Annotated in this window: 53 protein-coding genes (2 of these 53 running past the window's edge); 37 read left to right on the top strand and 16 right to left on the bottom strand. The window is 72.4% G+C overall.

Going from position 1 to position 57,015, the window contains the following annotated elements; all coding sequences use genetic code 11:
• The 3 genes from ABTY20_RS01920 to ABTY20_RS01910 all read right to left on the bottom strand — a co-directional run.
• Positions 1-1,213 carry the 5' portion of a DUF58 domain-containing protein gene (locus ABTY20_RS01920; protein WP_351995055.1) on the bottom strand. Its footprint begins 161 nt before the window's first position, so 1,213 of the gene's 1,374 nt are visible here — the first part of the coding sequence; it begins with the start codon at positions 1,211-1,213; the stop codon falls past the left edge of the window.
• Positions 1,213-2,295 (bottom strand): AAA family ATPase, encoded by a 1,083-nt coding sequence (locus ABTY20_RS01915; RefSeq protein ID WP_502991721.1) that lies wholly within the window; start codon positions 2,293-2,295, stop codon positions 1,213-1,215. The genes ABTY20_RS01920 and ABTY20_RS01915 overlap by 1 nt, the downstream gene beginning before the upstream one ends.
• 261 nt (positions 2,296-2,556) lie before the next feature.
• Entirely contained in the window at positions 2,557-3,105 is a 549-nt protein-coding gene (locus tag ABTY20_RS01910; protein ID WP_351995053.1) for a beta-class carbonic anhydrase, read from the bottom strand.
• Positions 3,106-3,512: 407 nt separating this feature from the next.
• Between ABTY20_RS01910 and rsmH the strand changes: the two genes are divergently transcribed.
• From rsmH to ABTY20_RS01830, 16 genes are all read left to right on the top strand, one after another.
• Positions 3,513-4,469, top strand: a complete 957-nt coding sequence (gene rsmH, locus ABTY20_RS01905) for a 16S rRNA (cytosine(1402)-N(4))-methyltransferase RsmH (protein WP_351995052.1) — start codon at positions 3,513-3,515, stop codon at positions 4,467-4,469.
• 80 nt (positions 4,470-4,549) lie between these two features.
• Complete coding sequence (ftsL, locus tag ABTY20_RS01900; RefSeq protein WP_351995051.1) at positions 4,550-5,005, top strand: cell division protein FtsL; 456 nt, start codon at positions 4,550-4,552, stop codon at positions 5,003-5,005.
• Positions 5,006-5,010: 5 nt separating this feature from the next.
• The gene (locus ABTY20_RS01895; protein WP_351995050.1) at positions 5,011-6,969 is read left to right on the top strand and encodes a peptidoglycan D,D-transpeptidase FtsI family protein; all 1,959 of its coding nucleotides are present in this window, start codon (positions 5,011-5,013) and stop codon (positions 6,967-6,969) included.
• Positions 6,970-7,139: 170 nt separating this feature from the next.
• Entirely contained in the window at positions 7,140-8,660 is a 1,521-nt protein-coding gene (locus ABTY20_RS01890) for a UDP-N-acetylmuramoyl-L-alanyl-D-glutamate--2,6-diaminopimelate ligase (RefSeq protein ID WP_351995135.1), read from the top strand.
• Between the two features lie 4 nt (positions 8,661-8,664).
• On the top strand, positions 8,665-10,095 hold the full coding sequence (locus ABTY20_RS01885) for a UDP-N-acetylmuramoyl-tripeptide--D-alanyl-D-alanine ligase (RefSeq protein WP_351995049.1): 1,431 nt from the start codon (positions 8,665-8,667) through the stop codon (positions 10,093-10,095).
• Positions 10,092-11,165, top strand: coding sequence for a phospho-N-acetylmuramoyl-pentapeptide-transferase (mraY, locus tag ABTY20_RS01880; protein WP_351995048.1), 1,074 nt, complete (start codon positions 10,092-10,094; stop codon positions 11,163-11,165). The genes ABTY20_RS01885 and mraY overlap by 4 nt, the downstream gene beginning before the upstream one ends.
• Positions 11,147-12,565, top strand: a complete 1,419-nt coding sequence (gene murD, locus ABTY20_RS01875; RefSeq protein WP_351995047.1) for a UDP-N-acetylmuramoyl-L-alanine--D-glutamate ligase — start codon at positions 11,147-11,149, stop codon at positions 12,563-12,565. The genes mraY and murD overlap by 19 nt, the downstream gene beginning before the upstream one ends.
• A gap of 73 nt (positions 12,566-12,638) precedes the next feature.
• Positions 12,639-13,991: a putative lipid II flippase FtsW gene (gene ftsW / locus ABTY20_RS01870; protein ID WP_351995046.1), complete on the top strand. Its 1,353-nt coding sequence runs from the start codon at positions 12,639-12,641 to the stop codon at positions 13,989-13,991.
• A gap of 6 nt (positions 13,992-13,997) precedes the next feature.
• Complete coding sequence (gene murG, locus ABTY20_RS01865; protein ID WP_351995045.1) at positions 13,998-15,092, top strand: undecaprenyldiphospho-muramoylpentapeptide beta-N-acetylglucosaminyltransferase; 1,095 nt, start codon at positions 13,998-14,000, stop codon at positions 15,090-15,092.
• Between the two features lie 133 nt (positions 15,093-15,225).
• Positions 15,226-16,023 (top strand): cell division protein FtsQ/DivIB, encoded by a 798-nt coding sequence (locus tag ABTY20_RS01860; RefSeq protein WP_351995044.1) that lies wholly within the window; start codon positions 15,226-15,228, stop codon positions 16,021-16,023.
• Positions 16,024-16,311: 288 nt separating this feature from the next.
• On the top strand, positions 16,312-17,505 hold the full coding sequence (gene ftsZ, locus ABTY20_RS01855) for a cell division protein FtsZ (protein ID WP_351995043.1): 1,194 nt from the start codon (positions 16,312-16,314) through the stop codon (positions 17,503-17,505).
• Entirely contained in the window at positions 17,502-18,230 is a 729-nt protein-coding gene (gene pgeF, locus ABTY20_RS01850; RefSeq protein ID WP_351995042.1) for a peptidoglycan editing factor PgeF, read from the top strand. Before ftsZ ends, pgeF begins: the two co-directional genes overlap by 4 nt.
• Positions 18,231-18,236: 6 nt before the next feature.
• Positions 18,237-18,956 (top strand): YggS family pyridoxal phosphate-dependent enzyme, encoded by a 720-nt coding sequence (locus ABTY20_RS01845; protein ID WP_351995041.1) that lies wholly within the window; start codon positions 18,237-18,239, stop codon positions 18,954-18,956.
• A gap of 128 nt (positions 18,957-19,084) precedes the next feature.
• Positions 19,085-19,726, top strand: coding sequence for a cell division protein SepF (locus ABTY20_RS01840; protein WP_351995040.1), 642 nt, complete (start codon positions 19,085-19,087; stop codon positions 19,724-19,726).
• A gap of 49 nt (positions 19,727-19,775) precedes the next feature.
• Positions 19,776-20,063 (top strand): YggT family protein, encoded by a 288-nt coding sequence (locus ABTY20_RS01835; protein ID WP_019521941.1) that lies wholly within the window; start codon positions 19,776-19,778, stop codon positions 20,061-20,063.
• A 55-nt stretch (positions 20,064-20,118) separates the two neighbouring features.
• Positions 20,119-21,354 (top strand): DivIVA domain-containing protein, encoded by a 1,236-nt coding sequence (locus tag ABTY20_RS01830; protein WP_351995039.1) that lies wholly within the window; start codon positions 20,119-20,121, stop codon positions 21,352-21,354.
• A 242-nt stretch (positions 21,355-21,596) separates the two neighbouring features.
• On the opposite strand, the gene ileS is transcribed toward ABTY20_RS01830, so the two are convergent.
• Positions 21,597-24,740 carry an isoleucine--tRNA ligase gene (gene ileS, locus ABTY20_RS01825; protein WP_351995038.1) on the bottom strand — a complete coding sequence of 1,048 codons (3,144 nt, stop codon included), beginning with the start codon at positions 24,738-24,740 and terminating at the stop codon, positions 21,597-21,599.
• A gap of 579 nt (positions 24,741-25,319) precedes the next feature.
• Between ileS and ABTY20_RS01820 the strand changes: the two genes are divergently transcribed.
• The 6 genes from ABTY20_RS01820 to ABTY20_RS01795 all read left to right on the top strand — a co-directional run bounded on the left by ABTY20_RS01820 (position 25,320) and on the right by ABTY20_RS01795 (position 30,774).
• Entirely contained in the window at positions 25,320-26,201 is an 882-nt protein-coding gene (locus ABTY20_RS01820) for a TraR/DksA C4-type zinc finger protein (RefSeq protein WP_351995037.1), read from the top strand.
• A gap of 65 nt (positions 26,202-26,266) precedes the next feature.
• Positions 26,267-26,857, top strand: a complete 591-nt coding sequence (gene lspA, locus ABTY20_RS01815; protein ID WP_351995036.1) for a signal peptidase II — start codon at positions 26,267-26,269, stop codon at positions 26,855-26,857.
• 43 nt (positions 26,858-26,900) lie between these two features.
• Complete coding sequence (locus ABTY20_RS01810) at positions 26,901-27,845, top strand: RluA family pseudouridine synthase (RefSeq protein ID WP_351995035.1); 945 nt, start codon at positions 26,901-26,903, stop codon at positions 27,843-27,845.
• On the top strand, positions 27,842-28,309 hold the full coding sequence (locus tag ABTY20_RS01805) for a GNAT family N-acetyltransferase (protein ID WP_351995034.1): 468 nt from the start codon (positions 27,842-27,844) through the stop codon (positions 28,307-28,309). Before ABTY20_RS01810 ends, ABTY20_RS01805 begins: the two co-directional genes overlap by 4 nt.
• Positions 28,310-28,396: 87 nt before the next feature.
• Complete coding sequence (locus ABTY20_RS01800) at positions 28,397-29,983, top strand: Na+/H+ antiporter (protein WP_351995033.1); 1,587 nt, start codon at positions 28,397-28,399, stop codon at positions 29,981-29,983.
• 50 nt (positions 29,984-30,033) lie between these two features.
• A complete protein-coding gene (locus tag ABTY20_RS01795) occupies positions 30,034-30,774 on the top strand; it encodes an SDR family NAD(P)-dependent oxidoreductase (RefSeq protein ID WP_351995032.1) in 741 nt (246 codons plus the stop codon).
• A gap of 8 nt (positions 30,775-30,782) precedes the next feature.
• On the opposite strand, the gene ABTY20_RS01790 is transcribed toward ABTY20_RS01795, so the two are convergent.
• On the bottom strand, positions 30,783-31,916 hold the full coding sequence (locus ABTY20_RS01790) for a mechanosensitive ion channel family protein (protein WP_351995031.1): 1,134 nt from the start codon (positions 31,914-31,916) through the stop codon (positions 30,783-30,785).
• A gap of 107 nt (positions 31,917-32,023) precedes the next feature.
• Between ABTY20_RS01790 and ABTY20_RS01785 the strand changes: the two genes are divergently transcribed.
• Complete coding sequence (locus ABTY20_RS01785; protein ID WP_351995030.1) at positions 32,024-32,599, top strand: dienelactone hydrolase family protein; 576 nt, start codon at positions 32,024-32,026, stop codon at positions 32,597-32,599.
• 16 nt (positions 32,600-32,615) lie between these two features.
• On the opposite strand, the gene ABTY20_RS01780 is transcribed toward ABTY20_RS01785, so the two are convergent.
• The 4 genes from ABTY20_RS01780 to ABTY20_RS01765 all read right to left on the bottom strand — a co-directional run bounded on the left by ABTY20_RS01780 (position 32,616) and on the right by ABTY20_RS01765 (position 37,408).
• Positions 32,616-34,301 carry an alkaline phosphatase D family protein gene (locus ABTY20_RS01780; protein WP_351995029.1) on the bottom strand — a complete coding sequence of 562 codons (1,686 nt, stop codon included), beginning with the start codon at positions 34,299-34,301 and terminating at the stop codon, positions 32,616-32,618.
• An 88-nt stretch (positions 34,302-34,389) separates the two neighbouring features.
• Complete coding sequence (locus ABTY20_RS01775; protein ID WP_351995028.1) at positions 34,390-35,205, bottom strand: DsbA family protein; 816 nt, start codon at positions 35,203-35,205, stop codon at positions 34,390-34,392.
• A 95-nt stretch (positions 35,206-35,300) separates the two neighbouring features.
• On the bottom strand, positions 35,301-36,002 hold the full coding sequence (locus ABTY20_RS01770) for a hypothetical protein (RefSeq protein WP_351995027.1): 702 nt from the start codon (positions 36,000-36,002) through the stop codon (positions 35,301-35,303).
• Positions 36,003-36,070: 68 nt separating this feature from the next.
• Complete coding sequence (locus tag ABTY20_RS01765) at positions 36,071-37,408, bottom strand: DUF2252 domain-containing protein (protein ID WP_351995026.1); 1,338 nt, start codon at positions 37,406-37,408, stop codon at positions 36,071-36,073.
• A 257-nt stretch (positions 37,409-37,665) separates the two neighbouring features.
• On the opposite strand from ABTY20_RS01765, the gene dnaE reads away from it, so the two are divergent.
• The gene (gene dnaE, locus ABTY20_RS01760; RefSeq protein WP_351995025.1) at positions 37,666-41,205 is read left to right on the top strand and encodes a DNA polymerase III subunit alpha; all 3,540 of its coding nucleotides are present in this window, start codon (positions 37,666-37,668) and stop codon (positions 41,203-41,205) included.
• Between the two features lie 99 nt (positions 41,206-41,304).
• Here dnaE and ABTY20_RS01755 read toward each other — a convergent pair whose 3' ends face one another.
• On the bottom strand, positions 41,305-41,472 hold the full coding sequence (locus tag ABTY20_RS01755; protein ID WP_351995024.1) for a hypothetical protein: 168 nt from the start codon (positions 41,470-41,472) through the stop codon (positions 41,305-41,307).
• A 220-nt stretch (positions 41,473-41,692) separates the two neighbouring features.
• On the opposite strand from ABTY20_RS01755, the gene ABTY20_RS01750 reads away from it, so the two are divergent.
• The 4 genes from ABTY20_RS01750 to ABTY20_RS01735 all read left to right on the top strand — a co-directional run bounded on the left by ABTY20_RS01750 (position 41,693) and on the right by ABTY20_RS01735 (position 45,673).
• Complete coding sequence (locus ABTY20_RS01750) at positions 41,693-42,901, top strand: NYN domain-containing protein (RefSeq protein ID WP_351995023.1); 1,209 nt, start codon at positions 41,693-41,695, stop codon at positions 42,899-42,901.
• 192 nt (positions 42,902-43,093) lie between these two features.
• A complete protein-coding gene (locus ABTY20_RS01745; RefSeq protein WP_351995022.1) occupies positions 43,094-44,068 on the top strand; it encodes an ABC transporter ATP-binding protein in 975 nt (324 codons plus the stop codon).
• Positions 44,069-44,148: 80 nt separating this feature from the next.
• A complete protein-coding gene (locus ABTY20_RS01740; protein WP_351995021.1) occupies positions 44,149-44,970 on the top strand; it encodes an ABC transporter permease in 822 nt (273 codons plus the stop codon).
• A gap of 34 nt (positions 44,971-45,004) precedes the next feature.
• Positions 45,005-45,673, top strand: a complete 669-nt coding sequence (locus tag ABTY20_RS01735; RefSeq protein ID WP_351995020.1) for an AAA family ATPase — start codon at positions 45,005-45,007, stop codon at positions 45,671-45,673.
• A 138-nt stretch (positions 45,674-45,811) separates the two neighbouring features.
• Here the strand turns inward: ABTY20_RS01735 and ybaK are convergent, their stop codons facing one another.
• The 4 genes from ybaK to ABTY20_RS01715 all read right to left on the bottom strand — a co-directional run bounded on the left by ybaK (position 45,812) and on the right by ABTY20_RS01715 (position 49,899).
• The gene (ybaK, locus tag ABTY20_RS01730; protein WP_351995019.1) at positions 45,812-46,312 is read right to left on the bottom strand and encodes a Cys-tRNA(Pro) deacylase; all 501 of its coding nucleotides are present in this window, start codon (positions 46,310-46,312) and stop codon (positions 45,812-45,814) included.
• 29 nt (positions 46,313-46,341) lie between these two features.
• The gene (locus ABTY20_RS01725) at positions 46,342-47,082 is read right to left on the bottom strand and encodes an LON peptidase substrate-binding domain-containing protein (protein ID WP_351995018.1); all 741 of its coding nucleotides are present in this window, start codon (positions 47,080-47,082) and stop codon (positions 46,342-46,344) included.
• 11 nt (positions 47,083-47,093) lie between these two features.
• Positions 47,094-48,170 carry a hypothetical protein gene (locus tag ABTY20_RS01720; protein ID WP_351995017.1) on the bottom strand — a complete coding sequence of 359 codons (1,077 nt, stop codon included), beginning with the start codon at positions 48,168-48,170 and terminating at the stop codon, positions 47,094-47,096.
• A gap of 151 nt (positions 48,171-48,321) precedes the next feature.
• Positions 48,322-49,899 (bottom strand): oxidoreductase, encoded by a 1,578-nt coding sequence (locus tag ABTY20_RS01715; RefSeq protein ID WP_351995016.1) that lies wholly within the window; start codon positions 49,897-49,899, stop codon positions 48,322-48,324.
• A gap of 193 nt (positions 49,900-50,092) precedes the next feature.
• On the opposite strand from ABTY20_RS01715, the gene hisD reads away from it, so the two are divergent.
• The 8 genes from hisD to hisF are packed head-to-tail and all read left to right on the top strand — an operon-like array spanning position 50,093 to position 55,802.
• Positions 50,093-51,418: a histidinol dehydrogenase gene (gene hisD / locus ABTY20_RS01710; protein ID WP_351995015.1), complete on the top strand. Its 1,326-nt coding sequence runs from the start codon at positions 50,093-50,095 to the stop codon at positions 51,416-51,418.
• Positions 51,415-52,524, top strand: coding sequence for a histidinol-phosphate transaminase (locus ABTY20_RS01705; RefSeq protein WP_351995014.1), 1,110 nt, complete (start codon positions 51,415-51,417; stop codon positions 52,522-52,524). Before hisD ends, ABTY20_RS01705 begins: the two co-directional genes overlap by 4 nt.
• Positions 52,521-53,114, top strand: coding sequence for an imidazoleglycerol-phosphate dehydratase HisB (hisB, locus tag ABTY20_RS01700; RefSeq protein WP_351995013.1), 594 nt, complete (start codon positions 52,521-52,523; stop codon positions 53,112-53,114). Before ABTY20_RS01705 ends, hisB begins: the two co-directional genes overlap by 4 nt.
• A 3-nt stretch (positions 53,115-53,117) precedes the next feature.
• Complete coding sequence (locus tag ABTY20_RS01695; protein WP_351995012.1) at positions 53,118-53,276, top strand: CG2302 family histidine operon protein; 159 nt, start codon at positions 53,118-53,120, stop codon at positions 53,274-53,276.
• A 4-nt stretch (positions 53,277-53,280) separates the two neighbouring features.
• Complete coding sequence (gene hisH / locus ABTY20_RS01690) at positions 53,281-53,919, top strand: imidazole glycerol phosphate synthase subunit HisH (protein WP_351995011.1); 639 nt, start codon at positions 53,281-53,283, stop codon at positions 53,917-53,919.
• Positions 53,920-53,923: 4 nt separating this feature from the next.
• Complete coding sequence (gene priA, locus ABTY20_RS01685; RefSeq protein WP_351995010.1) at positions 53,924-54,649, top strand: bifunctional 1-(5-phosphoribosyl)-5-((5-phosphoribosylamino)methylideneamino)imidazole-4-carboxamide isomerase/phosphoribosylanthranilate isomerase PriA; 726 nt, start codon at positions 53,924-53,926, stop codon at positions 54,647-54,649.
• Positions 54,646-55,050 carry a Rid family hydrolase gene (locus tag ABTY20_RS01680; protein WP_351995009.1) on the top strand — a complete coding sequence of 135 codons (405 nt, stop codon included), beginning with the start codon at positions 54,646-54,648 and terminating at the stop codon, positions 55,048-55,050. Before priA ends, ABTY20_RS01680 begins: the two co-directional genes overlap by 4 nt.
• Positions 55,047-55,802, top strand: coding sequence for an imidazole glycerol phosphate synthase subunit HisF (gene hisF / locus ABTY20_RS01675; RefSeq protein ID WP_351995008.1), 756 nt, complete (start codon positions 55,047-55,049; stop codon positions 55,800-55,802). Before ABTY20_RS01680 ends, hisF begins: the two co-directional genes overlap by 4 nt.
• Positions 55,803-55,805: 3 nt before the next feature.
• Here hisF and ABTY20_RS01670 read toward each other — a convergent pair whose 3' ends face one another.
• Both ABTY20_RS01670 and ABTY20_RS01665 read right to left on the bottom strand, forming a co-directional pair.
• Positions 55,806-56,204, bottom strand: a complete 399-nt coding sequence (locus tag ABTY20_RS01670) for a VOC family protein (RefSeq protein WP_351995007.1) — start codon at positions 56,202-56,204, stop codon at positions 55,806-55,808.
• A 23-nt stretch (positions 56,205-56,227) separates the two neighbouring features.
• A complete protein-coding gene (locus ABTY20_RS01665; protein WP_351995006.1) occupies positions 56,228-56,863 on the bottom strand; it encodes a TIGR03085 family metal-binding protein in 636 nt (211 codons plus the stop codon).
• Positions 56,864-56,947: 84 nt separating this feature from the next.
• Between ABTY20_RS01665 and hisI the strand changes: the two genes are divergently transcribed.
• Positions 56,948-57,015, top strand: the beginning of a protein-coding gene (gene hisI, locus ABTY20_RS01660; RefSeq protein WP_351995005.1) for a phosphoribosyl-AMP cyclohydrolase. Its footprint extends 313 nt past the window's final position; 68 of the gene's 381 nt are visible here — the first part of the coding sequence; its start codon is at positions 56,948-56,950; the stop codon falls past the right edge of the window.

Raw genomic sequence — 57,015 nt, 5'->3', positions numbered from 1 at the left:
GCGCACCGGCCGGTTCCCGCCCCCAGGCCTCACTGTCCAGCAGGAAGGCGAGCGCGCCCCCGCTGCGCCGGCGCATCCGGGCGAGCACCGCGGCCTGCTCCTCGTCCAGGTCGCCGAGGAAGGCGACCAGCAGCCCCTCGTGCCCGCCGCGCAGCACGTCGTAGGCGCGGGACAGGCCCCCCGCGTCGGAGTGGTCCACCACGGCCAGGGCGTCCATCAGCAGTCCGGCCGCGTCCGCCGACTCCTGGCCGGCGCCCGCGAACCCGTCGGCCCCCTCGCCCGGCACCGGGGTGCCGGTGTCGGTCAGCAGCCGCACCGAGAAGCCCCGCTCCAGCATGTGCGTCAGCACGGAGGCGGCGCCCGACACCGCCCACTCGAACGCCGAGTCCGGTCCGGCGCCCGCGTAGGCGACGGCCCGGGTGTCCAGCAGCACCGTGCACCGGGCGCGCTGCGGCTGTTCCTCGCGGCGCACCATCAGCTCGCCGTAGCGGGCGGTGGAGCGCCAGTGCACCCGGCGCAGGTCGTCGCCGTAGCGGTACCCGCGCGGGATCACGTCGTCCTCGCCGGCCAGCGCCAGTGCGCGCTGCCGCCCGTCGCCGTACCCCTTGGCCCCGCCGCCGAGGCGCACCGGCGGCAGCGGCTCCACGCGCGGGACCACGGTCAGCGTGTCGTACGTGGAGAAGGACCGGGTCAGCTCGCACATCCCGAACGGGTCGGACAGGCGCAGCTGCAGCGGGCCCAGCGGATAGCGGCCGCGCAGGTCGGAGCGGACCCGGTAGGACACCTCGCGGCGCCCGCCCGCCTCCACCCGGTCCAGGACGAACCGCGGACGCGGGCCGAGCACGTACGGCACCCGGTCCTGGAGCATCAGCAGGCCCGTGGGCAGCCGCGAGACGTTCTCCATCCGCAGGTGCACCCGTGCCTCGGAGCCGGCGGGCACCCGCCCGGGGGAGAGCCGGCGGCTGCCGGCCACCCGGTAGCGGGTGCGGTGGAGCACGGCCGCGCACACCAGCGGCAGCACCGCCAGCAGCAGCCCGACCCGCAGCAGATCGCTCTGCCCGAGCACGTACGCGCAGGCCGCGGCGGCCACGCCGGCGGCCAGGAAGGAACGCCCGCGGGTGGTGAGCCCCGACAGGGCCGTCCGGACGCCGCTCCGGTCGCCTCCGTCGCCCTCCGCGTGGACGGCGCCCGCGGTGGAGCCCGCGGCCGTCATCACAGCCTCCGGGGCGGCTGCTGACCGTAGCCCGGACCACCGCGGCCGCTCTGCCGCGGGGCGGCCGCGGGGGCCTGGGCACGGTCCGCGGGCACCGGGGTGTGCTGGAGGATCTCCTGCACCACCTGCTCGGCGGTGCGGCGGTTGAGCTGGGCCTGGGCGGTGGGCAGCAGCCGGTGGGCGAGGACGGCCGCGGCGAGCGCCTGCACGTCGTCCGGCAGCGCGTAGTCCCGGCCCCCGAGGGCCGCCGACGCCTTCGCCGCGCGCAGCAGGTGCAGCGTCGCGCGCGGCGAGGCGCCCAGTCTGAGGTCGGGGTGCGTACGGGTGGCGGCGACCAGGTCCACCGCGTACCGGAGGACCGGTTCGGCCACGTACACGTCGCGCACCGCCTCGATCAGCTTCAGGATCTCGTGCGCGTGCGCCACCGGCTGGAGGTCCTCCAGCGGGGAGACGCCGCCGTGCACGTCCAGCATCCGCAGCTCGGCCTCCGCGCTCGGGTAGCCGACGGAGACGCGTGCCATGAAACGGTCGCGCTGGGCCTCCGGCAGCGGGTAGGTGCCCTCCATCTCGACCGGGTTCTGCGTCGCCACGACCATGAACGGGCTGGGCAGTTCGTAGGTCTTGCCGTCGATGGTGACCTGGCGCTCCTCCATCGACTCCAGCAGCGCGGACTGCGTCTTCGGCGACGCGCGGTTGATCTCGTCGCCGATCACCACCTGCGCGAAGATGGCGCCCGGCTTGAACTCGAAGTCGCGGCGCTGCTGGTCCCAGATGGACACACCGGTGATGTCCGAGGGCAGCAGGTCCGGCGTGAACTGGATGCGCCGCACCGAGCAGTCGATGGACCGCGCCAGCGCCTTGGCCAGCATCGTCTTGCCGACTCCAGGGACATCCTCGATGAGCAGATGCCCCTCGGCGAGCAGCACGGTCAGTGAGAGCCGCACGACCTCGGGCTTCCCCTCGATCACGCCCTCCACCGAACTCCGCACGCGCTCCACCACGGCGGTCAGGTCGTCCCCCACGCTCGCATACGCTCGGTCGGGGGCGCCCCCATGGCTCGCACGATCGTCATAGGTCGTCACCCGGCCCTCCTCGGCCCTTCCCCGCGCTCCACAAGGAGCGGAGGACCCCACATGTCCCGGGCCGACGCCTTGCTGTGCGGCCCGGCCCACCCCGCATCACGGACACCACGCGGGAAAAGTTCCGCGTGACACCACTCCCGCATTCTTGCCGCCGTTACCGATTCGTGTCACTCGCCTGTGGACAACTGACAGCGATATGCCAGGTCCCGCGACGGCGAACGGAGTCCGGAGCCCCGGTGTCCCCCGGGGCGGGCGGACGGGTCAGGCGGGGTCGATCTCGCGCAGCAGACCCGTCTTCACGTCGAAGACGAAGCCGCGCACGTCGTCGGTGTGCAGCAGGAACGGCGAGGTGCGCACGCGCTGCATGGACTGCCGCACGTCCTGGTCGACGTCGCGGAAGGCCTCCACCGCCCAGCCGGGACGCTGGCCCACCTCCATCTCCAGGTCGTGCCGGAACTCCTCGGTGATGGACTCCAGGCCGCAGCCGGTGTGGTGGATCAGGACCACGCTGCGGGTGCCCAGGGCGCGCTGGCTGATGGTCAGCGAGCGGATCACGTCGTCGGTCACGACGCCGCCCGCGTTGCGGATGGTGTGGCAGTCGCCGAGGGAGAGGCCCAGCGCGTCGTGCAGGTCGAGGCGGGCGTCCATGCAGGCCACCACGGCGACGCGGAGCACCGGGCGGGCGTCCATCCCGGGATCGGTGAAGGCGGCCGCGTACTGCTGGTTGGCCGCGACCAGACGGTCGGTGACCGTGCCGTGGCCGGAGGTGGCGTTCTGGGGGCCGGTGGGAACCGATGCGGAAGTCGTCATACTCATGACGGTACTGGTCACCGGGGGATCGGGCCCGTTGTGAAAGGCGACAAAGAACGCCGATGTGCCGTGGTGTGAGGTAACCCACAAAGGTGGTGTGAGCCCCTTCCCACGGGTGATGTGTCCGATCGGCCGTTCGACCCGCCGCGCGGGCCGCGACGCGCAGGCCGGTTGATTGACCGGGCGGAACCGTGGACTAAAGTGACCGCAGCGGGAGGCGCGAGCGCCTGCCGCACCGATTCACCCCGGATCCCCCGGCGACGACCGGGGATCCCCCCGCGCGCGCGGCGCGTACGTACGGCTCGGCCTCCTCCCGCCGCCGCCCGGCCGACGCCGGCCGCCCCTCGACCGGGGGAGGGCGGGAACCCGGCGGTGCGTGAGCGCCACGCCGGACCTGAGAGGGCCACTTGAGCCAGAGTCGACACGTCCCGGTGATGCTCCAGCGGTGCCTGGACCTGCTGGCGCCCGCCCTGGAGCGGCCCGGGGCGGTGGTGGTCGACTGCACCCTCGGACTCGGCGGCCACAGCGAGGCCCTGCTCCGGCGGTTCCCCGAGGCCCGGCTCGTCGCCCTGGACCGCGACAAGGAGGCCCTGCGCCTGTCCGGCGAGCGGCTCGCCCCCTACGGCGAGCGGGCCACCCTGGTGCACGCCGTCTACGACGAGCTCCCCGACGTCCTCGACCGGCTCGGCGTCCCGCGCGTGCGGGGCGTCCTGTTCGACCTCGGGGTGTCCTCCATGCAGCTCGACGAGGCCGGCCGCGGCTTCGCCTACGCCCAGGACGCCCCCCTCGACATGCGCATGGACCAGACGACCGGGGTCAGCGCCGCCGAGGTCCTCAACACCTACCCGCCGGGCGAACTCGTCCGCATCCTGCGCGCCTACGGCGAGGAGAAGCAGGCCAAGCGGATCGTGGCCGCCGTCGTGCGCGAGCGCGAGAAGGAGCCGTTCACCAACAGCGCGCGCCTGGTCGAGCTGATCCGGGACGCGCTGCCGCAGGCCGCCAAGCGCACCGGCGGCAATCCGGCCAAGCGCACCTTCCAGGCCCTGCGGATCGAGGTCAACGGCGAGCTGTCGGTGCTGGAGCGGGCGGTCCCCGCGGCCGTGAAGGCCCTCGACGTCGGCGGACGGATCGCCGTGCTGTCGTACCACTCCCTGGAGGACCGGCTCGTCAAGCAGGTGTTCGCGGCCGGCGCCGCCACCACCGCCCCGCCCGGACTCCCGGTCGTCCCCGAGCAGTACCAGCCCCGGCTCAAGCTGCTCACGCGCGGTGCCGAACTTCCCACCGAGGAGGAGATCGCCGAGAACCGGCGCGCGGCCCCCGCGCGGCTGCGCGGCGCCGAGCGGATCAGGGAGGACGTCGGTTGAGGCGCGGACGGCGCGCGGGGCGGGTGACGACGGGCGCGGCCGGGCGTACGGGCGGGAAGAGCGAACTCAGGGGAGCGTGAGTGAGTAGGAAACCCGAACTGAAGGGGCGGCCCGAGCTGAAGGGCAGGGCGGCCCGGCTCGCGCACCTCCTGCCCACCGGGCGCGCCCAGGCGGCGCGCACTCCCTTCGTCCTCCTCGTGGTCGTCCTCCTCGGCGGCGGTCTGATCGGCCTCCTGGTGCTGAACTCCGCCCTCAGCGAGGGCGCGTTCCAGCTCGACGACCTCCAGCGGGAGACCAAGAGCCTCACCGACGAGGAACAGGCCCTGCAGCGGGACATCGACGCCTACTCCGCCCCCGACGCCCTGCAGCGCCGCGCCCGCGAACTCGGCATGGTGCCCGGCGGCGACCCCGCCTTCCTCGCCCCCGACGGCACGGTCAAGGGCGTGCCCGGCGCCGCCTCCGCGGCCCGCGCCCCCCTGGTCCTGGCCCCCGAGGCGCCGGCCGCCACGTCCCCCTCATCGACCCCCGGCAGGTGACGGAAGTGTCCGACAGGGAACCGCCCCGCCGCCGGGTGCCCGGCCCCGCCCGGCCCGCCCGCCCGGCGGCCGGCCGGCGTCCCGGCCCCGGCGCCCGCCCGGCCCGCAGGCCCGCGGGACCCCGCCCCGCGCCCCCGAAGGCCATCCGGCTGGGCAGCCCGCGCCCCCGGCTGCGCCTGATCGGCGTGCTCCTGACCCTGGTCCTGCTCGCCTTCGTCGTGCGCCTGTTCCAGGTGCAGGCCGTCGACGCGAGCACCTACGCCGCCAAGGCCGACCGCAACCGCTACGTGGGCCAGGTGCTGGAGGCCCAGCGCGGCGGGATCACCGACCGCCACGGCGTGGCCCTGGCGACCACCGAGGACGCCTACGACATCACCGCCGACCCCACGATGTTCGCCCCGGACGAACTGGAGGTCACCGACGGCCCCGAGCAGGCCGCCGCCCTCCTCGCCCCGATCCTCGGCCAGGACCAGGACGACCTGGTCGAGAAGCTGCGCCCGGGGAACAAGGCCCTGCGCTACGTCAAACTGGCCGGCCGCCAGACCCCGCAGACCTGGAAGCAGATCAAGGACCTGAAGGCCGCGCTCGCCAAGAAGGCCGAGCGCGACGCCTCCACCGTCAACGTCCTGGCCGGCGTCTTCTCCGTCCCCACCAGCAAGCGGGTGTACCCCAACAACGAGCTCGCCGCCGGGATACTGGGCTGGGTCAACGCCGAGGGCAAGGGCGGCGGCGGCATCGAGCTCCGGCTCGACGGGCGGCTCGCCGGCCGGGACGGCAAGATCCGCTACGCCCAGTCCGGCGGCCGTCTGGTCCCGACCGCGGGTTCCACCGAGACCCCGGCCGTGCCCGGCGACGACATCGAGCTCACCATCGACCGCGACATCCAGTGGGCCGCGCAGAACGCCATCAGCGAGCAGGTGAAGGAGTCCGCGGCCGACCGCGGCTACGTCATCGTCCAGGACACCCGCACCGGTGAGGTCCTCGCGATGGCCAACGCGCCCGGCTTCGACCCGGGCGACCTCTCCGAGGCCGATCCGGACGCGCTCGGCAACGCGGCCGTCCAGGACGCCTTCGAGCCCGGCTCCACCGCCAAGGTGCTGTCCATGGCGGCGGTCCTCGAGGAGAACGCCGCCACCCCCACGACGCACGTCGTCGTGCCCAACCGGCTGCACCGCGGCGACCGGCTCTTCAAGGACGACATCGACCACCCGACCTGGTACCTGACGCTCAACGGCGTCCTCGCCAAGTCCAGCAACATCGGCACCATCCTCGCCACCGGCCAGCTCGGCAGGACGCAGGCCCAGGCCAACAAGGTCCTCCACCGCTACCTGCGCAAGTTCGGCCTCGGCAGCCACACCGGGCTCGGCTTCCCCGGCGAGACCAAGGGCATCCTCGCCCCGCCGGACGAGTGGTCGACCTCGCAGCAGTACACGATCCCCTTCGGCCAGGGCGTCTCCGTCAACGCCATGCAGGCCGCCTCCGTCTACTCGACCATCGCCAACGGCGGGGTCCGCGTCGAACCCACCCTGGTGCGCGGCTCCAAGGGCCCCGACGGACGCTTCACCCCCGCCCCGAAACCCGAGAAGACCCGGGTCGTCAGCGAGAAGACGGCGAAGACGCTCGCCCGGATGCTGGAGTCGGTCGTCGACGACGAGGAGGGCACCGGCACCAAGGCGCGCATCCCGGGCTACCGGGTCGCGGGGAAGACGGGTACGGCGAACCGGGTGGACCCGGCCACCGGCAAGTACCACGGCTACACCTCCTCCTTCGCCGGGTTCGCCCCCGCCGACGAGCCCAGGATCACCGTCTACTGCGCCATCCAGAACGCCACCGAGGGCAGTTACTTCGGCGGCCAGATCTGCGGACCCGTGTACAAGCGGGTCATGGAGTTCGCACTGAAGACCCTCCAGGTGCCGCCGACCGGCGCCGCCCCCGCCGACCTCCCGGTCACCTTCAAGCCCTGACCCGTACCGAGCACCGAGCCACCAGGAACCACCCCGTGACGACGATCACCCCCGACCCCGGGAACCAGAACGCCCCCGGCCCCTCACTTGGCCCCCCCGCCGGTGCGACGGGTACGCTCACCGCCGTGCCACACGCTGATCAGTCCCAAACCGCCCAGAAGGGCCACCCCGTGACATATCCGGGACCGCCCCGTCCGGTTCAGGTCTCCGCCACATCCCTCGCGGAACTCGCCGGTCAGCTGGGCGTCCCCGCGCCGGAGCGGGCCGCCGAGGTCACGGGCATCACCCATGACTCGCGCGCCGTCCGCCCCGGTGACCTGTACGCCGCCCTCCCGGGCGCCCGCGCCCACGGCGCCGACTTCGTCGCCCAGGCCGCCGGCCTCGGCGCGGCCGCCGTGCTGACCGACCCGTCCGGCGCCGAGCGCGTCGCCGCGGCCGGACTCCCGGCGCTGGTGGTCGACGATCCGCGCGCGCGGATGGGCGAGCTGGCGGCCACCGTCTACGGCCACCCGGGACGCGACCTGCTCCAGATCGGCATCACCGGCACCTCGGGCAAGACCACCACCGCCTACCTCGTCGAGGGCGGGCTGAGGACGGTCCACAGCACGGGACTGGTCGGCACGGTCGAGATGCGCATCGGCGACGAGCGCATCAAGTCCGAGCGCACCACGCCCGAGGCCACCGACCTCCAGGCCCTGTTCGCCGTCATGCGCGAGCGCGGCACCGACGCGGTCGCCATGGAGGTCTCCAGCCACGCCCTGGTCCTCGGCCGGGTCGACGGCTGCGTCTTCGACATCGCCGTCTTCACCAACCTCAGCCCGGAGCACATGGAGTTCCACTCCGGCATGGAGGACTACTTCCGGGCCAAGGCGCAGCTGTTCACACCGGAGCGCAGCAGGCTCGGCGTGGTCAACGTGGACGACGAGTACGGCCGCCGGCTCGTCAAGGAGGCCGGCGTCCCGGTCGTCACCTACTCCGCCGAGGGGCACCCCGACGCCGACTGGCGGGCCGAGGACGTCGAGGTCGGCCCGATGGACTCGACGTTCACCGTGGCCGGCCCCGGGGGCGAGCGGATCGGCGCGAGGTCGCCGCTGCCGGGACCGTTCAACGTGGCCAACACCCTCGCCGCGATCGTCGCCCTCGCCGCCGCCGGGCTGGACCCGCAGGCCGCCGCCGACGGCGTCGCCGCCGTCCCGGGCGTGCCGGGCCGACTGGAGCGCGTGGACGCCGGACAGCCGTACCTCGCGGTGGTGGACTACGCGCACAAGACCGACGCCGTGGAATCGGTGCTGCGCGCCCTGCGCAAGGTCACCGAGGGCCGGGTGCACGTCGTGCTCGGCTGCGGCGGCGACCGCGACGTGACCAAGCGGATGCCCATGGGCGCCGCCGCCGCGCGGCTCGCCGACACCGCCGTACTGACCTCCGACAACCCCCGCTCCGAGGACCCCCTCGCGATCCTCGCGGCCATGCTCCAGGGCGCCGCCTCGGTGCCCGCCCACGAGCGCGGCGAGGTGCAGGTCTTCGAGGACCGGGCCGCCGCGATCGCCGCCGCCGTCGCCCGGGCGCGGCCCGGCGACGCCGTGCTGGTCGCCGGCAAGGGCCACGAGCAGGGGCAGGACATCGCCGGGGTGGTGCGTCCCTTCGACGACCGCCAGGTGCTTCGGGAAGCCATCGAGAAAACCCAGGGATGAACTTGTGATCGCCCTCTCCCTCGCCGAGATCGCAGAAGTCGTCGGCGGGCAGACGCACGACATACCGGACCCGTCCGTCCAGGTCACCGGACCGGTCGTCCGGGACTCGCGGGAGGCGGGTCCCGGCAGCCTGTTCGTCGCCTTCGCCGGCGAGCGCGTGGACGGCCACGACTTCGCGGCCCGGGTCGTCGAGGCGGGTGCGGTCGCCGTGCTCGCCTCCCGGCCCGTCGGGGTCCCCGCGATCGTCGTGGCGGACGTCCAGGCGGCCCTCGGCGCCCTCGCCCGGCACGTCGTCGGCCGGCTCGGCACCACCCTCGTCGCGCTCACCGGCTCGGCCGGCAAGACCAGCACCAAGGACCTCATCGCGCAGGTCCTGCAGCGCAAGGCGCCGACCGTCTTCACCCCCGGCTCGCTCAACAACGAGATCGGACTGCCGCTCACCGCGCTCACCGCCACCGAGGAGACGAAGTTCCTCGTGCTGGAGATGGGAGCGCGCGGAATCGGCCACATCCGCTACCTCACCGGTCTGACGCCGCCGAGGATCGGACTGGTCCTGAACGTCGGGTCCGCCCACATCGGCGAGTTCGGCGGCCGGGAGCAGATCGCCCAGGCCAAGGGCGAGCTGGTGGAGGCCCTGCCCCCGGCCGAGGAGGGCGGCACCGCGATCCTCAACGCGGACGACCCCCTCGTACGGGCCATGGCCTCCCGAACGAAGGCGAAGGTGGTCCTTTTCGGAGAGTCCGACGAAGCGGACGTCTCCGCCGAGAACGTGCGACTCACGGACAGCGGACAGCCTTCCTTCAGGCTTCACACACCCTCCGGTGCATCCGATGTGACCATGCGCCTGTACGGTGAGCATCACGTGTCGAACGCGCTCGCCGCGGCCGCCGTCGCCCACGAGCTGGGCATGTCCGCAGACGAGATCGCCACCGCGCTCTCCGAGGCGGGCTCCCTCTCCCGCTGGCGGATGGAGGTCACCGAGCGCCCGGACGGCGTGACGGTCGTCAACGACGCCTACAACGCGAACCCCGAGTCCATGAAGGCAGCGCTGCGCGCGCTGGCGGCCATGGGCGAAGCCTCACGGGCGAAGGGGGGCCGTACGTGGGCGGTGCTCGGCAAGATGGCCGAGCTCGGGGACGAGGCGCTCGCCGAGCACGACGCGGTCGGACGGCTCGCCGTCCGGCTCAACGTCAGCAAGCTCGTCGCGGTCGGGGGCAGAGAAGCCTCCTGGCTGCAACTGGGCGCATATAACGAGGGTTCGTGGGGTGAGGAGTCGGTGCACGTGTCCGACGCACAGGCGGCGGTCGACCTGTTGCGCAGCGAATTGCGCCCGGGGGATGTCGTACTCGTGAAGGCGTCCCGTTCGGTCGGGCTCGAGAGCGTGGCGCAGGCGCTGCTCGAGACCGGTGCCGAGGGTGAGGTCTCCGCCCGATGATGAATCAGATCCTGTTCGCAGGAGTCATTGGCCTCTTCCTGACCCTGATCGGCACCCCCCTGCTGATCAAACTGCTCGCGCGCAAGGGCTACGGGCAGTACATCCGCGACGACGGCCCGCGCGAGCACGCCAGCAAGCGCGGCACGCCGACCATGGGCGGCATCGCCTTCATCCTGGCGACGGTCGCCGCGTACTTCCTCAGCAAGGTGATCAGCGGCGAGCCGCCGAGGTACTCGGGCGTGCTGGTGCTGGGCCTGATGGTCGGCATGGGCCTGGTCGGCTTCCTGGACGACTACATCAAGATCGTCAAGCGGCGTTCGCTGGGTCTGCGGGCCAAGGCCAAGATGGCCGGCCAGCTGATCGTCGGCATCGCCTTCGCGGTGCTCTCGCTGCAGTTCGCGGACTCCCGCGGCAACACCCCGGCCTCCACGAAGCTGTCGTTCATCACGGACTTCGGCTGGACCATCGGCCCGGTGCTGTTCGTGGTCTGGGCGCTGTTCATGATCCTCGCGATGTCGAACGGCGTGAACCTGACCGACGGTCTGGACGGTCTGGCCACCGGCGCCTCCGTGCTGGTCTTCGGCGCCTACACCTTCATCGGCGTCTGGCAGTTCCAGGAGTCGTGCGCCAACGCCCTGGAACTGACCAACCCGGGCGCCTGCTACGAGGTGCGCGACCCGCTCGACCTCGCCGTCGTCTCCGCCGCGCTGATGGGGTCCTGCCTCGGCTTCCTGTGGTGGAACACCTCGCCGGCCAAGATCTTCATGGGCGACACCGGCTCGCTGGCGCTCGGCGGCGTGCTCGCGGGCCTCGCGATCTGCTCCCGCACCGAGCTGCTGCTGGCCATCCTGGGCGGTCTGTTCGTCCTCATCACCATGTCGGTGGTCATCCAGGTCGGCTCGTTCAAGCTCACCGGGAAGCGGGTCTTCCGGATGGCGCCGCTCCAGCATCACTTCGAACTCAAGGGCTGGTCCGAAGTCCTCGTGGTGGTCCGCTTCTGGATCATCCAGGGCATCTGCGTGATCGTCGGACTGGGCCTCTTCTACGCGGGATGGGCAGCGGACAAGTGACCGACTGGCAGGGGAAGCACGTCACCGTCGCCGGACTCGGAGTCTCCGGCGTCCCGGCGGCCAAGGTGCTGCACGGGCTCGGCGCGGAGGTCACCGTCGTCAACGACGGGGACGACGCACGGGCGCGCGAGCAGGCCGCCGGACTGGAGGCGCTGGGCGTCACCGTCCGCCTCGGCGACGGCGACACCCTGCCCGAGGGCACCGAGCTGATCGTCACGGCCCCCGGCTGGAGGCCCGACAAGCCGCTGTTCGCGGCGGCGGACGCGGCCGGGGTGCCGGTGTGGGGCGACGTCGAACTCGCCTGGCGGCTCAGGAAGCCCGGCGCGGCCCCCTGGCTCGCGGTCACCGGCACCAACGGCAAGACCACGACCGTCCAGATGCTCGCCTCCATCCTGAAGGCGGCGGGCCTGCGCACCGCCGCCGTCGGCAACATCGGCGTCTCCCTCCTCGACGCGGTGCTCGGCGAGGAGGAGTACGACGTGCTCGCCGTGGAGCTGTCCAGTTACCAGCTCCACTGGGCGCCCTCGCTGCGCGCCCACTCCGCGGCCGTCCTCAACCTCGCCCCGGACCACCTCGACTGGCACGGCTCCATGGAGGCGTACGCGAGGGACAAGGGCCGCATCTACGAGGGCAATCGCGTCGCCTGCGTCTACAACGTGGCCGACAAGGCCACCGAGGACCTGGTCCGCGAGGCCGACGTCGAGGAGGGCTGCCGGGCGATCGGATTCACCCTGGGCACGCCGGGGCCCTCCCAACTCGGCGTCGTGGAGGGCATCCTGGTCGACCGCGCCTTCGTCGAGAACCGGCAGAAGAACGCCCAGGAACTCGCCGAGGTCTCCGACGTGAGGCCCCCGGCCCCGCACAACATCGCCAACGCCCTTGCCGCCGCGGCCCTCGCGCGGGCCTACGGGGTGCCGGCGGGCGCCGTACGGGACGGCCTGCGGGCCTTCACCCCGGACGCCCACCGCATCGCGTACGTCGCCGACGTGGACGGCGTCGCGTACGTCGACGACTCCAAGGCCACCAACACGCACGCGGCACAGGCCTCGTTGGCGGCCTACGAGTCCATCGTGTGGATCGCGGGCGGGCTCGCCAAGGGCGCCACCTTCGACGAACTGGTCGCGGGCTCCGCGGAGCGGCTGCGCGGCGCCGTGCTGATCGGCCGGGACCGCGAACTGATCCGCGAAGCCCTCGCGCGACACGCCCCGGAAGTACCCGTCGTCGACCTCGGGCGGACCGACACTGGGGCGATGCTCCAGGCCGTCCAGGAGGCACGGCGGCTCGCCCGGCCCGGCGACACGGTGCTGCTGGCCCCGGCCTGCGCCTCGATGGACATGTTCGCCAACTACAACAAGCGCGGTGACGCGTTCGCACAGGCGGTGCGCGAGCTCGGCGCCTGACCCCGGCCGCCGTGCGCCGGGCGACCTTGGGAGGGACGCGTGGGACCGTCGACGGCGTACAGCGGAGGCCCGGATGGCCAGTAGCCGTACCGGCCGCCCGCCCGTGCAGCGGGCCGTGCGCCGGCCCGTCGTGCCCGGGCCGGCGCGCGAGAACCCCTTCCGCACCCTGGTCACCCGGGCGCGCAGGGCCTGGGACCGACCGCTGACCGCGTACTACCTGATCCTCGGCGGCAGTGCGCTGATCACCGTGCTGGGCCTGGTGATGGTCTACTCGGCCTCCCAGATCACGGCGCTGCAGATGTCGCTGCCGGGCTCCTACTTCTTCCGCAAGCAGCTGCTGGCCGCCTCGATCGGCGGCGTACTGCTGCTGGCCGCCTCCCGGATGCCGGTGAGGCTGCACCGCGCCCTGGCCTACCCGATCCTCGCGGGCGCCGTCGTCCTGATGGCCCTGGTACAGGTGCCGGGGGTGGGGGTCGCGGTCAACGGCAACCAGAACTGGATCTCCCTCGGCGGCTCCTTCCAGCTCCAGCCCAGCGAGTTCGGCAAGCTCGCGCTGGTGCTGTGGGGCGCCGACCTGCTCGCCCGCAAGCAGGACAGGCGGCTGCTGTCCCAGTGGAAGCACATGCTGGTGCCGCTCGTCCCGGCCGCCTTCATGCTGCTCGGACTGATCATGCTCGGCGGCGACATGGGGACGGCGATCATCCTGACGGCGATCCTCTTCGGCCTGCTGTGGCTGGCGGGGGCGCCGACCCGGCTGTTCGTCGGGGTGCTGTCGATCGCCGCGCTGCTCGGCGCCGTCCTCATCCGCACCAGCCCCAACCGCATGGCCCGGCTCACCTGTCTCGGCGCCACCGAGCCCCAGACGGGACCGGTCGACTGCTGGCAGGCCGTGCACGGGATCTACGCCCTCGCCTCCGGCGGGATCTTCGGTTCCGGACTCGGTGCGAGTGTGGAGAAATGGGGCCAACTCCCCGAAGCGCACACGGACTTCATCTTCGCCATCACCGGTGAGGAACTGGGCCTGGCGGGGACGCTGTCGGTACTCGCCCTGTTCGCGGCTCTAGGCTATGCGGGTATCCGCGTGGCCGGACGCACGGAGGACCCCTTCGTCAGGTATGCCGCGGGAGGCGTGACCACCTGGATCACGGCCCAGGCCGTGATCAACATCGGTGCGGTGCTCGGTCTGCTGCCGATCGCCGGAGTCCCGCTCCCGCTGTTCTCCTACGGGGGGTCCGCCCTGCTGCCGACCATGTTCGCCATCGGGCTGCTGATCGCCTTCGCGCGTGAGGACCCCGCTGCACGGATGGCGCTTGCCATGCGGCAACCCCGCTTTGGTAGAAAGCGGAACGGGGGCTCACAGCGGCCCCGCAGATGGAACACGATGCGACGGCGCGCCCCGGTGGCGCGTTCGTCCGGAGAGCGGTGAATTTCGGTGCATGTCGTACTCGCCGGCGGAGGAACCGCGGGCCACATCGAGCCCGCGCTCGCCCTCGCGGACGCCCTGCGCAGGCAGGATCCGACCGTGGGCATCACGGCCCTGGGCACGGAGCGCGGCCTGGAGACCCGTCTCGTACCCGAGCGCGGGTACGAGCTGGCGCTGATCCCCGCCGTGCCGCTGCCGCGCAAGCCCACCCCCGAGCTGATCACCGTCCCGGGCCGGCTGCGCGGCACCATCAAGGCGGCCGAGCAGGTCCTGGAGCGCACCGGGGCGGACGCCGTGGTCGGCTTCGGCGGCTACGTCGCCCTGCCCGGCTACCTCGCGGCCAAACGGCTCGGCGTGCCGATCGTGATCCACGAGGCCAACGCCCGGCCCGGACTGGCCAACAAGATCGGCTCCCGGTACGCCGCGCAGGTCGCCGTCTCCACGCCCGACAGCAAGCTGCGCAACTCCCGCTACATCGGCATCCCGCTGCGCCGTTCCATCTCCACCCTCGACCGGGCCGCCGTGCGCCCCGAGGCCCGTGCCGCGTTCGGCCTCGACCCCAATCTGCCCACGCTGCTGGTCTCCGGCGGTTCCCAGGGCGCCCGCCGGCTCAACGAGGTCGTCCAGCAGGTCGCTCCGTGGCTCCAGCAGGCCGGGATCCAGATCCTGCACGCGGTCGGTCCGAAGAACGAACTGCCGCAGGTGCACCAGATGCCGGGCATGCCCCCCTACATCCCGGTAAGTTACCTGGACCGGATGGACCTCGCGTACGCCGCGGCCGACATGATGCTCTGCCGCGCGGGCGCGATGACCGTCGCCGAACTCTCCGCCGTCGGGCTCCCGGCCGCCTACGTCCCGCTGCCCATCGGCAACGGCGAACAGCGGCTCAACGCCCAGCCGGTGGTCAAGGCCGGCGGCGGGCTGCTGGTGGACGACGCGGAGCTGACGCCCGAGTGGGTGCAGCAGAACGTCCTGCCCGTGCTCGCCGATCCGCACCGGCTGTACGAGATGTCCCGCGCCGCCGCCGAGTTCGGCCGCCGGGACGCCGACGACCTGCTCGTCGGCATGGTGTACGAGGCGATCGCCGCCCGTGCGCACCGCTGAGCGGCGAGTGAGCCGAAGGGGTGCGTCGGTGTCGAGCGACCGAGCGCGCGGAGGCCCGAAGGGGTGAGCACGGCCGGTCGCTCGACACCGACGCAAGCGCCCCGGAGGCGAACCGGGTCCTGAAGGAGGAAGCATGGCCGGATCGACCACCGCCGAGCGTGGTGCACGCAAGCGGGGGGCGTCCGGCCCGCCGCCGGCCGTCCGACGGTTCGGACGACGACAGGTTCGTCGGATCGTCGTCCTGGCCGTCGTCCTGGTGTTCCTCGGCAGCGGGGCGTTCTGGCTGCTGTACGGGTCGGACCTGGTACGGGTGGAGCGCGTGTCGGTGTCGGGGACCCGGGTCCTGACCCCCGCGGAGGTGCGCGAGGCCGCCGCCGTCCCCCTCGGGGAACAGCTGGTCTCCGTCGACACCGATGCGATCGAGGCACGGCTCTCTGAGGAACTGCCCCGGATCGACACGGTCGACGTGGTCCGTTCCTGGCCGGACGGGATCGCGCTGAAGGTGACGGAACGCACCGCCGTCCTCCTCGTCCACGAAGGCGGGAAGTTCATCGAAGTGGACGACGAGGGTGTCCGTTTCGCCACGGTTTCCAAGGCGCCCGACGGCGTGCCCGCGCTGAAAATGGCCATTTCCGGAAGCGGTTCCGCGGCGGCGAGCCTGCGCCGCTTCGGCGAGGACCGGCTGACCCGGGAGGCGGTGCGGGTGGCCGGCGCGATCCCGGCCTCCGTGGCGCGCGCCACCCGCAGCGTCAAGGTCCGTTCCTACGACGACATCTCGCTGGAACTGGCGGGCGGCCGCACGGTCGCCTGGGGAAGCGGCGAGCGGAGCGCCGAGAAGAGCCGTACCCTCACCGCACTGATGAAAGCGGAGCCAGGCGCGCGCCACTTCGACGTCAGCGTTCCCACGGCCCCGGCGTCATCGGGAAGTTGACGCACATCGGTGCAGGCCAGCACCCTGGTTGGGCAGCGCTACGGCTGATCACATAGGGTGAAAAGAAAAACGGGAGGTTCGGCGTGTTCGTTGAACGGGCGCCGCTTGTCGACTTAGTGTCCTGTTCGGAAGACTCCAGGGAACAGGCACACTGGTAACCCTAAACTTCAACGTTAGGGTTCGGGTCGGCGCTACGGACCGTCCCATTCGGCATCAGTCGTCGGGTCGCGGGGGCATCAGTGCTTCAGCGGTCGGGCGACACGTAACTCGAGGCGAGAGGCCTTCGACGTGGCAGCACCGCAGAACTACCTCGCAGTCATCAAAGTCATCGGTGTCGGCGGCGGTGGTGTCAATGCCATCAACCGGATGATCGAGGTCGGTCTCAAGGGCGTCGAGTTCATCGCCATCAACACCGACGCGCAAGCCCTGTTGATGAGCGACGCCGACGTCAAGCTCGACGTCGGCCGCGAACTCACCCGCGGACTCGGCGCCGGAGCCAACCCGGCCGTCGGCCGCAAGGCCGCGGAGGACCACCGCGAGGAGATCGAGGAGGTCCTCAAGGGGGCCGACATGGTCTTCGTGACGGCCGGCGAGGGCGGCGGCACCGGCACCGGCGGCGCTCCCGTCGTGGCCAACATCGCCCGCTCGCTCGGCGCCCTCACCATCGGCGTGGTCACCCGCCCGTTCACCTTCGAGGGGCGGCGTCGCGCGAACCAGGCCGAGGACGGCATCGCCGAGCTCCGCGAAGAGGTCGACACCCTCATCGTGATCCCGAACGACCGGCTGCTGTCCATCTCGGACCGCCAGGTGTCGGTCCTCGACGCCTTCAAGTCGGCGGACCAGGTGCTGCTCTCCGGCGTCCAGGGCATCACCGACCTCATCACCACGCCCGGCCTGATCAACCTGGACTTCGCCGACGTGAAGTCGGTCATGTCGGAGGCGGGCTCCGCCCTCATGGGCATCGGCTCGGCCCGCGGCGACGACCGCGCGGTGGCCGCCGCCGAGATGGCCATCTCCTCGCCCCTGCTGGAGGCCTCCATCGACGGCGCCCGCGGTGTGCTGCTCTCCATCTCCGGCGGCTCCGACCTCGGTCTGTTCGAGATCAACGAGGCCGCCCAGCTGGTCAGCGAGGCCGCTCACCCCGAGGCCAACATCATCTTCGGCGCGGTGATCGACGACGCCCTCGGCGACGAGGTCCGGGTCACCGTGATCGCGGCCGGCTTCGACGGCGGCCAGCCGCCGGCCAAGCGGGACAACGTCCTCGGCTCCTCCTCGGCCAAGCGCGAGGAGCCGGCCCCGGCGCGCCAGCCGGAGAGCCGCCCGTCCTTCGGCTCGCTCGGCAGCGTCACGCCGAAGGAGGACCCGGAGCCGGTGGCGCCGGAGCCGGTGCACGACATCCCGGTCGTCCAGCCCCCGGTCCCGCCGTCGCGGACCTACGACAGCGCGGCCGAGGAACTGGACGTACCGGACTTCTTGAAGTGATAGGACAGCGCGAGAGCGTGAGCGGCGCGCACTTCGCCTTCACCGACCGGTGGGGCGGGGTGAGCGCCGCTCCGTATGAGGAGCTCAACCTCGGCGGGGCCGTCGGCGACGACCCCGGCGCCGTGCGGGCCAACCGCGAACTGGCCGCCGGGTCGCTCGGCGTGGACCCGGCCCGGGTGGTCTGGATGAACCAGGTGCACGGGGCCGACGCGGTCGTGGTCGACGGGCCCTGGGGCGAGGACCCGGTCCCCGAGGTGGACGCGATCGTCACCGCGCGGCGCGGACTCGCCCTCGCGGTGCTCACCGCCGACTGCGTGCCGGTGCTGCTCGCCGACCCCGTCGCGGGTGTCGTCGCCGCGGCCCACGCGGGCCGGCCCGGCATGACCGCCGGGATCGTCCCCGCCGCCGTGCGGGCCATGACCGGACTCGGCGCCGACCCCTCCCGGATCGTCGCCCGCACCGGACCCGCGGTCTGCGGCCGGTGCTACGAGGTGCCGGAGGCGATGCGCGCCGAGGTGACCGCCGCCGAACAGGCGGCGCACGCCGAGACGAGTTGGGGCACGCCGGCGGTCGACGTCTGCGCCGGGGTGCACGCGCAGCTCGAACGGCTCGGGGTGCGCGACCGGGAGCGTTCGCCGGTGTGCACGCTGGAGTCGGACGATCACTTCTCGTACCGTCGCGACCGCACCACCGGGCGGCTCGCGGGCTATGTGTGGCTGGACTGATGGGGCATGACGGACCGTAGGGACGAACTCGCCGCGAACCTGGCGAGAGTGGAGGAGCGGATCGCCGCCGCGTGCGACGCCGCCGGACGCGGACGGGACGAGGTGACCCTGATCGTGGTCACCAAGACCTACCCCGCGAGCGATGTGCGGATCCTGTCCGGGCTCGGGGTGCGTCACGTCGCCGAGAACCGGGACCAGGACGCCGCCCCCAAGGCGGCGGAATGCGCGGATCTGCCCCTTACCTGGCACTTCGTCGGTCAGCTTCAGACCAACAAGGTGCGCTCTGTGGTGGGTTATGCCGATTTCGTGCAGTCCGTCGACCGGCCCCGGCTGGTGACGGCCCTCGCCAGGGAGGCCGCGCGGGCCGGGCGCGAGGTCGGCTGTCTGATCCAGGTCGCGCTCGACGCCGACGAGGGCGGCCGGGGTGAGCGCGGAGGCGTGGCGCCCGGCGGCGTCGCGGAGTTGGCCGAACTGGTCGCGCGCTCCGAGGGGCTCAGGCTCGACGGCCTGATGACCGTCGCCCCGCTCACCGGGGAGTACGCGGGACGCGAACGGGCGGCGTTCGAGCGGTTGATGGATGTGTCGACCGACCTGCGCCGGACCCATCCGGCTGCGAACATGGTCTCGGCGGGGATGAGCGCGGACCTCGAGCAGGCCGTGGCCGCCGGGGCGACACATGTGCGCGTCGGCAGTGCGGTACTCGGAGTCCGCCCCGGGCTCGGGTAACGTCGCCAAGAAGTCGGACCACAGCAGAAAATATGGTCAGTTCCGCCGAACAGCGGACGTAAGACCCAGTGGATCGCGGGCACTCGGCGGTCGTCAGCGGATCCACCACAGAGCGGAGGACTAGGAGCATGGCCGGCGCGATGCGCAAGATGGCGGTCTACCTCGGCCTCGTGGAGGACGATGGGTACGACGGCCGCGGATTCGACCCAGACGACGACTTCGAACCCGAACTCGACCCGGAGCCCGAGCGGGATCACCGGCGGCACGAGCCGTCGCACCAGCCGCACGTCTCACATCAGCCCCAGAGGGACGAAGAGGTGCGAATCGCCCATCCTCCCGCGCCGCGCGAACCGATCGCCCGATCCGCTTCGCTCCCCGCGGAATCGCCACGCCCGGCGCGGATCGCGCCCGTGGCATCCATCACACAAGAACGCGCAAGCCTGGAGAAGAACGCACCGGTGATCATGCCCAAGGTCGTGTCGGAACGAGAGCCTTACCGGATCACCACGCTTCACCCCCGGACCTACAACGAGGCCCGTACCATCGGGGAACACTTCCGTGAGGGCACGCCGGTGATCATGAATCTGACCGAGATGGACGACACGGACGCGAAGCGACTTGTCGACTTCGCGGCCGGTTTGGTGTTCGGTCTTCACGGCAGTATCGAGAGGGTGACGCAGAAGGTGTTCCTGCTGTCTCCTGCTAACGTCGATGTCACGGCGGAGGACAAGGCCCGCATCGCAGAGGGCGGGTTCTTCAACCAGAGCTGAGACGCAGGACCGGATCAAGAGCGGTACAGGGGAGAGGGAAAAGCAGGCCATGAGCGTGTTCGCGCAGGTGATCTACATCGCGCTGATGGTGTTCCTCATCGTGCTGATCTTCCGTTTGGTCATGGATTACGTGTTCCAGTTCGCCCGCTCGTGGCAACCCGGCAAGGCGATGGTGGTCGTCCTGGAGGCCACCTACACTGTCACCGATCCACCGCTGAAGCTTCTGCGGCGGTTCATCCCGCCGCTGCGTCTCGGGGGCGTGGCGCTCGACCTGTCCTTCTTCGTCCTGATGATCATCGTCTGGATCCTCATCTCCGTCGCACAGAGGTTTGTGTGATGAGGATGGACGATACGGTCTTGCCGACTGCCGATGACTACGTTGAGGTGAAGAGATGCCGTTGACCCCCGAGGACGTGCGGAACAAACAGTTCACGACCGTCCGCCTCCGAGAAGGCTATGACGAGGACGAGGTCGATGCCTTCCTCGACGAGGTCGAAGCCGAACTGACGCGTCTGCTCCGCGAGAACGAGGACCTGCGCGCCAAGCTGGCCGCGGCCACGCGCGCGGCCGCCCAGAACCAGCAGAACATGCGCAAGCCCCCCGAGCCGCAGGACCAGCAGCAGCAACAGCAGGGGCCGCCCCAGGGCATGCCCCAGCAGGGGATGCCGCAGCAGGGCATGCCCCAGCAGGGGATGCCTCCGCAGGGGATGCCGCAGCAGGGCATGCGAGGTCCCGGCGCTCCGGTGCCCGCCGGCATATCGGGCCCGCCGCAGCAGCAGATGGGTGGCCCCATGGGTGGCCCGCCCCAGCTGCCGAGCGGTGCTCCTCAGCTGCCCGCCGGCCCCGGCGGACAGGGTGGCCCGCAGGGTCCCGGCCCCATGGGTCAGGGTCCCGGGCCGATGGGCCAGGGTGGTCCGATGCAGGGGCAGATGGGCCCCGGTGGCCCGATGGGCGGTCCCATGGGCGGTCCCGGTATGCCCGGTCAGGGCGGTCCCGGTATGCCCGGCCAGGGCGGCCCCGGCGGCGACAGCGCCGCGCGCGTCCTGTCGCTGGCCCAGCAGACCGCGGACCAGGCGATCGCGGAGGCCCGTTCCGAGGCCAACAAGATCGTGGGCGAGGCGCGTTCGCGTGCCGAGGGTCTCGAGCGGGACGCCCGTGCCAAGGCGGACGCCCTGGAGCGGGACGCGCAGGAGAAGCACCGCGTCGCGATGGGCTCCCTGGAGTCCGCCCGCGCCACGCTGGAGCGCAAGGTCGAGGACCTGCGCGGCTTCGAGCGCGAGTACCGCACGCGGCTGAAGTCCTACCTGGAGTCGCAGCTGCGCCAGCTGGAGACGCAGGCGGACGACTCGCTCGCCCCGCCGCGCCAGCCCGCGAGCGCCGCGCCGTCGCTGCCGCCGTCCCCGGCGCCCTCGATGGCTCCGGCCGGCGCCGGTGCGCCGTCCTACGGCGGCAACCAGGGGATGGGCGGAGGCCCCGGCGGCCAGTCCGGCCCGTCGTACGGCGGTCAGCAGCAGATGCAGCCCGCGATGACCCAGCCGATGGCGCCGGTGCGTCCGCAGGGCCCCTCGCCGATGGGTCAGGCGCCCTCGCCGATGCGCGGCTTCCTGATCGACGAGGACGACAACTGACGGCCCCACGGCCATGAGTACGGCGTAGCAGTCGGCAGCGTTCAGGGCGGGCCCCGGGTTCACGAACCCGGGGCCCGCCCTTTCGTCACGCGTGTTCACCGGGTACGCGGCGTTTGTTCGGCCATGGGCACGGTGTCCGGCGGGCGCAACGCCGAGGGCCGGACACCGGCACGGCCCCGGGCACCGGCACGGCCCCGGCACGGCCCCGGGCCCCGCGCGGGGCCCGGGGCCCGCCCGGCGCCTTACGCCTTGCGCAGGCGGAAGGAGAGCGACAGGCCTTCGTCGGTGAACGGCGTGCCGTACGTGCCGTCGGCCTCGCCCCGGGCGAAGTCCGTCGCCAGCACCTCGTCGGCGATCAGCTCCGCGTGCTCCGCCAGCGCGGCCACCGTCGCCGGGTCCGTCGCCGTCCAGCGCAGGGTGATCCGGTCGGCCACGTCGAGGCCGCTGTTCTTGCGGGCCTCCTGGATCAGCCGGATCGCGTCACGGGCGAGGCCCGCGCGGCGCAGTTCCTCGGTGATCTCCAGGTCGAGGGCGACCGTCGCACCGGCGTCGGACGCCACCGACCAGCCCTCGCGCGGGGTCTCCGTGATGATCACCTCGTCCGGGGCGAGGGAGATCGTCTCGCCGTCGACCTCCACCGAGGCCGTGCCCTGGCGCAGGGCCAGGGAGAGCGCGGCGGCGTCCGCGTGCGCGACCGCCTTGGCGACGTCCTGGACCCGCTTGCCGAACCGCTTGCCCAGCGCGCGGAAGTTGGCCTTCGCCGTGGTGTCCACCAGCGAGCCGCCCACCTCGGACAGCGACGCCAGCGACTCGACGTTCAGCTCCTCGGTGATCTGCGCGTGCAGTGCGGGGTCGAGGCGGTCGAAGCCGCCCGCCGCGATCAGCGCGCGCTTCAGCGGCTGGCGGGTCTTCACGCCCGACTCCGCGCGCGTGGCCCGGCCCAGCTCCACGAGCCGGCGCACCAGCACCATCTGCTGCGACAGCTCCGGGTCGATCGCGGACAGGTCCGCCTCCGGCCACGAGGACAGGTGCACCGACTCCGGGGCGCCCGGGGTGACCGGAACGATCAGGTCCTGCCAGACCCGCTCGGTGATGAACGGGGTCAGCGGGGCCATCAGCCTGGTGACCGTCTCCACGACCTCGTGCAGGGTGCGCAGCGCGGCCTTGTCGCCCTGCCAGAAGCGGCGGCGCGAGCGGCGGACGTACCAGTTGGACAGGTCGTCGACGAACGCGGACAGCAGCTTGCCGGCGCGCTGGGTGTCGTACCCCTCCAGCGCCTGGGTCACCTGGTCGGTGAGCGCGTGCAGTTCGGACAGGAGCCAGCGGTCGAGCACGGGCCGGTCGGCGGGGGCCGGGTCGGCCTCGCTCGGCGCCCAGTTCGACGTACGGGCGTACAGGGCCTGGAAGGCGACCGTGTTCCAGTACGTCAGCAGCGTCTTGCGGACGACCTCCTGGATGGTGCCGTGGCCCACCCGGCGGGCCGCCCACGGGGAACCGCCGGCCGCCATGAACCAGCGCACCGCGTCGGCGCCGTGCTGGTCCATGAGCGGGATCGGCTGCAGGATGTTGCCCAGGTGCTTGGACATCTTGCGGCCGTCCTCGGCGAGGATGTGACCGAGGCAGACGACGTTCTCGTACGACGACTTGCCGAAGACCAGCGTGCCGATCGCCATCAGCGTGTAGAACCAGCCGCGGGTCTGGTCGATGGCCTCGCAGATGAACTGCGCCGGGTAGCGGGCCTCGAACAGCTCCTTGTTCTTGTACGGGTAGCCCCACTGCGCGAACGGCATCGAACCCGAGTCGTACCAGGCGTCGATGACCTCCGGCACGCGCGTGGCCGTCGTGCCGCAGCCGTCCTGCGGGCAGGCGAAGGTGATCTCGTCGATGTAGGGGCGGTGCGGGTCGAGGCCCGACTGGTCGGTGCCGGTCAGCGCGGTGAGCTCCGCACGGGAGCCGACGACCGTGAGGTGGTCCTCCTCACAGCGCCAGACGGGCAGCGGGGTGCCCCAGTAGCGGTTGCGGGACAGCGCCCAGTCGATGTTGTTGTTCAGCCAGTCGCCGTAGCGGCCGTGCTTGACCGTGTCGGGGAACCAGTTGGTGTTCGCGTTCTCCCGCAGCAGCTCGTCCTTGACGGCCGTGGTGCGGATGTACCAGGACGGCTGCGCGTAGTAGAGCAGCGCGGTGTGGCAGCGCCAGCAGTGCGGGTAGCTGTGCTCGTACGGGACGTGCCGGAAGAGCAGGCCGCGCTCGTCGAGGTCCGCGGTGAGCTTCTCGTCGGCCTTCTTGAAGAAGACGCCGCCGACCAGGGGGACGTCCTCCTCGAAGGTGCCGTCGGGGCGGACCGGGTTGACGACGGGCAGGCCGTAGGAGCGGCAGACCTTGAGGTCGTCCTCGCCGAAGGCGGGGGACTGGTGGACCAGACCCGTGCCGTCCTCGGTGGTGACGTACTCGGCGTTCACCACGTAGTGCGCCTCGGCCGGGAACTCCACCAGCTCGAACGGACGCCGGTAGGTCCAGCGCTCCATCTCGGCGCCGGTGAAGGACCGGCCGGTGGTCTCCCAGCCCTCGCCGAGGGCCTTGGCGACCAGCTGCTCGGCGACGACCAGCTTCTCCTCGCCGTTCGTGGCGACGACGTAGGTGACCTCGGGGTGCGCGGCGACCGCCGTGTTGGAGACCAGGGTCCACGGGGTCGTCGTCCAGACGACCAGCGCGGCCTCGCCGGCCAGCGGCCCCGAGGTGAGCGGGAAGCGGACGTAGACGGACGGGTCGACGACCGTCTCGTAGCCCTGGGCCAGCTCGTGGTCGGACAGGCCGGTGCCGCAGCGGGGGCACCAGGGGGCGACGCGGTGGTCCTGGACCAGCAGGCCCTTGTCGAAGATCTCCTTCAGGGACCACCAGACGGAGTCGACGTACTCCGGGTCCATGGTGCGGTAGGCCTCGTCGAGGTCGACCCAGTAGCCCATGCGGGTCGTCAGCTCGGTGAAGGCGTCGGTGTGGCGGGTCACCGACTCGCGGCACCTGGCGTTGAACTCGGCGATGCCGTACGCCTCGATGTCCTGCTTCCCGGAGAAGCCGAGCTCCTTCTCGACGGCCAGCTCCACCGGCAGGCCGTGGCAGTCCCAGCCGGCCTTGCGGGCCACGTGGTAGCCGCGCATGGTGCGGAAGCGGGGGAAGACGTCCTTGAAGACGCGGGCCTCGATGTGGTGGGCGCCCGGCATGCCGTTGGCGGTGGGCGGACCCTCGTAGAACACCCACTCGGGGCGGCCCTCGGACTGCTCCAGGCTCTTGGCGAAGATCTTCTGCTCACGCCAGAACTCGAGCACCGCGCGCTCCAGCGCGGGCAGGTCGACCTGGGCGGGTACCTGGCGGTACGTCGGCGTTGTCATCAGCGGGCTTCCTCCGGCGGACTTGCTGCCTTCCGTCCGGAGGGACGAGAGCTGTGTCGATCCCTGCGCCACCGTCGGCGCGCTCCCGCGGTACCACCCTCCTTGGCCCCCCGGTGCGACGTGCGCTCCGGTGAGCCCCCTCATTGGGCTCGCGATGCCGGTTCTACCGCCCCGGGCAGGGGTTTCTTCCGGCGGCTCCGGGGTGATCTTCACGTCGCGCTCGCCCCCGGGCTCACACCGTCCCCGGGTCGCTCTGGGCTGCGTACGCCGCTACTCGTCCCCATCCACGCTTTTCGCTCCGCCCAGTGTACGGCGCGCCGGGGACGGCGGCCGACCGGTTTCCCGCCCGCCGTACCGTCCGCCCTCCCCCGAATGGTGAGGCGCGCCCGTCCGGATCCCGGGAGGTTCCTGCCGGGGGCATACCCGGCGGGGAGCTGGGCACAACGCATGCAGGTTCGCCGCGAGGCGTCCGGGGGCGAGGGAATCGGGCGGTGTGCCCCGTTGCCGCGGGCCTCGAGTCGATTTATCGTCCCAGCACGATTCGCGTGCAAGATCATGATATGTGAAGGGGCCGCGGCCATGGTGGCGAAGAAGACCGCCGTACAGCAGCCGGCACCGTCCGGCGGCCCCGGACCCGCTCGGGACGGCGGGGCCGGGGCGTCGGACGGGCCGGCCGGAGCCGCGCCCGCACGGACGACGGCGCGGCGGCAGCCCGCCGGGCGGACTGCTGCCGGGAGGCGGGCCGCCGGGGCGGAGCCCGCGAAGAAGGCGCCGGCCGGGAAGACCTCCGCCGGGAGGCGGGCCGCCGAAGCGGTGGCCGGTGACGTGGGCGGGTCTGACGGGGGCCGGGCGGGGAAGAAGGTGGCGGGGGGCCGGGGGGCCGGTGCCGCCGGGGCCGGTGGGCCCGAACGGGATGTGGCCGGGCACAGCACGGCCGATGACGCGGGCGCGGTGGACGCCGCGGCGCAGACGGGAGCGACGACGGTGAGTGCGAAGAAGACTCCTGGCACGGTCACGGCGGAGAAGAACGCCGTGCCCAAGGCCCGGATCGGCGCGGCCGAACCGGGCGACCTCGCGGTACGCCCGGGCGAGGAGCCCTGGACCCCGGAAGAGGTCGAGGGGGCACGGACCGAGCTGACGTCCGAGGCGCTGCGGCTGCGCGAGGAGATCGCCTCCTCCGAGCAGTCGCTGGCCGGCCTGATGCGGGACTCCGGCGACGGTGCCGGCGACGACCAGGCGGACACCGGCACCAAGAACATCACGCGCGAGCACGAACTGGCGCTCGCCGCGAACGCGCGCGAGATGCTCACCCAGTTCGAGCACGCCCTCCAGCGGCTCGACGCCGGCACCTACGGCCTCTGCGAGAACTGCGGCGACCCCATCGGAAAGGCCCGGATGCAGGCCTTCCCCCGGGCCACCCTGTGCGTCGAGTGCAAGCAGAAGCAGGAACGGCGGTACTGATCGGCGGGCGCGCGGGGCGTGCCGTACCCTCGTCCTCAGTCAGGTACCTAGGCTGAGGGACTCACGTGGCAGAGGCGGAGCGCATCATCGGTACGCCGGACACCCCGGACGCGGACCGGGAGGAGCGGGAACGGGCCGGCACCGGGGCGGCGGAGGCCGGGCGGCCCCGCGGCAAGCGGCGGATCGCCGTGCTGTTCACCGTCGCCGTGTTCGCGTACGCCCTCGACCTGATCAGCAAGATGGTCGTGGTCGCCAAGCTGGAGCACCACGAGCCCATCGAGATCGTCGGGGACTGGCTCCGCTTCGAGGCGATCCGCAACGCGGGCGCGGCCTTCGGCTTCGGCGAGGCCTTCACCGTGATCTTCACGGTGATCGCGGCAGCCGTGATCGTGGTGATCATCCGCCTCGCCCGCAAGCTCCACAGCCTGCCGTGGGCGATCGCGCTGGGCCTGCTGCTCGGCGGCGCCCTCGGCAACCTCACCGACCGGATCTTCCGCTCGCCGGGCGTCTTCGAGGGCGCGGTGGTCGACTTCATCGCGCCCAAGGGCTTCGCCGTGTTCAACCTGGCGGACTCGGCGATCGTGTGCGGCGGCATCCTGATCGTGCTGCTGTCGTTCCGGGGCCTCGACCCGGACGGCACCGTCCACAAGGACTGAACGCGCGTACGGGGTCACCGGTCCCGTCCGGCATACTCGACGGGTGAGCACGATTCCCGAGATCCGTACCCTGCCCGTGCCCGACGGCCTGGAGGGCGAGCGCGTCGACGCCGCCATCTCCCGCATGTTCGGCTTCTCCCGCACCAAGGCGGCCGAGCTCGCCGCCGCGGGGAAGGTCACGGTCGACGGGTCGGTGGTCGGCAAGTCCGAGCGGGTCAGCGGCGGCGCCTGGCTCGAGGTGGAGATGCCGCAGGCGCCCGCGCCGGTGCAGGTGGTCGCCGAGCCGGTCGAGGGCATGGAGATCGTGCACGACGACGACGACGTGGTCGTGATCGTCAAGCCCGTCGGCGTCGCCGCCCACCCCTCGCCGGGCTGGACGGGCCCGACGGTGATCGGCGGCCTCGCCGCCGCCGGGTACCGCGTCTCGACCTCCGGCGCCGCCGAGCGCCAGGGCATCGTGCACCGCCTCGACGTGGGCACCTCCGGCCTGATGGTGGTCGCCAAGTCGGAGCGCGCGTACACCTCGCTGAAGCGCCAGTTCAAGGAGCGCACGGTCGACAAGCGCTACCACACGCTCGTCCAGGGCCACCCCGACCCCACCAGCGGCACCATCGACGCCCCCATCGGCCGTCACCCGCAGCACGACTACAAGTGGGCGGTCACCGCGGAGGGCAAGCCGTCCGTCACGCACTACGACCTCGTCGAGGCGTTCCGCGCCGCGTCCCTCCTCGACGTCAAGCTGGAGACCGGCCGCACCCACCAGATCCGCGTCCACATGGCCGCCCACCGGCACCCCTGCGTCGGCGACCTGACCTACGGCGCCGACCCCACGCTCGCCAAGCGGCTCCGGCTGACCCGCCAGTGGCTGCACGCCGTACGCCTCGGCTTCGAGCACCCCGGCGACGGGCAGTGGGTGGAGTTCTCCAGCGACTACCCCGACGACCTGCAGCAGGCGCTGGACCGGGTCCGCGAGGAGACCTACGCATGAGCGACCCGTACACGGTCCGCGTGGCGGACGGGCCCGCCGACCGCGAGGCGTGCTTCGCGGTCCGCAAGGAGGTCTTCGTCGCCGAGCAGGGCGTCCCCGAGGACATCGAGTACGACGCCCACGACGCCGGCGCCGTCCACGTGCTGGCGGTCGCAGAGGACGGCACACCGCTCGGCACCGGACGGCTGCTGCACGGCGCGGCCGCCGCGGCGAAGAACGGCGGCGACCCGGACGTCGGCTCCCTGGGCCGGCTCGCGGTGACGCGCCGGGCGCGGGGCCTCGGCGTCGGCGCGGCACTGGTGCGGGCCATCGAGGAGGCGGCCCGCACGCGGGGACTCACCGCCGTGGACCTGCACGCGCAGACCCACGCCCTCGGTTTCTACGAGCGGCTGGGCTACGAGGCCTACGGACCGGAGTTCCCGGACGCGGGGATACCCCACCGGGCCATGCGGCGCGTGCTGTAACGCGGACCGGCGAACGCCCCGGCGGGGCGGCGGCATGGCAGGCTGGAAGTCCGCTGACCGATCGTCGACCCCCCGGGAGCACCGTCCGTGGATCAGTTGGCCCTGCTGTTCGCCCTGCTGCTCGGGGCGGTGGTGAGCGTTCCGGTGGGGGAGCGGCTGGGGCTGCCGGCACCGGTGCTGATGACGGTCCTCGGGATCGTCCTGGCACTGCTGGAGTTCGTGCCGAACGTCGACGTCCCGCCGGAACTGATCCTGCCGCTGCTGCTGCCGCCCCTGCTCTACGCCGCCGTGCGCCGCACCTCCTGGCGCCAGTTCGCGGCGAACGTCAGACCGATCCTCCTGCTGGCCGTGGCGCTGGTCTTCGTCACCACCCTGTGCGTGGCCGTCGTCGCCCACGCGATCGTGCCGGGACTGCCGCTGGCCGCCGCCGTCGCCCTCGGCGCCCTGGTCGCGCCCCCCGACCCGGTCGCGGCGACCGCCGTCGCCGGGAAGCTGGGACTGCCGCGCCGGCTGGTGTCGATCCTGGAGGGCGAGGGACTGTTCAACGACGTCACGGCCATCGTCCTCTACCACGTGGCGATCGCCGCCGCCGTGAGCGGAACCTTCTCGCCCTGGCGGGCCGGTCTCGACCTGGTGCTGTCGGCCGTGGTGGCGATCGCGGTCGGGCTCGTGCTCGGCTGGTGCACCGACAAGGCGATGAGCCTGCTCGGCGACCCGACCCTGCAGGTCGCCCTGACCCTGCTGGTGCCGTTCGCCTCCTACGTCCTGGCCGAGGAACTGCACGGCTCGGGCGTCCTCGGGGTGCTCGTCACCGCGCTGTTCCTGGTGGAGTACGCCACCGACGCCGACGACGTCATGGCCCGGCTCGCCGGGCACACCTTCTGGGACATCGTGGACACCCTGGTCACCGGCGTCGCGTTCGGGCTGGTCGGCCTCGAACTGCACAACGCGGTCGAGACCGCGAACGGGCACTGGGGCGAGCTGCTCACCTGGGCGGCGGCGGTCGTCGGCGTGGTCGTCCTGGTCCGGCTGGCGTGGCTGCTGCCGGCGACCTGGCTGACGAAGCGGCTGCACACCGTGCGGGACGTCGGCGAGGACATCCCGGTGAGCTGGCGCGAGACCGTGGTGATGTGGTGGTCGGGGATGCGCGGGGTGGCCTCCGTCGCGCTGGCCCTCGCCATTCCGCTGGAGATCGACGGCGGGGACGACTTCCCGGCCCGGGGCGAGATCGTCTTCATCGCGTTCGGCGTGGTGCTGGCGACGCTGCTGGTGCAGGGGCTCACCCTGCCGTGGCTGGTCAAGAGGCTGGGGGTGCGGGGCGACACCGAGCGGGAGAAGGAGCTCGAGCGGCAGCTCGCGATCCGCGCGGCGAAGGCGGCGAAGCGGCGGCTGCGCGAGATCGAGCAGGTCGAGGACCTGCCCGAGGAGCTGGCCGAGCAGATGCTGCGCAGGTCGGTCGACATCGGGGTGCGGATCAGCCCGGACATGGCGGAGGACGAGCGCCGGGAGGCGTACCGGCAGCGGGCGCGGCGGCTGAAGCGGGTGCGGCGGATCGAGGGGGAGATGCTCAGCGCCGCGCGGCACGAGGTGCTGACGGCACGCAGCGAGCAGGGAGCCGATCCCGAGGTGGTGGACCGGGTGCTGCGCCATCTGGACGTGCGGAGCCTGCGCTGAGACGCCGCGAAATGCCGCCGTCGGCGGCATTTCCTCCGTAGGGTCCGGGCATGACTCGGAATGTTGTGATCAGCGGGGGCGGTACCGGCATCGGACTGGCGACCGCGCAGGTGTTCGCCGCCGACGGGGACCAGGTGCTGCTGCTCGGGCGGCGTCGGGACGTCCTGGAACGGGCGGCGGTGCCGGGCGCCCTGACCTACGCGGCGGATCTGGCCGATCCGGAGGCCGTACGGGGCGTGGCGGGCTTCGTGGGCCGCGAGTTCGGGGCGGTGGACGTACTGGTCCACTCGGCCGGGGGCAACGGGCTGCTCGAGCCCCCGGTCGGCGCCGACGACCCGCTCGACGCGGTCGCCCGCGACTGGACGATCAACTTCCGGCTCAATGTGCTGACCGCCGTGCTGCTCACCGAGGCCCTGCGGGACCGGCTCGCCGAGCCCGGCGGACGCGTGCTCTTCCTCAGCTCCATCGCCGCCTTCCGCGGCTCCGGACGGAGCTCGTACGCGGCGGCCAAGGCGTCACTGCACCCGTACGCCCACGACCTGGCCCGGCGGCTGGGGCCGCACGGCATCACCGTGAACGTGGTCGCGCCCGGCTACGTCGAGGACACCGGGTTCTTCGGCGACGGCGTGGACGGGGAGCGGCGGGCGCAACTGATCGCGGAGACGTCGGACAAGCGGGCGGGGACGCCCGGGGACGTCGCCGCGACCCTGCACTGGCTGGCCTCCCCGGGCGCCGCGCACCTCACCTCGCAGATCATCCAGGTCAACGGAGGAGCCGAACGGGGCCACTGAGGCCCGGGTCAGCGCTCCCTGGGATGGCGGTGCGCGCGACGGGCCGCCGGCACGCCGTCGGGGACGCGCCGGCCGTCGGGGACGTGGTACCCGTCCAGGCGGGGCGCGGGCACCGCGTCCGCCGTGTTGACCCGGGGGAGGGCGTAGGGGTGCTCCTCCGTCAGCCAGCGGATCATCCGCTCGCGGACCGTGACCCGCACCGTCCAGATGTCGTCCGCGTCCCTGGCCGTCACCAGGGCCCGCACCTCCATGGTGCTGGGGGTGCTGTCCGTCACGGTCAGGTTGTGGGCGCGGCCGTCCCAGGCCTGGCACTCCCGGAGGATGTCGCGGAGCTTGTCGCGCATCGCGTCCAGCGGCGCCGAGTGGTCGAGGTGCCAGAAGACGGTGCCGGTCATCTGCGGCGTGCCGCGCGACCAGTTCTCGAACGGCTTGGAGGTGAAGTACGACACCGGCATGGTGATCCGGCGCTCGTCCCAGGTGCGCACGGTCAGGAAGGTCAGCGTGATCTCCTCGACCGTGCCCCACTCGCCGTCCACGACCACCGTGTCGCCGATGCGCACCATGTCGCCGAAGGCGATCTGCAGCCCGGCGAACATGTTGCCCAGCGTGGACTGGGCGGCCACACCGGCGACGATGCCGAGGATGCCGGCCGAGGCCAGCAGCGAGGCCCCGGCCGCCCGCATCGCGGGGAAGGTCAGCAGCATCGCGGCCGCCGCCACCACCCCGACGATCGCCGACACCACCCGCCGGATCAGCGTCACCTGGGTGCGCACCCGGCGGACCCGGGCGGGGTTCCGCTCGCGGTGGGTGCTGGCGTACCGGGTGTACGAGGTCTCCACGACCGCGGCCGCGATCCGGATCGCCAGCCAGGCGGTCGACCCGATCAGCACGAGGGTCAGGACCCTGCCGACGGCGACCTCGCGGCCCGGCAGCAGCCGTGCCTCGTCGTACGACCCTCTGAGCAGCGCCGCGCAGAGCACCAGCTGGTAGGGGATCCGGGCGCGGCGCAGCAGGCCCCACAGGGGAGTCTCGTGGTGGCGTTCGTCGGCCTTGCGCAGCAGCAGGTCGGTGGCCCAGCCGAGCAACAGGGTGAGCACGACCGAGCCACCGACCACGATCAAGGGGCGGAGCACGTCATCCATGTCCCCGAACCTAACCGGCCCGGGCGGGCATGAACATGTGACTTCCGCACGATCGTGGGTAGTGCCGCCGTCCGGCGCCGTCACACCGGGCTGGCACCATGGACCGCATGAACATCATGCTCTTTCACTCGACCTACGGTCTGCGGCCCGCGGTGCGCCGCGCCGCGGACCGGCTGCGTGCGGCCGGACACGAGGTGTGGACCCCCGACCTCTTCGAGGGCCGCACGTTCGACACGGTCGAGGAGGGCATGGCGTACAAGGAGGAGACCGGCAAGGACGAGCTGCTGAAGCGGGCCGTGCTGGCCGCCGCGCCCTACTCCGAGCGGGGACTGGTGTACGCCGGGTTCTCCTTCGGCGCCTCCGTCGCCCAGACGCTGGCCCTCGGCGACGACAAGGCGCGCGGACTGCTGCTCCTGCACGGCACGTCGGACATCGCGGAGAGCGCCTCGGCGGACGGGCTCCCGGTGCAGCTGCACGTCGCCGAGCCCGACGCGTTCGAGACCGACGACTGGCTCACCGCCTGGTACCTGCGGATGGGCCGGACCGGGGCCGACGTCGAGGTCCACCGGTACGCCGGGGCCGGCCACCTCTACACCGACCCCGACCTGCCGGACTACGACGAGGAGGCCGCCGAGGCCACCTGGCGGGTGGCGCTCGGCTTCCTCGGCTCGCTGGAGGAGTGAGCCGGCGGACCGCCCGTCACACCGGGGCGTGGACGCGCTCGACCTTCTGCGTGCCGCTGCGGGTGCGGTAGGAGCGGGCCCACTCGGCCGTGGCGTCCGCCGCGGTGCGGTCCGACAGCACGTAGTAGTCCATCTGCGCCCGCTCGGCGGTGATGTCCAGCACGCCGTAGCCGTGCCGGTCGGTGTCGACCCAGTGGACGTGCCGGTTGGCGGCCCGGATCAGCGGGGAGGCGAGCGCGGTGACGGTGCCCTCGGGGACCTTCACGATGTCGTCGAGGTTGTCGGAGGTGACCGAGGTGACGACGAACTCCGTGGCGGCCGACGCCGACAGCGGATAGGTGCCGGCGTTCACCGGCACGTCGTTGGCCCACGCCATGTGGATGTCGCCGGTGAGGAAGACCGTGTTGCGGACGGCGTTCGCCCGCAGGTGCGCGAGGAGTTCGCGGCGGTCGTCGGTGTAGCCGTCCCACTGGTCGGTGTTGAGCGCGAGCCCCTCCTGCGGCAGGCCCAGCAGCTTCGCGAGCGGTTTGAGCAGGCTCGCCGGGAGGGAGCCGAGGGCGAACGGCGAGATCATCACCGGGGTGCCGACCAGTCGCCAGGTGGTGTCGGAGGCCGTCAGACCCGCCTTCAGCCAGTCCAGTTGGGCGCGTCCGGTGAGCGTGCGGTCCGGGTCGTCGACCTCGCCGTCGCCGAGGGAGACCTGCGGGGAGCGGAACGACCGCAGGTCCAGCAGGGACAGGTCGGCGAGCCTGCCGAAGCGCAGCCGGCGGTAGGTGGTGCCGGCGATCGCGGGCCGTACCGGCATCCACTCGAAGTAGGCCCGCTTGGCGGCGGCCTGACGGGCCGACCAGGCGCCCTCCGCGCCCTCGGTGTGGTTCTCGGCGCCGCCCGACCAGGTGTCGTTGGCGAACTCGTGGTCGTCCCAGATCGCCACGACCGGCGCCGCGGCGTGCAGGGCCTGGAGGTCGGGGTCGGTCTTGTACGTCGCGTGCCGGAGCCGGTAGTCGGCGAGGGTGACGATCTCGTGGGCGGGCGCGTGCGGCCGGACGACCCCGCCGCGGGCGCCGTACTCGCCGGTGCCGTACTCGTAGATGTAGTCGCCCAGGTGCAGCCAGGCGTCCAGGTCGCCGCGGGCCGCGAGGTGGCGGTACGCCGAGAAGTGCCCGGCCTCCCAGTTGGCGCAGGAGACCACGCCGAAGCGCAGCCCGGTCACGGCGGCGTCGGCGGCCGGGGCGGTGCGGGTGCGGGCGACGGGGGAGTCGACGTCGCCGGCGGAGAAGCGGAACCAGTAGTCGGTGGCCGGCCGCAGGCCGCGGATGTCCGCCTTGACGGTGTGGTCGGAGGCGGCGGTGGCGAGGACCGAGCCCTTCGCCACGACGTCGGTGAGCGCCTTGTCCCGGGCGACGGTCCAGCTCACCTCGGTGTCCGGGCCGAGCCCGGAGCCGGGTATCGCCTCCGGCGCCGGCGTCACCCGGGTCCACAGCAGGACGCCGTCGGGCAGCGGGTCGCCGGAGGCCACGCCGTGCAGGAAGGCGGGTGCCTGCACGGCCGCGGCACGCGCGGGCGGGGCGGCGGCGAGCGGTCCGGCCAGCACCGCGGTGGCGGCGGCGGCCTTGACGACCGTACGGCGGCGCGGGGCGGGGGAGACGGTGTCCACGGTGGCGGAGACGGCGTTCTCGGATGATCTGTGTCGACTGGTCACAGCCGAACAGGCTACTGACAGGTACATGGAAGAGCGGGCGAACCCACGAAAGTTCGCCCGCTCTTCGGCCCGTCGTCGGCCGGCCGGGTCAGGCCTTGAGCGCCTTGTCGACGGCCGCGTTGAACTCGTCCACCGTCATGGGCGCGTTCTGCCCGTCGGAGCCGGTGAGCTTCTTGCCGTCCATCATCAGCGTCGGGGTGCCCTTGACGTCCTCGCTGTCGTCGAACACGTCGGACATCTCCAGCGCCCACCTGTCGTAGGTGCCGTCCTTGACGGCCGACTGGAACTCCTTGTTGCCCTTCAGGGCGTCGACCGAGTTGGCGATCTTGATCAGGTACGCGTCGTCCTTGAACTTGTCGTCCGTCTCCTCGGGGTGGTACTCGGCCGAGTAGAGCGCGCTCTTGTAGGCGAGGAACGCCTCGGGGCTGACGTCCAGCGCGGCGCCGAGCGCGCTCAGGGCGTTCTTGGAGCCCTCGCCGGTCATGCTGCGGTCGAGGAACGAGGCGCCTATGAAGCGGATCTTGTACTTGCCGTCCTCGACGTCCTTCTCGATCGTCTTGCCGACCGTCTGCTCGAAGGAGGCGCAGACCGGGCAGCGCGGGTCCTCGTACAGTTCGAGGGTCTTCTCGGCGTCGGACTCGCCGATGACGACGGTGGTGCCGTTCTTGCCACTGGCGTGGGCCGGCTTGACGAGCTCGGCGTCCTTCGCGGCCTCCCAGGCGCCGGGCTTGTTGGCCTGGACGACCGCGTAGCCGATGCCGCCGGCCGCGGCCAGCACGCCGACCACCGACAGGGCGACCACGATCTGCCGCTTGGCCTTCGCCTTCTTCGCCTGGCGCTCGCGCTCCTGGCGCAGCCGCTCCCGGGCCGCCGTCTTCGCCGCCTGGCTGTTCCGCTTGCTCATGATGGTGTCTCCACGGGGGACGCACACGGGTGGTGTGCGGGGATACGTATGGGGGACCGCTGGTGCTCGGGGGATTCGCCGGGACGGGGAGCGCCTCAGGCGAAGACGACGGGGCACGGCGGTCCGCGGCGTCCCAGGGAGTGCGCGAGCAGCAGGGCCCGGGCGGTGGCGGCGCGGCGGACCGGGCGGGCCGGACGGAGGGGCTCCGGGGCCCGGCGCACGGTCACCGCGGCGACCGCGAGCAGCAGCGGCCGGAAGGTCGTGGCCGCCACCGCGCTCAGCAGCTGGGCCAGCGCCCGCTCGCCGCGGCGCAGCCAGGCGGCGGCGAACAGGCCGACCCCGATGTGCGCGCCGAGCAGCGCCCAGGCGGTCGCCGGGTCGGCCTGGGCGAGCAGGACCGCCAGCCGGTCGCCGTTCCCGGCGGCGTGCCCGGTGGCCCGGGCGAGCGGCGCGCCCACGCCGGTGCCGTCGCCGCACAGCACGTCGAAGCCGACGGAGCGCAGCGGGCCCGCCACGGGTCCGCCCATCCGGCCGTAGCAGACGTGCTGGCCGGTGGTGAAGACGGTGTCGGCGGCCAGCTCCAGCGGGATCAGCAGGGCGGCGATCCGCCCGAAGGAGCGCTCCCGCCCGGCCAGGGCGTAGGCCAGGACGAACACGGCGGCGGCGATCGCGGCCACCGTGCTCAACGGCAGCGGCACCCCGGACAGCAGCACGTGCGACGCGGCGCTGAGCGTCACGACGACGGCCGTGAACAGCGCCGCGCGGACGGCTCTGAGCTGGGTTCCGGATATGTCCATGGCGGGAACGAGTGTGTCACGTGCTCCGGTAAGGGATCCCTAAAGGATTCCTGTGGACGGGCGGATCGTTAGAGTCCCGGAATCCTGCCGTTGCGGAACAGGTCCAGGAAGGTCTGGTGGTCGGCGCGGGCCCTGGCCCCGTAGGCGTGGGCGAAGTCGACCAGGAGGGGGGCCAGGGAGTCCTCGTCGGCGGCGATCGCGGCGTCGATGGCGCGCTCGGTGGAGAACGGCACCAGGGACTCGCCGGAGGTGTCGTCCGCCGCCGCGTGCATCGTGGCCGTGGCCCGGCCGAGGTCGGCGACGACCAGGGCGATCTCCTCCGGGTCGTCGATGTCGCTCCAGTCCAGGTCCACGGCGTACGGCGAGACCTCGGCGACCAGCTGGCCCGCGCCGTCCAGCTCGGTCCAGCCCAGCCACGGGTCGGCGTGCGCCTGGAGGGCGCGCTGGGAGATCACCGTGCGGTGCCCCTCGTGCCGGAAGTAGGCCCGGACGGCCGGGTCGGTGACGTGCCGGGAGACGGCCGGGGTCTGGGCCTGCTTGATGTAGATCACCACGTCGTTCTCCAGGGCGTCGCTGTGCCCCTCCAGGAGGATGTTGTACGACGGCAGCCCGGCCGAGCCGATGCCGATGCCGCGGCGGCCCACGACGTCCTTCACGCGGTAGGAGTCCGGGCGGGCCAGCGAGGCGTCCGGCAGCGTCTCCAGATAGCCGTCGAAGGCGGCGAGCACCTTGTAGCGGGTGGCGGCGTCCAGCTCGACCGCGCCGCCGCCGGGCGCGAAGCGGCGCTCGAAGTCGCGGATCTCCGTCATCGAGTCCAGCAGCCCGAAGCGGGTCAGCGAGCGGGCGTCGCGCAGCGCGTCGAGCAGCGGCCCCTGGGCGGTGTCCAGGGTGAACGGCGGCACCTCGTCGCTCTTCGCGCCGGTGGCCAGCGCGTGGATCCGCTCCCGGTAGGCGGCCGCGTAGATCGTGACCAGCTCGGTGATCTGCCCGTCGCCGAGCGCCTTCGCGTAGCCGATCAGCGCCACGGAGGCGGCGAAGCGCTTGAGGTCCCAGAGGAAGGGGCCCACGTAGGCCTCGTCGAAGTCGTTGACGTTGAAGACCAGGCGGCCGTTGGAGTCCATGTACGTGCCGAAGTTCTCCGCGTGCAGGTCGCCGTGGATCCACACGCGCGAGGTGCGCTCGTCCAGGTACGGCCCGCCGTGCGCCCGCCCGGCGTCCTCGGCGTCCAGGTCGTGGTAGAAGAGGCACGCCGTCCCGCGGTAGAAGGCGAACGCCGAGGCCGCCATCTTGCGGAACTTCACCCGGAACGCGGCCGGGTCGGCGGCCAGGAGCTCGCCGAAGGCGGTGTCGAGGACGGCGAGGATCTCCTCGCCGCGGTGCTCGTCGTTGAGCTGCGGGACCGACATCGCTTGGTGCCTCCTGGTGCGGGATGTCTCGGGACGGCTGCTCCGTCCCCTGCCTAACGCGCGACGGGTCACGGGAGTGCCCGCGCCACCGCCCGAAGGTACGTCGGGACGCGCTCCGCGTGTCGGTGCCGAGGCATAGACTTCGACGCGGTCCCCCGGACCGTCCCCCGCCCGTCGCCCAGAGCCCTCCCGTCACCCGACCACCGCCCCTCATCGGGGCGCTCCGCGCCACAGCGTTCACCCTTGGAGGCCGCACCGTGTCGAAGCCGCCGTTCACGCACCTGCACGTCCACACCCAGTACTCGCTGCTGGACGGTGCCGCGCGGCTCAAGGACATGTTCGACGCCTGCAACGAGATGGGCATGACGCACATCGCCATGTCCGACCACGGCAACCTGCACGGGGCGTACGACTTCTTCCACTCCGCGCAGAAGGCCGGGGTCACCCCGATCATCGGGATCGAGGCGTACGTCGCGCCCGAGTCCCGGCGCAACAAGCGCAAGATCCAGTGGGGCCAGCCGCACCAGAAGCGCGACGACGTCTCCGGTTCCGGCGGCTACACCCACAAGACGATGTGGGCGGTGGACAGCACCGGTCTGCACAACCTCTTCCGGCTCTCCTCCGACGCGTACGCCGAGGGCTGGCTGCAGAAGTGGCCCCGGATGGACAAGGAGACCATCGCGAAGTGGTCCGAGGGCATCGTCGCCTCCACCGGCTGCCCCTCCGGCGAGGTGCAGACCCGGCTGCGCCTCGGCCACTTCGACGAGGCACTCAAGGCCGCCGCCGACTACCAGGACATCTTCGGCAAGGACCGCTACTTCCTGGAGCTGATGGACCACGGCATCGAGATCGAGCACCGGGTCCGCGACGGCCTGCTGGAGATCGGCCGGAAGCTCGGCATCCCGCCCCTGGTCACCAACGACTCGCACTACACGTACGCGCACGAGGCGACCGCCCACGACGCGCTGCTGTGCATCCAGACCGGCAAGAACCTCTCCGACCCCGACCGCTTCAAGTTCGACGGCACCGGCTACTACCTCAAGTCCACCGACGAGATGTACGCCATCGACTCCTCGGACGCCTGGCAGCAGGGCTGCGCCAACACCAGGCTGATCGCCGAGATGGTCGACACCACGGGCATGTTCGTCAAGCGCGACCTGATGCCGAAGTTCGACATCCCGGAGGGGTACACCGAGGTCACCTGGTTCCAGGAGGAGGTCCGCCGCGGCATGGAGCGCCGCTTCCCCGGCGGCGTCCCCGAGGACCGCCGCAAGCAGGCCGAGTACGAGATGGACGTCATCATCCAGATGGGGTTCCCGGGCTACTTCCTCGTGGTCGCCGACTTCATCATGTGGGCCAAGAACCAGGGCATCGCGGTCGGCCCCGGCCGCGGCTCCGCGGCCGGCTCGATCGTGGCGTACGCGATGGGCATCACCGACCTCGACCCGATCCCGCACGGCCTGATCTTCGAGCGGTTCCTCAACCCCGAGCGCGTCTCCATGCCCGACGTCGACATCGACTTCGACGAGCGCAGGCGGGTCGAGGTGATCCGGTACGTGACGGAGAAGTACGGCGCCGACAAGGTCGCCATGATCGGCACCTACGGCAAGATCAAGGCGAAGAACGCCATCAAGGACTCCGCGCGCGTGCTGGGCTACCCGTACGCCATGGGCGACCGGCTCACCAAGGCCATGCCCGCCGACGTCCTCGGCAAGGGCATCGACCTCGACGGCATCACCAACCCCTCGCACCCGCGCTACAACGAGGCCGGCGAGATCCGCGCGATGTACGAGAACGAGCCGGACGTGAAGAAGGTCATCGACACCGCCAAGGGCGTCGAGGGCCTGGTCCGGCAGATGGGCGTGCACGCGGCCGGCGTGATCATGTCCAGCGAACCCATCGTCGACCACGCCCCGGTCTGGGTGCGGCACACCGACGGCGTGACCATCACGCAGTGGGACTACCCCCAGTGCGAGTCGCTGGGCCTGCTGAAGATGGACTTCCTGGGCCTGCGCAACCTCACGATCATGGACGACGCCGTCAAGATGGTGAAGGCCAACAAGGGCATCGACCTGGAGATGCTCTCCCTCCCGCTGGACGACCCCAAGACCTTCGAACTGCTCTGCCGCGGCGACACCCTCGGCGTCTTCCAGTTCGACGGCGGCCCGATGCGCTCGCTGCTCCGCCAGATGCAGCCCGACAACTTCGAGGACATCTCCGCCGTCTCGGCCCTCTACCGGCCGGGCCCGATGGGCATGAACTCGCACATCAACTACGCGGAGCGCAAGAACGGCCGCCAGGAGATCACACCGATCCACAAGGACCTGGAGGAGCCGCTCCGGGAGGTGCTGTCGGTCACCTACGGCCTGATCGTCTACCAGGAGCAGGTGCAGAAGGCCGCCCAGATCATCGCGGGCTACTCGCTCGGCGAGGCCGACATCCTCCGCCGCGTGATGGGCAAGAAGAAGCCCGACGAGCTGGCGAAGAACTTCGTGCTCTTCCAGGAGGGCGCCCGGAAGAACGGCTACAGCGACGAGGCGATCCAGGCCCTGTGGGACGTGCTGGTCCCCTTCGCCGGCTACGCCTTCAACAAGGCGCACTCCGCCGCGTACGGACTGGTGTCGTACTGGACCGCGTACCTCAAGGCGAACTACCCGGCCGAGTACATGGCCGCGCTGCTCACCTCCGTCAAGGACGACAAGGACAAGTCGGCCGTCTACCTCAACGAGTGCCGCCGCATGGGCATCAAGGTGCTCCCCCCGAACGTCAACGAGTCCGAGTCGAACTTCGCCGCGCAGGGCGACGACGTGATCCTCTTCGGCCTGTCGGCGGTGCGCAACGTCGGCACCAACGTCGTCGAGTCGATCATCAGGACCCGCAAGGCCAAGGGGAAGTACGCCTCGTTCCCGGACTACCTCGACAAGGTCGAGGCGGTCGTCTGCAACAAGCGGACCACCGAGTCGCTGATCAAGGCCGGCGCCTTCGACTCCATGGGGCACACCCGCAAGGGCCTCACCGCGCAGTACGAGCCGATGATCGACACCGTGGTCGCGGTGAAGCGCAAGGAGGCCGAGGGACAGTTCGACCTCTTCGGCGGCATGGGCGAGGCGGAGACCAGCGAGCCCGGCTTCGGCCTGGACGTCACCTTCACCGACGACGAGTGGGACAAGACCTACCTGCTCGCCCAGGAGCGGGAGATGCTCGGTCTGTACGTCTCCGACCACCCGCTGTTCGGCCTGGAGCACGTGCTGTCCGACAAGGCCGACGCGGGCATCTCCCAGCTCACCGGAGGTGACTTCGGCGACGGCGCGGTGGTCACCATCGGCGGCATCATCTCGGGCCTGCAGCGCAAGATGACCAAGCAGGGCAACGCCTGGGCCATCGCCACCGTGGAGGACCTCGCCGGCTCCATCGAGTGCATGTTCTTCCCGGCCACCTACCAGCTCGTCTCGACGCAACTCGTCGAGGACGCCGTGGTGTTCGTCAAGGGTCGGCTCGACAAGCGGGAGGACGTGCCGCGGCTGGTCGCGATGGAGCTGATGGTCCCCGACCTGTCCAACGCGGGCACCAACGCGCCCGTGGTGCTCACCATCCCGGCCACCCGCGTGACCCCGCCGATGGTCAGCCGGCTCGGCGAGATCCTCACCCACCACAAGGGCGACAGCGAGGTGCGGATCAAACTCCAGGGACCGACGAAGACGACGGTGCTGCGCCTGGACCGGCACCGGGTCAAGCCGGACCCGGCCCTGTTCGGCGATCTGAAGGTCCTCCTCGGGCCGTCCTGTCTGGCGGGCTGACGGGCGCGTCCGGCCGACACGTGTGAGGGGCGCACCCTGTGGTGGGTGCGCCCCTCGTCATGTGCCGTGCCCGGGCCGCAACGGACCGGTGGGGCGACGTCAGTTGTGGCCGAAGCGCTTCTGCCGGCCCTTGCCCCGGCCGACCTCGCCGGGCACGACCTGTGTGGTGCGCTGCTCGTCCGGCGTCTCCATCGTGGACGACTGGGCCGCCCGCTGGGCGCGTTCGGCCTGCGGCTGCTTACGGTCACGGTTCCTGTTCTTGGCCATGGTGATGCCTCCTGTGGGGGACTAGGGGCCAGGGCCGGGACCAGATTCACACAGCCCGATAACGGGCGCATGTCGGACAATTACCGTGTGTGACCGGGGTGATCGGGGAGGAAGTGTGGAAACGCCACGCCGAAGATCGAGTTCGGGCCGTTAACCCCGGCGCGGTCGGGCAGACTCGAAGCAAGCCCGAAGCAAACCTCCCGGAAAGAGGGTGGACCGCGTGGACCGCTGCATCGTCCTGGTGGACGCCGGGTATCTGCTGGGGGCCGCCGCCAGTCTCCTCGCCGGGGAGCCCTCACGGTCCCGCATCACCGTCGATCACGCGGCCCTCATCCAGGGGCTGCGGGAGCGCGCCGAGAACGAGACGCGGCAGCCGTTGCTGCGTATCTACTGGTTCGACGGTGCCCCCGACCGCGTTCCGCAGCCCGAGCACCGCAGGCTGCGCGTGATGCCCCGGGTCACCGTCCGGCTGGGGGCGCTGACCCGCAGCGACGGCCGCTGGGCGCAGAAGGGCGTCGACGCCGCGATGCACGCCGAGCTGACCGAACTGGCCCGCAACCGCGCCTGCTCCGACATCGTCCTGGTCACCGGCGACGGCGATCTGCTGCCGGGCATGATGGCCGCCAAGGAGCACGGCGTCGCGGTGCACCTGTGGGCCGTGCAGGCCGCCGACGGCGACTACAACCAGTCCGAGGACCTGGTCGCCGAGGCCGACGAGCGCCGGGTGCTGGACCGGGCGTGGATCACCCGGGCCGTCCGGGCCAAGGAGCACACCGGGGCGTGCGCCCCGCCGCCCGTGCCGGGGCCCGAGATCGCCGCGATCCTCTCCGCCCCGCTGCCCGAGTCCGCGCCCGCCCCGGGGACCGACCGGGCCGCCCAGGAGCCGCGGCACCCGGCCGCGGCCGGGCACAACGGCACCGCCGAGCGGACCTCCACGGCCAAGGGCGTCCCCACCCCGAAGGACCTGGCCGCGCTGCGCGGCCCCGGCCCGCACCCGCCCCAGCAGGCCGCCTCCGCCACCCTGCGCTGGTCCTCCGACAAGGGCTGGGTCGACCGCCCGGCCGCCGAGCCGCCGGAGGCGGCCTCCATGCCGACCCTCGCCCAGCTGACCACGGCGGAGCAGCGCTGGGCCGACCGGGAGGAGGACATCACCACCGTCGGCGGGGACCCCTTCGAGGTGGGGCAGGTCTTCGCCCGGCGCTGGGTGGAGCGGCTCGGCGACCAGAGCCACATCCAGAAGCTGTCCGCCATGTACCCCCGCATCCCGCACCGCGTCGACGGGGAGCTGCTCCGCTACGCGGCCCGCTTCGGCCTCCTCGCCCACAAGGACGACCAGATCGACGAACGCGACCGTTACGCCATCCGGGCGGGCTTCTGGCGCGAGCTGGACCTGCGCACGGGCACGGAACGGGCTCCCGCCGGGGAGTGAGCGGGCGGTGCGCCGTCCCGCACCCCGACCCGGGGGCCCGCACCCCCGCGGTCCGGACGACGGGCCGGCGGACGACCGGGGCGGGTTCGCGGCCACCGGGCGACCCGAGGACGGGGCGGGGCCGCCGACCCCGTAGGCTCGTCCCTTGTGAGTACGCGCGCGGCACAGGGATTTCGGCACGGTGGTGCTGTCGTGTGCGCGGTGCGCGGGCTGACCAAGACCTATCCGGCGGTGCGCGGCCGGCGCGGGGCCCCCGCGACGCCCGAGGTCCGGGCCACCGACGACGTGACGCTCGACATCCGGCGCGGTGAGATCTTCGGGCTGCTCGGGCCGAACGGCGCCGGCAAGTCCACCCTGGTGCGCCAGCTGACCGGGCTGATGCGGCCCGACCGCGGCAGCGTGGAGATCCTCGGCCACGACATCGTGCGCCACCCCGAGCGCGCCGCGCGCATCCTCGCCTACCTCGGCCAGGAGTCCAGCGCCCTCGACGAGCTGACCGTGTCCCTCGCCGCCGAGACCACCGGCCGGCTGCGCGGGCTCGACGCGCGGCGGGCCCGGGCCGAGCGGGACGCCGTCCTGGACGAACTGGGGCTCTCCCCGATCGCCGGGCGTCCCCTGAGGAAGCTGTCCGGCGGCCAGCGCCGGCTGGCCTGCTTCGCCGCCGCGCTGGTGGGGGAGCGGCCGCTGCTCGTCCTGGACGAGCCCACCACCGGCATGGACCCGGTGGCCCGGCGCGCCGTGTGGTCCGCCGTCGACCGGCGCCGCGCCGAACACGGCACCACCGTGCTGCTGGTCACCCACAACGTCATCGAGGCCGAGACCGTCCTCGACCGGGTCGCCGTGCTCGACCGCGGCCGGGTGATCGCCTGCGACAGTCCGGCCGGCCTCAAGGAGCGGGTCGCCGGCGAGGTCCGGGTCGACCTGGTGTGGCGCGAGGCGGCCCCCCTGCACGTCCCCGAGGTCGCCGCACTGCGGGACCGGGTCGTCGAGTCGGGCCGCCGCTGGACCCTGCGGCTGGCGCCCGAGGAGGCCCGTGCGGTCGTCGCCACCGTCACCGGCGGGGCCGCCTTCGCCGCCCTGGACGACTTCACGCTGGCCACGCCCAGCCTGGAGGACGTCTACCTGGCGCTGGGCGGTGCCGTGCGGCAGGGGCTGGTGAAGGCGTGAGCACGCGGGCCGCGGCGTCCGTGGGGAACGGGACCGCGGTGGTTCCGGGCGAACCTCCGAGCGAAGGGGAGCAGCACGACGTGAGTGTCGTACCCGCCGGTGTCGTGCCGGGCGGCGTCCTGGCCGAGGAGGGGGCCGCGCCGGAACCGGCCGAGCTCGGACCCCGGGCGCGGCTGTGGCCGTCGCTGGCGGCCGTGTACCGGGCACAGCTGTCCCGGGCCCGGGTCGCGCGGATCCCGCTGCTGTTCGTGGCGACCTTCCAGTCCGTCGGGATCATGATCCTGATGCGCGGGGTCGTGGACGGCGGCGGCGAGGCGCGGGCCGTGGTCGCCGGCTCGGCGGTCCTGGTCGTCGCGTTCGTCGCGCTGAACCTGCTCGCCCAGTACTTCGGGCAGTTGCGGGCCAGCGGCGGGCTCGACCACTACGCGACGCTGCCGGTGCCGCCGGCGGCGGTGGTGCTGGGCGCGGCGGGCGCGTACGCCTCGTTCACCGTGCCGGGGACCGTGGTGACCGCCGTCTTCGGGTGCGTGCTGTTCGGGCTGCCGCTGGCGCACCTGTGGGTGCTGGCCGCCGTGATCCCGCTCGCCGGGGCCGCGCTCGCCGGACTCGGCGCGGCGCTCGGGCTGCTCGCGCCCCGCGCGGAGCTGGCCACGCTGCTGGGGCAGCTCGGCATGTCGGCCGCGCTGCTGCTCGGTGTGCTGCCGGCGGAGCGGATGCCCGAGGCGGTGCGCCTGGCCCGGGACCTGCTGCCGTCGACGTACGGCGTCGAGGCCTTCGCGCGGACCTTCGGGCCGCACCCCGACTGGGCGAGGGTCCTCGGTGACCTGGCCGTGTGCGCAGTCGTCGGCGTGCTCTCGCTGGTCGTGGCGACCTGGGCGTACCGCAGGGCGGCCGTCCGGTGACGCGCCGCACAGCCGGGCCTGGCACGATGGCAGGGTGAGCGCACCTCTGACACCCCCACCGCCTCCGCACGAGCAGGCGGACGCCTCGTACCCGCACGGGCGGGACGGTCACGCCGCGCCCCCGCGGCAGGGCTGGTGGCACGAGCAGGACGGCCCCGGGACGAAGGCGGAGCTGCGGGAGGCCGCCGTGACCGCGGGGGCGGTGGCGCTCGGCGGGGTGCTGCTCGGGGTGCTGTGGTGGTGGCTGGCGCCGCGCGTGCCGTACGTGGGCAACGTGATCGGCGACACCTGGGTCGTCTACCTCAAGGACTCCGAGGGCGAGCAGGGCATCGCCGTGGACGGGACGTTCGCGCTGCTCGCGCTGGGACTCGGCGTGGTCAGCGCGCTCGCCGTGTTCCTGGTGCGGCGGCGCGGGGGCGTGCCGCTGGTGGTGGGGCTGGGGGTCGGCGGGCTGCTGGGGTCGGTGCTGGCCTGGCGGCTGGGAATGTGGCTCGATCCCGCACAGGACGCGATCGCGCAGGCCCGGAGCGTCGGCAAGGGCGTCGCCTTCGACGCGCCGCTGAAGCTGGGCGCGAAGGGGGCGCTGCTGGCGTGGCCGTTCGCGGCGCTGGTGCTGCACCTGGGGCTGACGGCGCTGTTCGGGCCGCGGGACCCGGAGCAGTTTCCGCCGGCGGAGCCGCACGGGCCGCAGCGGGAAGCGTAGGTCTCCGGGTCCCGGCGAGGCCGCCGGGCGGGTGCGGATCACGCGGCCCGTCGCCCGCGGGGACGGCGGAGAGGCGGCGTGCGGCCGCCCGTGCCCGCTGTTGCCGGGGGTGCGCCCGCCCGCGGGCACCGGGAGGGGTTACGCGCGGCCGATGGGGGACAGGGTCGCCGACGTCAGGCCGGCCAGGTCGGCCGGGGCGAGTTCGACCTCCAGGCCGCGGCGGCCCGCCGAGACGCAGATCGTCTCGTGCCGGGTGGCCGACTCGTCCATCACCGTGGGGAGCCTCTTGCGCTGGCCCAGGGGGGAGATGCCGCCGCGCACGTAGCCCGTGGCGCGTTCCGCCAGGGCGGGGTCGGCCATCGCGGCCCGCTTGCCGCCGACCGCCGCCGCGAGGGCCTTCAGGTCCAGCTGCCCCGCCACCGGGACCACCGCCACCGTCAGCGCGCCGTCGACGTCCGCCACCAGCGTCTTGAACACCCGGTCCGGCGAGACCCCCATCGCCTCGGCCGCCTCCTCGCCGTACGACGGGTGGGAGGGGTCGTGGTCGTAGGAGTGCACCGTGAACGGCACTCCGGCCGCGGTGAGCGCCACCGTCGCGGGAGTGCCTCCCGGCTGCTGCTTCCTGGACTTCTTCGCCATCCCGGCCCGTACCCCAGTGCTCTCGTGCGTCAGTTGAGACTCGTCGGGCCGCGCGTCAGGTCCACGGCCGGCAACGACGGCAGACTACGGATGATGGCCGTCTCCGCGCGAAGCAATTTCAGCTCGTCACGGAGCCGGGACGCGGTGTCCGGCGCCTGGAGCAGCCGCTGCTTCGTCGGCGTGTCCAGCATCATCGCCGCGGCGACCAGGTAGGAGACGACCCCCGGCTCGTCCGGCAGGTCCGCGCCGGTCGTCAGCGACCGCTCCCGCGCCCCCGCCAGCCGCTTCTGGTACTGGCGGAAGGACCGCAGCACTCCTTCGGCCAGCGCTCCCGCCTCGTCGCCGGGATCCTCGGCCAGCGGCTCCGCCTCGGCCGTCAGGTACGGCCCCGAGGCGTCGACGGACAGCAGCCGCACCCGGGTCGTCCCGGTCGCCAGCACCTCGAAGGTGCCGTCGGCCCGCTCCCGGACCGTCGCCGCGTCGGCGACACAGGCCACCTTGTGGAAGGCGCGCAGCGGATCGGTGCCGAAACCCGCCGCCGGCCCCCGTTGGGGCTCGGCCGTCGGATCGGGCATGCCGGGCGCGCTCGGCGCCACCTCGTACCCGTCGCGGATCGCCACGACGGCGAACCGGCGCGGCTCGTCCTCCGGGGTCTTCAGCAGCTCGCGCATCATGGCGCGATAGCGCTCCTCGAAGACGTTGAGCGGAAGCACGAGCCCCGGGAACAGCACCGTGTTCAGGGGGAAGAGCGGGAGCCGGACGGTCGTCACGAACCAAGAGCCTAATGGTCGCCGAGGCGGAGTCGCCCGCCCCTCTCGTTCCCCGGCCGGTCGAGGGCCGGCGCCGGGGACCGCGATCCCGGTCGGGGGCGGCCGGACACGACCGCAGCGCGCACGCTCCGACGGACCTCCAGGAACCGGCCGAGGGGATCGTCCGCGTCCCGGTCCCAGGGGAAGGACGTGGCGTACGGGCCGGTCAGCCGCAGCTGCTCCAGGGCGTCCCGCCGGCGGTCCAGGCGGACCAGGACGTACGTCAGCAGGTTGCGCAGCTCGGCCGGCCAGGGCTGGCCCGCCGGCAGCCGGGCGGACAGGTCCACGGCGCGGTCGGCCGCCGCCTCCAGCCGCGCGCGGGGCACTTCGGAACCGCAGCGGTCGGTGAGGTAGCCGAACGCCGCCCGCAGCGGCAGCGACCGGGTGAGCGAGTCCTCCGGCGCGTCCTGCGCGGCCAGGTCCGCGAAGGTGAGGCACTCGCGGTGCGAACCGTGCCACGAGGACGCCAGATAGCGCAGGGCCGCCACATGGCAGCCGTGGTGGTGCGGGGCCCGCCGGACCGCCGCCTCCCACAGCTCCTCGACGTACGTGTGCCCGGCGCGCGCGCCGCGGGCGTGGTCCAGGGCGAGCCGCCAGGGCACCGGGTCGCGGTTGTCCGCCCGGGCGGCGGCCGTGATCAGCGGGCTCACCTCGCGCAGCAGCTCGGCCCGGGCCGGCGAGTCCCACGCGCGGTCCACCGCCCGCTGCGCGTCGACCAGCAGCCCGTCGGGGTCGCGCGGGTCGCGGGCGCGCCAGGCGTCCAGCCACTCGGGGCGCGAGCGCGCGAAGGCGGCCAGCCGCCGCACGTACCGGTCGCGGTGCTCCCAGGCGCCGGTGCGCCGGGTGACGGCGAGCAGTTCGGCGACGGGCGCGTGGTCACCGCCCGCGGCCCCGACCAGTGCCGGGCCCAGCAGACCGTCGGGTGCGTCGAGCAGCACCTCGTCGTCGGCGGGCAGTGCGACGGGGACGGGTGACGTGACGCCCGTCGTCTTCTCTCGCACCCGGGACGCACGGGTGAACGCGTGCAGCAGTGCCATGGTGTCGACCATTGAAAGACCGCAGGTCACAGCAGCGCCAGAGGCGAAACGGAAGTCGCGGAAGGTTGTACCGGGTTCGGTCAAGGCCCGGTAAAAAACAGGGCGCTCCTCCTCGTGGGCGCGCCCCGCGCGCCCCTCCCGCCGCGGGCGGCCGCAGCGGCCACTAGGTACGCCGCAGGGTCCGGGTCGCCCCCGCCGCCACCGTGGTCGCCAGGATCCAGCCCAGCAGGATGAACGCGGTCGACAGCCACTGCCAGCCGCCGCGCAGCTGCCAGAAGCCCACCTGGCCGAGGTCGATCACCGGCAGCAGCAGGTCCAGTGCGAACAGGGGCGGGTTCCACGCCGGGTGCTCACCGCTCTTCAGCGGCGGATGGTCGGCACGCGCGAAGGCCAGCGAACCGGCCGCCCACAGCACCGCCATCCACACCGCGGCCCGGCCGGGGCGGTACCCGTAGGCGACCGTCCAGTCCTGCGCGTAACCCCACAGCTTGGCCGCCGGCGGCAGGCTCTCGCGGCGGCGGCGCTGCTTGGCGAGCAGCACCTCCCGGGCGTCCTCGTCCTCCCCGCCCTCCCGCAGCACGGCGGCCAGCCGCTCGTACGGCTCCGGGTTGTACTCGGCGCTCGCCGCGTCCACCCAGCGCAGCCGCAGCGCCAGCGGGAACGGCCCGCGCGGCACCAGGTTCTCGTACGCGAAGCCGCCCATGTGCAGCCGGCCGGGGCCCGGCCAGCTGTCCGCCCGGTCCATCAGGTTCACCACCCTCGCCCCCGACAGCACCACCCGGCCGCGCGCCGGCCGCTCCCCGAGGAAGCGCAGCTCCGGCGTCTGCACCCGGCGCAGCGACAGCTCCTGCTCGTCGGTGAGGACGAACCGGGCCCCCTCGAAGTCGACCGCGTCCCCGAACCGCCCGTCGTCCAGCCGCACCCCGCCCCGGCACTCGAACCGCTGGATCCGCGTCCCGCGCGCCGGCGTCATCCCGCTGCGCGCCTGGGCGCCCACCCCCGCCGGGGTCAGGTACAGCGAGCGCTCCACGGTCAGCTGCGGCGCGTTCAGCGCGAGCCGGGTGCGTGCGTCGCCCAGCCGTGCGCCGCGCAGGCTCAGCGAGACGCCGATCGTCGCACTGCGCAGGCTCAGCTCGCCGTGCGACTCCAGCATCTCCGCCTGGAGGTCCTGCCCGACGTTCATGCCGTCGGCGGCTATCGAGCGGCCGCTGCGGTCCCGGTGCACGATCGCCTGGTTGAGCAGCAGGTCCGTGCCGATCCGGGCGTCGGTGAGCCGTATGCCGCCCAGGAAGCGGCAGCGCGGCAGGTGCAGATCGCCCTCGGTGTGCAGCCGGGCCGCCTCCAGGCGGGGTATCGAGCAGTCCACCATCCGCACGGTCGTGAAGCGGGTCTCCGGCAGCAGCACGTCCCGCTCGAAGCGGCAGCCGCGCAGCTCCCAGTACGGCACCACCGTGCCTCCGGCCAGGTCCAGCACGCCGCTGATCTGCACCCCGGCCAGCTTCAGCGACGAGACCCGGCCGGCCAGGGCGGGCGGGCCGTCCAGCAGCAGCCAGCACACGACACGCGCCCGGACCGTCCGCTCGGGGCCCCACGGATGTCCTCCGTGCGGATCGTCGACGACGGTGTCCCCGCTGGTCAGGTCGTACACGCTGCCGTTGCGGAAGGCCTGCCACATCCCGGCCTCCGTGGCGGTCAGACCCTCCGGCGGCTCTCCGCCGCCCGGTCCCGCCCCCTCGGTCACGGCACTCCCCTCCTTCCCGGCTACTCGTCGGTTCGTCCCTTCGTACAGCCGTTCATGCCCGGCGGAGTGGCGTGTTGAACACGGAAAGTGAAGAGGATCTCGGAAATGTGTGCGCACCGTCACCGGGGACGTGACGTATCAGCCACTGGAACGGGCGGACGGCCCACCGTGCGGGTCTGAGAGAATTGAGTACGTGATCTCGCGAATCGACCTGCGCGGCGACGCCCTCCCCGAGGGCCCCGCCCTGCGCGACCTGCTGCCCCGAGCCGACTTCGACGTCGCGGCCGCCCTGGAGAAGGTGCGGCCCATCTGCGAGGACGTGCATCATCGGGGCGACGCGGCGCTGATCGACTTCGCCGAGCGGTTCGACGGCGTGACGCTGGAGCGGGTGCGGGTCCCGGCCGCCGCCCTCGAGCGCGCGCTGGAGGAGCTGGACCCGGCCGTGCGCGCGGCCCTGGAGGAGTCCATCCGGCGCGCCCGGCTCGTCCACCGCGCGCAGCGCCGCACCACCCACACCACCCAGGTCGTGCCCGGCGGCACGGTCACCGAGAAGTGGGTCCCGGTCGACCGCGTGGGCCTGTACGCGCCGGGCGGCCGGTCCGTCTACCCGTCCTCCGTGATCATGAACGCCGTGCCCGCCCAGGAGGCCGGTGTCCCGTCCGTCGCGCTCGCCTCCCCGGCCCAGGCGGAGTTCGGCGGGCTGCCGCACCCCACCATCCTCGCCGCCTGCGCCCTGCTCGGCGTCGACGAGGTCTACGCGGCCGGCGGCGCCACCGCCGTCGCGATGTTCGCGTACGGCACCGAGTCCTGCCCGCCCGCGAACATGGTCACCGGCCCCGGCAACATCTGGGTCGCCGCCGCCAAGCGCTACTTCACCGGCAGGATCGGCATCGACGCCGAGGCCGGCCCGACCGAGATCGCGATCCTCGCGGACTCCACCGCCGACCCGGTGCACGTCGCCTCCGACCTGATCAGCCAGGCCGAGCACGACCCGCTGGCCGCCGCCGTCCTGGTCACCGACTCCGCGGAGCTCGCGGACGCGGTGGAGAAGGAACTGGAGGCACAGGTCGAGGTCAGCAAGCACACCGACGAGCGGATCGTCCCGGCCCTGTCCGGCCGCCAGTCCGCGATCGTCCTGGTCGACGGCGTCGAGGAGGGTCTGCGGGTCGTCGACGCCTACGGCGCCGAGCACCTGGAGATCCAGACCGCCGACGCCGCCGCGCTCGCCGACCGGGTGCGCAACGCGGGCGCGGTCTTCATCGGCCCCTGGTCCCCGGTCTCCCTCGGCGACTACGCGGCCGGCTCCAACCACGTGCTGCCCACCGGCGGCTGCGCCTGCCACTCCTCGGGCCTGTCCGTGCAGTCCTTCCTGCGCGGCATCCACATCGTCGACTACACCGAGGACGCGCTGGCCGAGGTCGCGCACCACGTGGTCACGCTGGCGGAGGCGGAGGACCTGCCCGCGCACGGCGCGGCGATCAAGGCGAGGTTCGGGTGGAAGGTGCCTGAGAACAAGTGAGCTTCGGAATCGACGACCTCCCCGTACGGGACGAGCTGCGCGGCAAGTCCCCCTACGGCGCGCCCCAACTGGACGTCCCGGTACGGCTGAACACCAACGAGAACCCCTACCCGCTGCCCGAGCCGCTGGTCGAGCGGATCACCGAGCGGGTCCGCGAGGCCGCCCGGCACCTCAACCGCTACCCCGACCGGGACGCGGTCGAACTGCGCACCAGGCTGGCCGAGTACCTGACGAAGACCGCCGGGCACCCGGTCGGCGTCGAGAACGTGTGGGCCGCCAACGGCTCCAACGAGGTCATCCAGCAGCTGCTGCAGACCTTCGGCGGGCCCGGCCGTACCGCCATCGGCTTCGAGCCGTCGTACTCGATGCACGGCCTGATCTCGCGCGGCACCGGCACCGGCTGGATCTCCGGGCCGCGCCACGAGGACTTCACCGTCGACCTCGCCGCCGCCGAGAAGGCGATCGCCGGGCACCGGCCCGACGTCGTCTTCGTCACCACCCCCAACAACCCCACCGGCAACGCGGTCCCCCCGGAGACGGTCCTCGCGCTGTACGAGGCCGCCCAGGCGGCCAAGCCGTCGATGGTGGTCGTCGACGAGGCGTACATCGAGTTCAGCCACGGCGACTCGCTGCTGCGGCTGCTCGACGGGCGCCCCAACCTGGTGATCTCCCGCACCATGTCGAAGGCGTTCGGCGCGGCGGGCCTGCGCCTCGGCTACCTCGCCGCGCACCCGGCGGTCGTCGACGCCGTCCAGCTGGTCCGGCTGCCGTACCACCTCTCCGCGATCACCCAGGCGACCGCGCTGGCCGCCCTGGAGCACACCGACACACTGCTCGGCTACGTCGAGCAGCTCAAGGCCGAGCGCGACCGGCTGGTCGCCGAACTGCGCGCCCTCGGCTACGAGGTGACCGAGTCCGACGCCAACTTCGTCCAGTTCGGACGGTTCGAGGACTCCCACGCCACCTGGCGGAGGATCCTCGACCGGGGCGTCCTGGTCCGGGACAACGGCGTACCGGGATGGCTGCGGGTCACCGCGGGCACCCCCGCCGAGAACGACGCGTTCCTCGACGCGGTACGTGACATCAAGAAGGAGCAGAGCGCATGAGCCGCGTTGGACGCGTGGAACGCACCACCAAGGAGACGTCCGTCCTCGTCGAGATCGACCTCGACGGCACCGGGAAGACCGAGATCTCCACCGGGGTCGGCTTCTACGACCACATGCTCGACCAGCTCGGCCGGCACGGTCTGTTCGACCTGACCGTGAAGACCGAGGGCGACCTGCACATCGACTCCCACCACACCATCGAGGACACCGCCCTCGCGCTCGGCGCCGCCTTCAGGCAGGCGCTCGGCGACAAGGTGGGCATCTACCGCTTCGGCAACTGCACGGTCCCGCTGGACGAGTCCCTCGCCCAGGTCACCGTCGACCTCTCCGGCCGCCCCTACCTCGTGCACACCGAGCCCGAGAACATGGCGCCGATGATCGGCGAGTACGACGTGACGATGACCCGGCACATCCTGGAGTCCTTCGTCGCCCAGGCGCAGATCGCGCTGCACGTGCACGTGCCCTACGGGCGCAACGCGCACCACATCGTGGAGTGCCAGTTCAAGGCCCTCGCCCGCGCCCTGCGCTACGCCTCCGAGCGCGACCCCCGCGCGGCCGGCATCCTGCCCTCCACGAAGGGCGCGCTGTAGACCATGAACGGACTGTCCACCGTCCTGATCGTCGTCGGCCTGTTCTTCGTCGGCGGCATCATCTCCTTCGTGAAGCAGAAGATGCCCACGAGCCTCATCGTGCTGCTCTCCATCGGCGCCGCGATGTGTCTCGTCACGGGTCTTCTGAGGCTGGAGGCGTGAACCCTTGAGCACCAAGAAGGTCGTGGTCTTCGACTACGGCTTCGGCAACGTCCGTTCCGCCGAGCGCGCCCTCGCCCGCGCGGGAGCCGACGTCGAGATCACCCGCGACTTCGACGCGGCCATGAACGCCGACGGGCTGCTGGTGCCCGGCGTCGGCGCCTTCGCCGCCTGCATGAAGGGCCTCAAGGAGGCGCGCGGCGACTGGATCGTCGACCGCAGGCTCTCCGGCGGCCGCCCGGTGATGGGCATCTGCGTCGGCATGCAGATCCTCTTCGCCCGGGGCATCGAGCACGGCGTGGAGGCCGAGGGGCTCGACGAGTGGCCCGGCTCCGTCGAGCCGCTCCAGGCCGACGTCGTGCCCCACATGGGCTGGAACACCGTGGACGCCCCGGCCGGCTCCGAGCTGTTCGCCGGCCTGGACGCGGACGCCCGCTTCTACTTCGTGCACTCCTACGCCGTCCACGACTGGACCCTGGAGACGGCGAACCCGGCGATGCGCGCCCCGCTGGTCACCTGGTCCACCCACGGCAAGCCGTTCGTGGCCGCCGTGGAGAACGGCGCCCTGTGGGCCACCCAGTTCCACCCCGAGAAGTCCGGCGACGCCGGTGCCCAGCTCCTCACCAACTGGATCGGAACCCTGTAGAGACATGGCCAAGCTCGAACTCCTCCCCGCCGTCGACGTCCGCGACGGCCAGGCCGTCCGCCTGGTGCACGGCGAGTCCGGGACGGAAACCTCCTACGGCTCCCCCCTGGAGGCCGCCCTCGCCTGGCAGCGTTCGGGCGCCGAGTGGCTGCACCTGGTCGACCTGGACGCCGCGTTCGGCACCGGCGACAACCGCGCGCTGATCGCCGAGGTCGCCGGGGCGATGGACATCAAGGTGGAGCTGTCCGGCGGCATCCGCGACGACGACACCCTCGCCGCCGCCCTCGCCACCGGCTGCACCCGCGTCAACCTCGGCACCGCCGCCCTGGAGACGCCCGAGTGGGTCGCCCGGGTCATCGCCGAGCACGGCGACAGGATCGCCGTCGGCCTCGACGTGCGCGGCACCACCCTGCGCGGCCGCGGCTGGACCCGCGACGGCGGCGACCTCTACGAGACGCTGGAACGCCTGAACAAGGAGGGCTGCGCCCGCTACGTCGTCACCGACATCGCCAAGGACGGCACCCTCCAGGGCCCCAACCTGGAACTGCTGAAGAGCGTCTGCGCCGCCACCGACCGCCCGGTGGTCGCCTCCGGCGGCGTCTCCTCCCTGGACGACCTGCGCGCCATCGCCGAGCTCGTCCCGCTCGGTGTCGAGGGCTCCATCGTGGGGAAGGCCCTGTACGCCAAGGCGTTCACACTGGAAGAGGCCCTGGAGGCTGTGGCGCGATGACATCCGATGCCGTACGGCGCGTGCAGAGCGGGAACCCCTGGGAGGAGACCATCGGCTTCGCACGTGCCGTGGCGGCGGGCGACCGCGTCCTGGTGGCGGGCACGACCGCGTTCCGGGGCGAGGTGCTGTACGGCGAGGGCGACCCGTACGAGCAGACCAAGGCGGCCTTCACCGGCGCGCTGGAGGCGATCGCCGAGTTCGGCCTCGGCGTCGACTCCGTGATCCGCACACGCCTCCACCTCGCCCACGCGCGGGACGTCGACGAGGCCGCACGGGCGCACAAGGAGCTGTTCGACGCGGTGCGCCCGGTCACCACCCTGCTGGTGGTCGAGGGCTTCGTCGACTCGCGCGTACTGGTCTCAGTGGAACTCGAAGCATTCAGAGGAGCCGTGACTTCATGACCCTGGCGGTCCGAGTCATCCCCTGCCTGGACGTGGACAACGGCCGGGTCGTCAAGGGCGTCAACTTCCAGAACCTGCGCGACGCGGGCGATCCCGTCGAGATGGCCAAGGTGTACGACGCCGAGGGCGCCGACGAGCTGACGTTCCTGGACATCACCGCCTCGTCGGGCAACCGCGGGACGACCTACGACGTGGTGCGCCGCACCGCCGAGCAGGTGTTCATCCCGCTGACGGTGGGCGGCGGCGTCCGCACCGCCGAGGACGTCGACAAGCTGCTCCGCGCGGGCGCCGACAAGGTGGGCGTCAACACGGCCGCCATCGCCCGCCCCGACCTCATCAGGGAGATCGCCGAACGCTTCGGCCGTCAGGTCCTCGTCCTCTCGGTCGACGCCCGGCGCACCGACTCCGGCTCCTTCGAGGTCACCACGCACGGCGGCCGGCGCGGCACCGGCATCGACGCCGTGGAGTGGGCGCACCGGGCCGCCGAACTGGGCGCGGGCGAGATCCTGCTCAACTCCATGGACGCCGACGGCACCAAGGACGGCTACGACCTGGAGATGATCGCCGCCGTCCGGAAGCACGTCACCGTCCCGGTGATCGCCTCAGGCGGCGCCGGGAAGCTCGGCGACTTCCCGCCGGCGGTCGCGGCGGGCGCGGACGCGGTGCTGGCCGCCTCCGTCTTCCACTTCGGGGACCTGCGCATCGGCCAGGTCAAGGAGACGCTGCGGGAGGCCGGCCACCCGGTGCGGTGAGGCTCAGCCGGCCGGCTGGGTCAGCTGGACCAGATTGCCGACCGTGTCGTCCAGCAGGGCGGTGAGCACCGGGCCCTGTTCCCGGGGGTCCTGCACGAAGTGGACGCCCTCCCCGCGGAGCCGTTCGAACTCCGCGCGGAGGTCGTCCACGGAGAACACGATCGCGGGAAGCCCCGCCTCGCGCACCGCCCTGCGGTACGGCTCCGCCACGGGCCCCTGCCCCGGCTCCAGCAGCAGCTCCAGGTCCCGCTGGGCTCCCTCCTTCGCGCCCACGGTGACGAACAGCGTGCCGTCGCCCAGATCCAGGTGGGTGCGGGTCTCGAAGCCGAGGACCTCGGTGTAGAAGGCGTGCGCCTTCGCCACGTCGTCGACGTACACGCTGGTCATGGCCACTTTGATCATGGGCTGCGCCTTTCGGGTGCGGATCAGATGCCGAGCCGTTTGGTCTCGCGCAGCTTCGCGATCGCGTTCTCGTCGCCGTCCAGCCCGACCTCGGCTGCGCTCTGCCGGCCGTAGGAGAACAGCACCAGCTCGGACGGTTCCCCGGTCACCGTGACCACCGGGGTGCCGCGGTGCGCCACCGCCGTCCGGCCGTCCGGGCGGCGCAGCACCAGCCCCGTCGGCGCCTTGCGGCCCATCAGCCGCGCGGAGCGCTCGAGCCGCGACCACAGCGCGTCCTGGAACACCGGGTCGAGCTCGCGCGGCGTCCAGTGGGGCTGGGCGCGGCGCACGTCCTCCGTGTGGACGTAGAACTCGACGATGTTCGACAGCTCGTCGACCTGCTTGAGCGAGAAGGGCGAGAAGCGCGGCGGGCCGGTCCGGATCAGCTGGATCAGCTCCTCGTACGGCTTGGCGGCGAACTCCGCCGTCACCCGCTCCAGACGGGCCGCCAACTGCTTGACCAGCATCCCGCCGGCCGCGTCGGGACGGCGCTCGCGCACCACCACGTGGGCGGCGAGGTCCCGGGCGGTCCAGCCCTCGCACAGGGTGGGGGCCTGCGGGCCCACGGTCTCCAGCAGATCGGCCAGGAGGAGTCGTTCACGCTTGGCATGGGTCGACATGCGAGCCAGCCTACGGCCGTCCGTGGAGTCCGCACAGTGGACGTCCGCGAGGACGCGACGCCCCCGCGCGGCACAATGGTCGGCATGACCAGCACGCCCCGGCCCAGCCGACTCGACCCGGAGATCGCCGCACGGCTCAAGCGCAGCCCCGA

The organism is Streptomyces sp. NPDC126497 (assembly GCF_040302425.1).
Taxonomy (GTDB): Bacteria; Actinomycetota; Actinomycetes; order Streptomycetales; family Streptomycetaceae; genus Streptomyces.
The sequence above is the reverse complement of the archived record's forward strand: the minus strand, read 5'-3'. Positions and strand labels throughout refer to the sequence as shown.

What these genes read in the sequence shown, in the direction of transcription:
- ABTY20_RS01910 (WP_351995053.1), bottom strand. Translation starts at nt 3,105, where the DNA reads ATGACGACTTCCGCATCGGTTCCCACCGGCCCCCAGAACGCCACCTCC.
- mraY (WP_351995048.1), top strand. Translation starts at nt 10,092, where the DNA reads ATGATGAATCAGATCCTGTTCGCAGGAGTCATTGGCCTCTTCCTGACC.
- murD (WP_351995047.1), top strand. Translation starts at nt 11,147, where the DNA reads ATGGGCAGCGGACAAGTGACCGACTGGCAGGGGAAGCACGTCACCGTC.
- ftsW (WP_351995046.1), top strand. Translation starts at nt 12,639, where the DNA reads ATGGCCAGTAGCCGTACCGGCCGCCCGCCCGTGCAGCGGGCCGTGCGC.
- ABTY20_RS01860 (WP_351995044.1), top strand. Translation starts at nt 15,226, where the DNA reads ATGGCCGGATCGACCACCGCCGAGCGTGGTGCACGCAAGCGGGGGGCG.
- ABTY20_RS01845 (WP_351995041.1), top strand. Translation starts at nt 18,237, where the DNA reads ATGACGGACCGTAGGGACGAACTCGCCGCGAACCTGGCGAGAGTGGAG.
- ABTY20_RS01840 (WP_351995040.1), top strand. Translation starts at nt 19,085, where the DNA reads ATGGCCGGCGCGATGCGCAAGATGGCGGTCTACCTCGGCCTCGTGGAG.
- ABTY20_RS01835 (WP_019521941.1), top strand. Translation starts at nt 19,776, where the DNA reads ATGAGCGTGTTCGCGCAGGTGATCTACATCGCGCTGATGGTGTTCCTC.
- ABTY20_RS01830 (WP_351995039.1), top strand. Translation starts at nt 20,119, where the DNA reads ATGCCGTTGACCCCCGAGGACGTGCGGAACAAACAGTTCACGACCGTC.
- ileS (WP_351995038.1), bottom strand. Translation starts at nt 24,740, where the DNA reads ATGACAACGCCGACGTACCGCCAGGTACCCGCCCAGGTCGACCTGCCC.
- ABTY20_RS01820 (WP_351995037.1), top strand. Translation starts at nt 25,320, where the DNA reads ATGGTGGCGAAGAAGACCGCCGTACAGCAGCCGGCACCGTCCGGCGGC.
- ABTY20_RS01805 (WP_351995034.1), top strand. Translation starts at nt 27,842, where the DNA reads ATGAGCGACCCGTACACGGTCCGCGTGGCGGACGGGCCCGCCGACCGC.
- ABTY20_RS01795 (WP_351995032.1), top strand. Translation starts at nt 30,034, where the DNA reads ATGACTCGGAATGTTGTGATCAGCGGGGGCGGTACCGGCATCGGACTG.
- ABTY20_RS01790 (WP_351995031.1), bottom strand. Translation starts at nt 31,916, where the DNA reads ATGGATGACGTGCTCCGCCCCTTGATCGTGGTCGGTGGCTCGGTCGTG.
- ABTY20_RS01785 (WP_351995030.1), top strand. Translation starts at nt 32,024, where the DNA reads ATGAACATCATGCTCTTTCACTCGACCTACGGTCTGCGGCCCGCGGTG.
- ABTY20_RS01775 (WP_351995028.1), bottom strand. Translation starts at nt 35,205, where the DNA reads ATGAGCAAGCGGAACAGCCAGGCGGCGAAGACGGCGGCCCGGGAGCGG.
- ABTY20_RS01770 (WP_351995027.1), bottom strand. Translation starts at nt 36,002, where the DNA reads ATGGACATATCCGGAACCCAGCTCAGAGCCGTCCGCGCGGCGCTGTTC.
- ABTY20_RS01765 (WP_351995026.1), bottom strand. Translation starts at nt 37,408, where the DNA reads ATGTCGGTCCCGCAGCTCAACGACGAGCACCGCGGCGAGGAGATCCTC.
- ABTY20_RS01755 (WP_351995024.1), bottom strand. Translation starts at nt 41,472, where the DNA reads ATGGCCAAGAACAGGAACCGTGACCGTAAGCAGCCGCAGGCCGAACGC.
- ybaK (WP_351995019.1), bottom strand. Translation starts at nt 46,312, where the DNA reads ATGGCGAAGAAGTCCAGGAAGCAGCAGCCGGGAGGCACTCCCGCGACG.
- ABTY20_RS01720 (WP_351995017.1), bottom strand. Translation starts at nt 48,170, where the DNA reads ATGGTCGACACCATGGCACTGCTGCACGCGTTCACCCGTGCGTCCCGG.
- hisB (WP_351995013.1), top strand. Translation starts at nt 52,521, where the DNA reads ATGAGCCGCGTTGGACGCGTGGAACGCACCACCAAGGAGACGTCCGTC.
- ABTY20_RS01695 (WP_351995012.1), top strand. Translation starts at nt 53,118, where the DNA reads ATGAACGGACTGTCCACCGTCCTGATCGTCGTCGGCCTGTTCTTCGTC.
- priA (WP_351995010.1), top strand. Translation starts at nt 53,924, where the DNA reads ATGGCCAAGCTCGAACTCCTCCCCGCCGTCGACGTCCGCGACGGCCAG.
- ABTY20_RS01680 (WP_351995009.1), top strand. Translation starts at nt 54,646, where the DNA reads ATGACATCCGATGCCGTACGGCGCGTGCAGAGCGGGAACCCCTGGGAG.
- hisF (WP_351995008.1), top strand. Translation starts at nt 55,047, where the DNA reads ATGACCCTGGCGGTCCGAGTCATCCCCTGCCTGGACGTGGACAACGGC.
- ABTY20_RS01670 (WP_351995007.1), bottom strand. Translation starts at nt 56,204, where the DNA reads ATGATCAAAGTGGCCATGACCAGCGTGTACGTCGACGACGTGGCGAAG.
- ABTY20_RS01665 (WP_351995006.1), bottom strand. Translation starts at nt 56,863, where the DNA reads ATGTCGACCCATGCCAAGCGTGAACGACTCCTCCTGGCCGATCTGCTG.